Genomic DNA, 56,613 nt, shown 5'->3' on the forward strand with positions numbered 1-56,613 from the left:
TCTCTTCATGTAAGGCAGAAATCCCTTCATTTGATAGTGTGCATCCATCCAGTATTTGGCCGTATACTCCTGTGTTTTCGACGCCCGCCGAGCGAGGCCACTTTGGACAAGATCCTGATACGTGGGGCCCGTACCCACAACCTGAAGAACATCGACCTGACCCTGCCACGGGACAAACTGATCGTCATCACCGGCCTGTCCGGATCCGGCAAGTCGTCCCTGGCCTTCGACACGCTGTACGCCGAAGGTCAGCGCCGCTATGTCGAATCCCTGTCGGCCTATGCCCGGCAGTTCCTGTCGATGATGGAAAAACCCGACGTCGACACCATCGAAGGTCTGTCGCCGGCGATCTCCATCGAACAGAAGTCGACCTCGCACAACCCGCGCTCCACGGTCGGCACCATCACCGAAATCTACGACTACCTGCGTCTGCTCTATGCACGCGTCGGTACGCCGCGCTGCCCGGATCACGACATCCCGCTGGAAGCCCAGACCGTCAGCCAGATGGTCGACCTGGTGCTGGCCCAGCCGGAAGGCAGCAAACTGATGCTGCTGGCCCCGGTGATCCGTGAGCGCAAGGGCGAGCACCTTTCGGTATTCGAAGAACTGCGCGCCCAGGGTTTCGTCCGGGCCCGGGTCAACGGTCGGCTCTGCGAGCTGGACGAGCTGCCGAAACTGGATAAGCAGAAGAAGCACACGATCGAAGTCGTGGTCGACCGCTTCAAGGTGCGCGCCGACCTGCAGCAGCGTCTGGCCGAATCCTTCGAGACCGCGTTGAAGCTGGCCGACGGCATCGCCCTGGTAGCACCGATGGACGACGAGCCGGGCGAAGAGATGATCTTCTCCGCGCGCTTCGCCTGCCCGATCTGCGGCCATGCGATCAGCGAACTGGAACCCAAGCTGTTTTCCTTCAACAACCCGGCCGGCGCCTGCCCGACCTGTGACGGTCTGGGCGTGAAGCAGTTCTTCGACATCAAGCGTCTGGTCAACGGTGAACTCACGCTGGCCGAGGGCGCGATTCGCGGCTGGGACCGGCGCAACGTCTATTACTTCCAGATGCTCGGCTCGCTGGCTGCGCATTACGGCTTCAGCCTGGAGCAACCGTTCAACGAACTGCCGGCCGATCAGCAGAAGCACATCCTGCACGGCAGCGGCTCGCAGAACGTCGACTTCAAATACCTCAATGACCGGGGCGACATCGTCAAACGCTCGCACCCGTTCGAAGGCATCGTGCCGAACCTGGAGCGTCGTTACCGCGAAACCGAATCGGCCAGCGTGCGTGAAGAACTGGCGAAGTTCCTCAGCACCCAGTCCTGCCCGGACTGCCGTGGTACACGTTTGCGTCGCGAAGCTCGGCATGTGTGGGTGGGCGAGAAAACCTTGCCGGCGGTGACCAACCTGCCGATCGGCGATGCCTGCGACTACTTCGGCGAGCTGAAGATGACTGGCCGGCGCGGTGAAATCGCCGACAAGATCCTCAAGGAGATCCGCGAGCGTCTGCAGTTTCTGGTCAACGTGGGGCTGGATTACCTGTCGCTGGATCGCAGTGCCGACACATTGTCCGGCGGCGAAGCCCAGCGGATCCGTCTGGCCAGCCAGATCGGCGCCGGCCTGGTCGGCGTCCTGTACATTCTCGACGAACCGTCCATCGGACTGCACCAGCGCGACAACGATCGCCTGCTCGGCACCCTCAAGCACCTGCGCGACATCGGCAACACCGTGATCGTGGTCGAGCACGACGAAGACGCGATCCGACTGGCAGACTACGTGGTTGATATCGGCCCGGGCGCCGGCGTTCATGGCGGGCAGATCGTCGCCGAAGGCACGCCGGCCGAAGTCATGGCACACCCGGACTCGCTGACCGGTAAATACCTGTCGGGCCGGGTCAAGATCGAAGTGCCGGCCAAGCGCACGCCGCGCAACAAGAAACAGGTGCTGTCGCTCAAGGGCGCGCGCGGCAACAATCTGCGCAATGTCGACCTCGAAATTCCGATCGGCCTGCTGACGTGTGTGACCGGTGTTTCCGGCTCCGGTAAATCGACGCTGATCAACAACACACTGTTTCCGTTGAGCGCTACGGCACTCAATGGCGCGACCACTCTGGAAGCCGCCGCCCACGACAGCATCAAGGGCCTGGAGCATCTTGACAAGGTCGTGGATATCGACCAAAGCCCTATCGGTCGTACACCGCGCTCCAACCCGGCGACCTATACCGGGCTGTTCACGCCGATTCGCGAACTGTTCGCCGGCGTGCCCGAGTCCCGCTCCCGTGGTTATGGCCCGGGGCGCTTCTCGTTCAACGTCAAGGGCGGTCGCTGCGAGGCTTGCCAGGGCGACGGCCTGATCAAGGTGGAAATGCACTTTCTGCCGGACATCTACGTACCGTGCGACGTGTGCAAGAGCAAACGCTACAACCGCGAAACCCTGGAGATCAAATACAAGGGCAAGAGCATCCACGAAACCCTCGAGATGACCATCGAGGAAGCGCGGGAGTTCTTCGACGCGGTGCCGGCGCTCGCGCGCAAGCTGCAAACACTGATGGATGTGGGTCTGTCGTACATCAAGCTCGGTCAGTCGGCGACCACGCTGTCCGGCGGTGAGGCCCAGCGGGTCAAGCTGTCTCGCGAGCTGTCGAAGCGCGATACCGGCAAGACCTTGTACATACTCGATGAGCCGACCACAGGCCTGCACTTCGCGGACATCCAGCAACTGCTCGACGTGCTGCATCGCCTGCGCGACCACGGCAACACCGTGGTGGTGATCGAGCACAACCTCGATGTAATCAAGACCGCCGACTGGCTGGTGGATCTCGGCCCCGAGGGTGGTTCGAAAGGTGGACAGATCATCGCCACCGGCACACCGGAGGAAGTGGCCGAGATGAAGCAATCTCACACTGGCCATTACCTCAAGCCGCTGCTGATCCGCGATCGAGCCTGATTGCCAGGCATGAAAAAGCCCCTGTCACTTCAGCAGTGACAGGGGCTTTTTTGTATCTGACGCAATCAGGATGTGTGTGATTGCAGGTAGTTCTGAATGCCGATCAACTTGATCAGGCCCAACTGCTTTTCTAGCCAGTAGGTGTGATCTTCTTCAGTGTCGTGCAGCTGAAGCTTGAGGATATCGCGGCTTACGTAGTCGCCATTCTTCTCGCACAGTTCGATGCCTTTGCACAGAGCCGCACGAACCTTGTACTCAAGGCGCAGATCCGCTTCGAGCATGGTCTCCACCGTGGTGCCGACATCCAGGTCATCCGGACGCATGCGCGGTGTGCCTTCCAGCATCAGAATGCGGCGCATCAAAGCGTCAGCATGACCGGCTTCTTCTTCCATCTCGTGGTTGATTCGTTCGTAGAGCTTGGTGAATCCCCAGTCCTCATACATCCGCGAGTGAACGAAATATTGGTCACGCGCGGCCAGTTCGCCGGTCAGCAACGTGTTGAGGTAATCGATAACGTCTGGGTGGCCTTGCATCGCCCTACATCTCCCTTCTTGAAAGTCTGTAGTTTGAACCAACCTGACTGCGAGGTCACTCACTTCGCGCAATAAAAGCGAAGATATTCTGAGAAAAGCAGGTTAAATAACGCAAAAACCGCCCTAATGAGGGCGGTTCTGCTTCTCGTTTAGACTTCGTTAAGCTGTACGTTGAGCAGCTTTGCGATTGCTTCTCCATACGCCGGGTCGGCCTTGTAGAAATGCTGCAACTGGCGGTCGACGACATCACTCGAAACACCCGCCATCGCACCGGCAATGTTGCTGACCAACAGCGCTTTCTGTTCGTCACTCATCAAACGGAACAGCGCTCCGGCATGGCTGTAGTAGTCGGTATCTTCGCGGTGATCGTAGCGATCAGCCGCGCCACTCAAGGCCAGCGCAGGCTCAGCGTAATGCGGCGCCTGCTTTGGCGACTCTACGTAGCTGTTCGGCTCGTAGTTAGGCGTCGCACCACCGTTACTGCCGAAAGCCATCGAACCGTCACGCTGATAGGTATTCACCGGGCTGCGCGGGGCGTTCACCGGCAGTTGCTGGTGATTGGTGCCTACGCGATAGCGATGCGCATCGGCGTAGGCAAACACGCGACCTTGCAGCATGCGATCCGGCGAAAGACCAACACCCGGGACCATGTTGCTCGGGCCGAATGCAGCTTGCTCGACTTCGGCGAAATAGTTCAGCGGGTTGCGATTCAACTCCAACTCACCGACTTCGATCAGCGGGAACTCCTTCTGCGACCAGGTCTTGGTCACGTCAAACGGGTTCTCGTAATGTGCTGCGGCCTGGGCTTCGGTCATGATCTGGATGCACACGCTCCATTTCGGGAAGTCGCCGCGCTCAATGGCCTCGAACAGATCACGTTGCGCGTAATCAGGATCGGTACCCGCCAGGCGTGCCGCATCTGCCGGCGCAAGGTTCTTGATCCCTTGCTTGGTTTTGTAGTGCCATTTCACCCAGTGACGTTCGCCTTGCGCACTGATCAAGCTGTACGTGTGACTGCCGAAGCCGTGCATGTGGCGGTAGCCGTCTGGAATACCGCGATCGGAAAACAGAATGGTGACCTGGTGCAACGCCTCCGGCGAGTGCGACCAAAAATCCCACATCATCTGCGCACTTTTCAGATTGCTCTGCGGCAGGCGTTTCTGGGTGTGGATAAAGTCAGGGAATTTCAGCGGATCGCGAATGAAGAACACTGGCGTGTTATTGCCGACGATGTCCCAGTTGCCTTCTTCGGTGTAGAACTTCAGTGCGAAACCGCGAGGGTCGCGCTCAGTGTCAGCGGAACCACGCTCACCGCCAACCGTAGAGAATCGCAGGAAAGTCGGCGTCTGCTTACCCACCGCAGAGAACAGCTTGGCGCTGGTGTACTGCGTGATATCGCGAGTGACGGTGAAAGTACCGTAGGCGCCCGAGCCCTTGGCGTGCACGCGGCGCTCAGGAATGTTTTCACGGTTGAAATGGGCAAGCTTCTCGATCAAGTGAAAGTCATCGAGCAGCAACGGACCACGCGGCCCGGCAGAGCGGGAGTTCTGGTTATCGGCGACTGGCGCGCCGCTGGCAGTCGTAAGCGTCTTGTTCTGGCTCATGCGATCTTCTTCCTCTGTCAGTCTTGAACTGCCGGCTAATCGGCTTGTTGGGGAGTATCGATCATCAACATGACAGCCACAAATTCATTAACTCATGGTCATCAATAGAAAAAAGCTAACGATAAATCCCCACACATAGTGCAGACACAAACAGGGTAGAAGCTTGTACGAACCGCGCATTTCTTGCGGGCACAAAAAACCGGGCACTAGGCCCGGTTTTTTGTTTCAGACTGACGTCTTACTCAGCGGATACAGCTTCACCGCCGACAGCACGATCAACCAGTTCGACGTACGCCATAGGCGCGTTGTCGCCAGCGCGGAAACCGCACTTGAGGATGCGCAGGTAGCCACCCTCACGGGTAGCGTAACGCTTGCCCAGGTCGTTGAAGAGCTTACCAACGATAGCTTTCGAACGAGTACGGTCGAAAGCCAGACGACGGTTAGCAACGCTGTCTGTCTTGGCCAGAGTGATCAGCGGCTCGGCAACGCGGCGCAGTTCTTTGGCTTTTGGCAGAGTAGTTTTGATCAGCTCGTGCTCGAACAGCGACACTGCCATGTTTTGGAACATGGCCTTGCGGTGCGAGCTGGTGCGGCTCAGGTGGCGACCACTTTTACGATGACGCATGGTTCATTCCTTACCAAACACTACGTTCGGTGATTACGACGATCAGGCAGTCGCCTTGTCGTCCTTCTTAAGACTTGCAGGCGGCCAGTTGTCGAGGCGCATGCCGAGGGACAGACCGCGGGAGGCCAGAACGTCCTTGATTTCAGTCAAGGATTTCTTGCCCAGGTTCGGAGTCTTCAACAGCTCTACTTCGGTGCGCTGGATCAGGTCACCGATGTAATAGATGTTTTCCGCCTTAAGGCAGTTAGCCGAACGTACAGTCAGTTCCAGATCGTCAACCGGGCGAAGCAGGATCGGATCGATCTCGTCTTCCTGCTCGACAACCACTGGCTCACTGTCACCTTTGAGGTCGACGAACGCAGCCAACTGCTGTTGCAGGATGGTTGCAGCACGACGGATAGCCTCTTCAGGATCCAGAGTACCGTTGGTTTCCAGATCAATAACCAGCTTGTCCAGGTTGGTACGCTGTTCGACACGGGCGTTTTCCACCACGTATGCGATACGGCGAACCGGGCTGAACGAAGAGTCAAGCTGCAAGCGACCGATGCTGCGGCTTTCGTCTTCATCGCTCTGACGCGAGTCTGCTGGTTCATAACCACGACCACGAGCTACGGTGAGCTTCATGTTCAGGGCGCCGTTAGACGCCAGGTTAGCGATTACGTGATCGGGATTAACGATCTCGACATCATGATCCAGCTGAATATCGGCAGCGGTAACCACCCCCGAACCCTTCTTCGACAAGGTCAGCGTAACTTCGTCACGGCCGTGCAGCTTGATAGCCAGACCTTTAAGGTTCAACAGGATTTCAATTACGTCTTCCTGTACACCTTCGATGGCGCTGTACTCGTGGAGCACACCGTCAATCTCGGCCTCGACTACTGCGCAGCCGGGCATTGAGGACAACAGGATGCGGCGCAGCGCGTTGCCCAGGGTGTGGCCGAAACCACGCTCGAGAGGCTCGAGAGTGATCTTGGCGCGGGTTGGACTGACAACCTGCACATCAATATGGCGGGGTGTCAGGAACTCATTTACCGAAATCTGCATGGATGCACCTATTTTCTAGCCCTTACTTGGAGTAGAGCTCGACAATCAGGCTTTCGTTGATGTCGGCGGACAGATCACTGCGAGCAGGAACGTTCTTGAAAACGCCCGACTTCTTCTCAGTGTCTACTTCTACCCACTCTACGCGGCCACGTTGAGCACACAGATCGAGAGCTTGGACAATGCGAAGTTGATTTTTTGCTTTCTCGCGAACAGCGACCACGTCACCAGCACGAACCTGGTACGAAGGAACGTTTACGGTCTGACCGTTAACGCTGATCGACTTGTGCGATACCAGCTGACGGGATTCGGCACGAGTCGAACCAAAGCCCATACGATATACGACGTTGTCCAGACGGCATTCGAGCAGTTGCAGCAGGTTTTCACCGGTTGCACCTTTCTTGCCAGCAGCTTCTTTGTAGTAGCCGCTGAATTGACGCTCGAGAACGCCGTAGATACGACGGACCTTCTGCTTTTCACGCAGTTGGGTGCCGTAGTCGGACTGGCGACCGCGGCGTTGGCCGTGGATACCAGGTGCTGCTTCAATGTTGCACTTCGATTCGATCGCGCGCACGCCGCTCTTCAGGAAGAGATCGGTGCCTTCGCGACGAGCGAGTTTGCATTTTGGACCAATGTAACGAGCCATTCTTTACAATCTCCTGGATTACACGCGGCGCTTCTTCGGCGGACGGCACCCGTTGTGCGGGATTGGCGTCACGTCGGTGATGCTGGCGATCTTGTAGCCACAGCCGTTCAAAGCGCGGACTGCGGATTCACGACCTGGACCTGGACCCTTGACGTTCACGTCGAGGTTTTTCAGGCCGTATTCCAGCGCAGCTTGACCAGCACGCTCAGCAGCTACTTGAGCAGCGAACGGGGTGGACTTGCGGGAACCGCGGAAACCCGAACCACCGGAGGTAGCCCAGGAAAGAGCGTTACCTTGACGGTCGGTAATGGTCACGATGGTGTTGTTAAAAGAAGCATGGATGTGGGCGATGCCATCAACCACTGTCTTTTTAACTTTTTTACGAGGACGAGCAGCAGGTTTTGCCATGATTAAATTCCTGTCGATTCGCTGGGGCGATTACTTGCGGATCGGCTTACGCGGACCTTTACGGGTACGCGCGTTGGTCTTGGTACGCTGACCGCGTACTGGCAGACCACGACGATGACGCAGACCGCGATAGCAACCGAGGTCCATCAAGCGCTTGATTTTCATGTTGATTTCGCGACGCAGGTCACCTTCAGTGGTGAACTTCGCCACTTCGCCACGCAGCTGTTCAATCTGCTCGTCGCTCAGATCCTTGATCTTTGCGGCTGGGTTTACCCCAGTCTCTGCACAAATCTTCTGTGCAGTAGTGCGACCAACACCATAGATGTAGGTCAGCGAGATAACAGTATGCTTGTTATCTGGAATGTTAACGCCTGCAATACGGGCCATTCAGTGGGACTCCAATTGACAGCTACCTACGCCCCGGAAGCCAAGAAATAGGGCGCGAGATAATATCGCTGTAATAACAAATAATCAACCCGGCAGCGCACTAGCTGCCGGGCTTGAAGCACAATCACACTCAGCCTTGGCGCTGTTTGTGACGCGGTTCCGCGCTGCAAATTACTCGAACAACACCTTCGCGGCGAATAATCTTGCAGTTACGGCACAGCTTTTTCACCGATGCACGAACTTTCATCACCAACTCCTCGAACCTTATGGGTACTCAGCGCAACATGCCGCTGCCGTAACCCTTCAGGTTGGCTTTCTTCATCAGGGATTCGTACTGGTGCGAAACGAGGTGCGATTGTACTTGGGACATGAAGTCCATCACAACCACGACCACGATCAGCAACGAGGTCCCGCCAAGGTAGAACGGAACGTTTGCTGCAACCACCAGGAACTGGGGTAACAGGCACACGGCCGTCATGTAAAGAGCACCGAACATGGTCAAGCGAGTCAGAACGCCATCAATGTAGCGCGCGGACTGCTCACCTGGACGGATGCCCGGAATAAAGGCACCGGACTTCTTCAGGTTTTCCGCTACGTCTTTCGGATTGAACATCAACGCCGTATAGAAGAAGCAGAAGAAAATAATCCCTGCACTAAACAGCAGAATATTCAACGGCTGACCAGGAGCGATCGACTGCGAGATGTCCTGCAACCAGCCCATACCTTCAGACTGACCGAACCAGGCACCCAGCGAAGCCGGGAACAGCAAAATGCTGCTCGCGAAAATAGCCGGAATAACACCGGCCATGTTCACCTTCAGCGGCAAGTGGCTAGTCTGCGCAGCGAAAACCTTGCGGCCTTGCTGACGCTTGGCGTAGTGAACGGCGATACGACGCTGACCACGCTCAATGAACACCACGAAACCGATAATCGCTACTGCCAGCAAACCGATGGCAACCAAGGCGAAGATGTTGATATCACCCTGACGCGCAGACTCGAAAGACTGCCCGATTGCTCTCGGAAGACCGGCGACGATACCCGAAAAAATCAACATCGAGATACCGTTGCCTACACCACGCTCAGTAATCTGCTCACCCAGCCACATCATGAACATCGCACCAGCCACAAAAGTGGATACCGCGACGAAATGGAAGCCAAAGTCACCAGTGAACGCAACGCCCTGCCCCGCCAGACCAATGGACATGCCAATGGCCTGGACGAGAGCGAGGACGACGGTGCCGTAGCGGGTGTACTGGCTGATCTTGCGACGGCCAGCTTCACCTTCCTTCTTCAACTGCTCCAGCTGCGGGCTGACGGCTGTCATCAGTTGCATGATGATCGATGCCGAAATGTACGGCATGATCCCCAGTGCAAAAATGCTCATCCGCTCCAGCGCGCCGCCGGAAAACATGTTGAACAAGCTAAGAATGGTCCCCTCATTCTGTCGAAACAGGTCCGCGAGTCGGTCCGGGTTGATACCTGGAACCGGGATGTGTGCGCCTATTCGGTAGACGATAATCGCCAGGAACAGAAAACGCAGACGAGCCCAGAGTTCAGACATACCGCCTTTGCCGAGCGCAGAGAGAGCACCTTGCTTAGCCATTTATTCCTCGAACTTGCCGCCAGCTGCTTCGATAGCCGCACGCGCACCTTTGGTGGCGCCGATTCCCTTGCCGATAGTGACAGCGCGAGTCACTTCACCGGACAGCATGATTTTCACACGCTGTACGTTGACGTTGATCACGTTGGCATCTTTCAGGGACTGCACGGTGACGATGTCGCCTTCCACTTTAGCCAGCTCGGACAGACGCACTTCTGCGCGGTCCATGGCCTTCAGGGAAACGAAACCGAACTTCGGCAGGCGACGATGCAGCGGCTGTTGACCGCCTTCAAAGCCTGGAGCAATAGTGCCACCGGAGCGGGAGGTCTGACCTTTGTGACCACGGCCACCAGTCTTACCCAAACCACTACCGATACCACGGCCCGGACGATGCTTTTCGCGACGGGAACCCGGCGCTGGACTCAGATCATTGAGTTTCATCGATTAACCCTCGACACGCAGCATGTAGTAAGCCTTGTTGATCATCCCGCGATTCTCGGGAGTATCCTGGACTTCTACAGTGTGACCGATGCGACGCAGACCCAGACCCTTAACGCACAGTTTGTGGTTAGGGATGCGGCCGGTCATGCTTTTGATCAGCGTAACTTTAACGGTAGCCATGATTACTTGATCTCCTCAACACGCAGGCCACGCTTGGCTGCGATGGACTCAGGAGACTGCATAGCCTTCAGACCCTTGAAAGTGGCGTGAACCACGTTTACAGGGTTAGTCGAGCCGTAGCACTTGGCCAGAACGTTCTGAACGCCAGCAACTTCGAGGACAGCACGCATAGCGCCGCCAGCGATGATACCGGTACCTTCAGAAGCAGGCTGCATGTACACCTTCGAAGCGCCGTGAGCGGACTTCATTGCGTACTGCAGAGTGGTGCCGTTCAGATCAACCTGGATCATGTTGCGGCGAGCAGCTTCCATTGCCTTCTGGATCGCAGCAGGCACTTCACGCGACTTGCCACGGCCGAAGCCAACACGCCCTTTACCATCACCAACCACGGTCAACGCGGTAAAAGTGAAGATACGGCCGCCTTTAACGGTTTTGGCTACGCGGTTAACTTGAACCAGCTTCTCAATGTAGCCTTCGTCGCGCTTTTGGTCGTTATTTGACATAACTTAGAACTCCAGCCCAGCTTCACGAGCAGCATCAGCCAGCGCTTTAACGCGGCCGTGGTACTTGAAGCCAGAGCGGTCGAAAGCCACCTGCGAGACGCCAGCGGCCTTAGCACGCGTAGCGACCAGCTGGCCAACCTTAGTGGCCGCGTCGATGTTGCCAGTGGCGCCATCACGCAGTTCTTTATCCAAAGTCGAGGCGCTTGCCAGGACTTTGTTGCCGTCGGCCGAAATGACCTGGGCGTAGATGTGCTGCGACGAGCGGAACACGCAGAGACGCACGACTTCGAGTTCGTGCATTTTCAGGCGTGCTTTGCGAGCGCGACGCAGTCGAGTAACTTTTTTGTCGGTCATTTGCTATGCCCTACTTCTTCTTGGCTTCTTTACGACGGACGACTTCGTCCGCGTAGCGCACACCTTTGCCTTTGTACGGCTCTGGTGGACGGAAGTCGCGGATCTCGGCGGCCACTTGACCTACCAGCTGCTTGTCGATGCCCTTGATCAGGATATCGGTCTGGCTAGGGGTCTCAGCGGTGATGCCTTCCGGCAGTTCATAATCCACTGGGTGCGAGAAGCCAAGAGCCAGGTTCAGCACTGTGCCTTTTGCTTGCGCTTTGTAACCAACACCGACCAGCTGGAGCTTGCGCTCGAAGCCTTGGCTTACGCCCTGGACCATGTTGTTAACCAACGCACGAGTGGTACCGGCCATTGCGCGAGTTTGTTGATCGCCATTGCGAGCAGCAAAACGCAGCTCACCGGCTTCTTCAACGATCTCAACGGACGAATGGACGTTCAGTTCGAGAGTGCCCTTGGCACCCTTCACCGAAAGCTGTTGGCCTGCGAATTTGACTTCGACACCGGCTGGCAGCTTAACGGGGTTCTTAGCGACGCGAGACATGCTTATCCCCCCTTAGAACACAGTGCAAAGAACTTCGCCGCCGACACCGGCAGCGCGCGCAGCACGATCAGTCATCACACCTTTGTTGGTGGAGACGATAGACACACCGAGACCGCCACGTACTTTTGGCAGATCTTCGACGGACTTGTACTGACGCAGGCCTGGACGGCTAACGCGCTTGACTTCTTCGATGACCGGACGGCCTTCGAAATATTTCAGCTCGATAGACAGCAGTGGTTTTGTTTCGCTGCTGATCTGATAACCCGCGATGTAACCTTCGTCCTTCAGGACTTTAGCTACAGCCACCTTCAACGTGGAAGAAGGCATGCTTACGACGGACTTTTCAGCCATCTGGGCATTACGGATTCGAGTTAGCATGTCCGCTAACGGGTCCTGCATACTCATGGGCTAGACGCTCCTAATACAGAAAAATTAGCCTTGCGGCTACTACTTGTCGCCGAGAAATTCCGGGCATAAAAAACACGGGCTCAGGCGAGCCGGTCATTCTAGACATACCCCAGAAATGAATCAAGCCCCAAAAGGGGCTTGATTCATGTTCAAGGCCACCGATGGTCAGGTTCTTGCGAACCCGACCATCGAGACTTTGACAGCAATTACCAGCTGGCTTTAACCAGACCTGGAACGTCACCACGCATTGCAGCTTCACGCAGCTTGTTACGGCCCAGGCCGAACTTGCGGTAAACGCCGTGCGGACGACCAGTCAGGCGGCAGCGGTTACGCATGCGCGAAGCGCTTGCGTCACGTGGCTGCTTCTGCAGAGCTACGGTAGCTTCCCAACGCGCTTCTGGACTTGCGTTCAGATCAACGATGATAGCTTTCAGCGCTGCACGCTTGGTGGCGTACTTGGCAACGGTGAGCTGACGCTTCAGCTCACGGTTCTTCATGCTCTTCTTGGCCATTTTCCTACTCCAATCAGTTGCGGAACGGGAATTTGAAAGCACGCAGCAGAGCGCGGCCTTCATCATCGTTCTTGGCAGTGGTGGTCAGGGTAATGTCCAGACCGCGGAGAGCATCGATCTTGTCGTAGTCGATTTCCGGGAAAATGATCTGCTCTTTCACGCCCATGCTGTAGTTGCCACGACCATCGAAGGACTTGGCATTCAGGCCGCGGAAGTCGCGAACCCGAGGCAGGGAGATCGACAGCAGACGATCCAGGAACTCGTACATACGCTCACGGCGCAGGGTCACTTTGACGCCGATCGGCCAACCTTCACGGACTTTAAAGCCAGCGATGGATTTGCGAGCGTAGGTCACAACGACTTTCTGGCCGGTGATCTTTTCCAGGTCAGCAACAGCGTGCTCGATGACTTTTTTGTCGCCGATCGCTTCGCCCAGACCCATGTTCAGGGTGATTTTGGTAACGCGCGGAACTTCCATCACGTTCGAAAGCTTAAGTTCTTCCTTAAGTTTCGGAGCGATTTCCTTCCGGTAAATCTCTTTTAGTCGTGCCATGGTCTTCTACCTAGCAGTGTTCAAGCATCAACCGCTTTTTGGGTCGACTTGAAGACACGAATTTTTTTACCGTCTTCTACTTTGAAACCAACGCGGTCAGCCTTGTTGGTTTCGCCGTTGAAGATGGCGACGTTAGAAGCGTGCAGTGGCGCTTCTTTCTCGACGATACCGCCCTGTACGCCCGACATCGGGTTAGGCTTGGTATGACGCTTGACCAGGTTCAGACCACCAACAACCAGACGGTTGTCAGCAAGAACCTTCAGCACCTTACCGCGCTTACCTTTGTCTTTGCCGGCGATCACGATGATCTCGTCGTCACGACGAATCTTTTGCATGTCGGATCTCCTTACAGCACTTCTGGGGCGAGCGAGACGATCTTCATGAACTTCTCAGTACGAAGTTCACGGGTCACTGGCCCAAAGATACGGGTGCCGATCGGCTCTTGCTTGTTGTTCAGAAGAACAGCAGCGTTGCCATCAAAGCGGATAATGGAGCCATCAGCACGACGTACGCCGTGACGAGTGCGGACTACAACAGCAGTCATCACTTGGCCTTTTTTCACCTTACCGCGAGGAATTGCTTCCTTCACGGTAACTTTGATGATGTCACCGATACCAGCGTAACGACGATGGGAGCCACCCAGCACCTTGATGCACATAACGCGGCGAGCGCCGCTGTTATCGGCCACATCGAGCATGGATTGAGTCTGAATCATATAATTTCTCCGACCCCTAGCCCTTAGACTTCCACAGCGCGTTCGAGAACATCAACCAGCGCCCAAGACTTGGTCTTGGCCATCGGACGAGTTTCACGAATAGTGACTTTGTCGCCGATGTGGCACTGATTGGTTTCGTCGTGCGCGTGCAGCTTAGTCGAACGCTTAACGTATTTACCGTAGATCGGGTGCTTAACGCGACGCTCGATCAGAACGGTGATGGTTTTGTCCATCTTGTCGCTGACAACACGGCCAGTCAGCGTACGGACAGTTTTTTCGGCTTCAGCCATGATCACTTACCTGCCTGCTGGTTGAGCACAGTCTTCACGCGAGCGATGTCACGCTTAACTTGCGAGAGCAGATGAGACTGCCCCAACTGGCCAGTTGCTTTCTGCATGCGCAGATTGAACTGGTCGCGCAGCAAGCCGAGCAGTTGCTCGTTCAGCTGCTGTGCGGATTTTTCACGAAGTTCATTCGCTTTCATCACATCACCGTCCGTTTAACAAAGGAGGTGGCGAGCGGCAGCTTTGCAGCAGCCAGGGCGAAAGCCTCACGCGCCAGCTCTTCAGAAACACCCTCGATTTCATACAGGACTTTGCCTGGCTGAATCTGGGCAACCCAGTACTCCACGTTACCCTTACCTTTACCCATACGAACCTCGAGAGGTTTCTTGGAGATCGGCTTGTCCGGGAATACACGGATCCAGATCTTGCCGCCACGTTTTACGTGACGGGTCAGAGCACGACGCGCTGACTCGATCTGACGAGCGGTGAGACGACCACGAGCTACAGACTTCAGCGCGAACTCGCCGAAGCTGACTTTGCTACCGCGCAGTGCCAGACCACGGTTGTGGCCGGTCATCTGCTTGCGGAACTTCGTACGCTTTGGTTGCAACATTTGGCGTACCCCTTACTTAGCAGCTTTTTTACGAGGCGCTGGTGCTTGTGGTTTCAGTTCTTCTTGGCGACCACCAATTACTTCGCCCTTGAAGATCCAAACCTTTACACCGATCACACCGTAAGTGGTGTGAGCTTCGTAGTTGGCATAGTCGATGTCGGCACGCAGGGTGTGCAGTGGCACACGACCTTCGCGATACCATTCAGTACGTGCGATTTCAGCACCGCCGAGACGACCGCTCACTTGGATTTTGATGCCTTTGGCACCAATGCGCATGGCGTTCTGTACAGCGCGCTTCATAGCGCGACGGAACATTACGCGACGCTCCAGCTGCTGAGCTACGCTCTGCGCAACCAGCATACCGTCGAGCTCCGGCTTGCGGATCTCTTCGATATTGATGTGCACAGGCACACCCATTTGCTTGGTCAGGTCCTGACGCAGTTTCTCAACATCTTCACCTTTCTTCCCGATAACGATACCTGGACGAGCGGTGTGGATGGTGATGCGTGCAGTTTGGGCCGGACGATGGATATCGATACGGCTTACGGACGCGCTTTTTAGTTTGTCTTGGAGGTATTCACGCACCTTCAGATCAGCGAACAAGTAGTCCGCATAAGTCCGACCGTCTGCGTACCAGACGGAGGTGTGCTCCTTGACGATTCCCAGGCGAATGCCAATGGGATGTACTTTCTGACCCATCTCTTCGACTCCGTTACTTGTCAGCAACCTTGACAGTGATATGGCAAGACCGCTTGACGATGCGATCAGCACGGCCTTTGGCACGTGGCATGATGCGCTTCAGCGAACGCCCTTCGTTGACGAAAACGGTGCTGACCTTCAGGTCATCAACGTCTGCGCCTTCGTTATGCTCGGCGTTGGCTACGGCCGACTCCAGCACTTTTTTCATGATCTCGGCGGCTTTCTTACTGCTGAAAGCCAACAGGTTGAGCGCTTCGCCCACCTTCTTCCCGCGGATCTGGTCGGCGACCAAGCGGGCTTTCTGGGCGGAGATTCGAGCGCCCGACAACTTAGCGGCTACTTCCATTTCCTTACCCCTTAACGCTTGGCTTTCTTGTCTGCCACGTGCCCGCGATAGTTGCGGGTACCGGCGAACTCGCCCAGTTTGTGGCCGACCATGTCTTCGTTAACGAGAACTGGGACGTGCTGACGACCGTTGTGTACTGCGATGGTCAGACCGACCATTTGTGGCAGGATCATCGAACGACGCGACCAAGTCTTAATTGGTTTGCGATCGTTCTTTTCCGCCGCCACTTCGATCTTCTTCAGTAGGTGAAGATCAATAAAAGGACCTTTTTTCAGAGAACGTGGCACTGTCGTATCCCTCTATTTACTTGCGACGACGGACGATCATTTTGTCGGTACGCTTATTACCACGAGTCTTCGCGCCCTTAGTCGGGAAGCCCCATGGCGATACCGGATGACGACCACCAGAGGTACGACCTTCACCACCACCATGTGGGTGGTCAACCGGGTTCATGGCAACACCACGAACGGTTGGGCGAACGCCACGCCAGCGCTTGGCACCAGCTTTACCCAGCGAACGCAGGCTGTGCTCGGAGTTCGAGACTTCGCCCAGGGTCGCACGGCATTCAGCCAGTACTTTACGCATTTCACCGGAACGCAGACGCAGGGTCACGTAAACGCCTTCACGAGCGATCAGCTGAGCCGAAGCACCAGCGGAACGAGCGATTTGTGCGCCTTTACCTGGCTTCAGTTCGATGCCGTGTACGGTGCTACCAACTGGAATGTTGCGCAGTTGCAGAGCGTTGCCCGGCTTGATCGGTGCCAGAGCACCTGCGATCAGCTGGTCGCCAGCGCTCACGCCTTTAGGGGCGATGATGTAGCGACGCTCGCCATCTGCGTACAGCAGCAGAGCGATGTGAGCAGTACGGTTTGGATCGTATTCGATACGCTCGACAGTGGCAGCGATGCCATCTTTGTCGTTGCGACGGAAGTCGACCAGACGATAATGCTGCTTATGACCACCACCGATGTGACGAGTGGTAATACGGCCATTGTTGTTACGACCACCAGACTTCGATTTTTTCTCGAGCAGCGGTGCGTGAGGAGCGCCTTTATGCAGCTCCTGGTTGACCACCTTGACCACAAAACGGCGGCCAGGGGAAGTCGGTTTGCATTTAACGATTGCCATGATGCACCCCTTCCTTACTCAGCACTGCTGCTGAAATCGAGATCTTGGCCTGGCTGAAGGGAGATAACTGCCTTCTTCCAGTCATTACGCTTGCCCAGACCGCGAGCGGTGCGCTTGCTCTTACCCAGAACGTTCAGGGTAGTAACACGCTCAACTTTCACGCTGAACAGGCTTTCGACGGCCTTCTTGATTTCCAGCTTGGTTGCGTCAGTAGCAACCTTGAAAACGAACTGGCCTTTCTTGTCTGCCAGAACCGTAGCCTTCTCGGAAACGTGCGGGCCAAGCAGAACTTTAAATACGCGTTCCTGGTTCATCCCAGCAGCTCCTCGAATTTCTTCACGGCCGACACGGTGATCAACACCTTGTCGTATGCGATCAGACTAACTGGATCGGAACCTTGCACGTCACGTACATCTACGTGTGGCAGGTTGCGAGCAGCCAGGTACAGGTTCTGATCAACAGCGTCCGACACGATCAGAACGTCGGTCAGGCTCATGTTGTTCAGTTTGCCCAGCAGGTCTTTGGTTTTCGGAGTTTCAACTGCGAAATCCTGAACCACAACCAGACGATCAGTACGCACCAGCTCAGCAAGGATGGAACGCATTGCTGCGCGGTACATCTTCTTGTTCAGCTTCTGGGAGTGATCTTGTGGACGAGCTGCGAAAGTGGTGCCGCCGCCGCGCCAGATTGGGCTACGGATAGTACCGGCACGAGCACGGCCAGTACCTTTCTGACGCCATGGGCGCTTACCGCCACCACGAACGTCGGAACGGGTCTTTTGCTGCTTGCTACCTTGACGGCCGCCGGCCATGTAGGCCACGACTGCTTGGTGAACCAGCGTCTCGTTGAACTCGCCGCCAAATGTCAGTTCGGAAACTTCGATCGCTTGAGCGTCATTTACATTTAATTGCATGTCAGCTTCCCCTTAACCGCGAGCCTTGGCTGCTGGACGTACAACCAGGTTGCCGCCAGTAGCGCCAGGAACAGCACCCTTGACCAACAACAGATTGCGTTCAGCGTCCACGCGCACTACTTCCAGGGACTGCACGGTCACGCGCTCAGCGCCCATATGACCGGACATTTTTTTGCCCTTGAATACACGACCAGGAGTCTGGCACTGGCCGATAGAGCCTGGGACGCGGTGGGATACGGAGTTACCGTGGGTGTTATCTTGCCCGCGGAAATTCCAACGCTTGATCGTACCCTGGAAGCCTTTACCTTTGGACTGACCGGTTACATCAACCAGTTGACCAGCGGCGAAGATTTCAGCGTTGATCAGATCGCCGGCCTGGTACTCGCCTTCTTCAAGGCGGAATTCCATTACGGTACGACCAGCGGCAACGTTCGCTTTAGCGAAGTGGCCAGCCTGAGCAGCTGTTACACGGGAAGCACGACGCTCGCCGACAGTGACTTGCACTGCACGATAGCCATCGGTTTCTTCAGTTTTGAACTGGGTGACGCGATTCGGCTCGATCTCAATGACCGTGACCGGAATGGAGACACCTTCTTCGGTGAAAATACGGGTCATACCCGCTTTACGACCGACTACACCAATAGTCATGTTGTAAACCTCATGAGTGTACGGGGCTTTCACCCGCTATGGCCGCCCATTTCAGAGCGTTACACGACTAAGACCGAGTCTTAGCCGAGGCTGATCTGCACTTCCACACCGGCCGCAAGATCAAGCTTCATAAGTGCATCAACGGTTTTATCCGTTGGCTGGACGATGTCCAGAACGCGCTTATGAGTGCGGATTTCGTACTGGTCACGCGCGTCTTTGTTGACGTGCGGGGAAACCAGAACGGTAAACCGCTCTTTACGGGTAGGCAGTGGAATTGGACCACGCACTTGAGCACCAGTACGTTTCGCGGTTTCCACGATTTCCTGGGTTGATTGGTCGATCAGGCGATGGTCAAAAGCCTTCAACCTGATACGGATTTGCTGATTTTGCATTGGATTTCAGACTCCGGCTGCTATTCCCACCGGGCGCAATACGCCCGTTAAAAGGAGGCGCAATTCTATAGACGCCCCAGATAGGTGTCAACCCAATAAAAAAGCCCCCGCTAAGCGGGGGCTTTTTCAACTCATCAAAGCTATCTCAAAAAAGAGATTACTCGATGATTTTGGCTACGACGCCAGCGCCGACGGTACGACCGCCTTCACGGATAGCGAAACGCAGACCATCTTCCATCGCGATGGTTTTGATCAGGGTAACAGTCATCTGAATGTTGTCACCTGGCATTACCATTTCAACGCCTTCTGGCAGCTCGCAGTTACCAGTCACGTCAGTAGTACGGAAGTAGAACTGTGGACGGTAGCCTTTGAAGAACGGAGTGTGACGACCGCCTTCTTCCTTGCTCAGAACGTAAACTTCTGCGGTGAACTTGGTGTGCGGCTTAACCGAACCCGGCTTAACCAGAACCTGACCACGCTCAACGTCGTCACGCTTGGTGCCACGCAGCAGCACGCCGCAGTTCTCGCCAGCACGACCTTCGTCCAGCAGCTTGCGGAACATCTCAACACCGGTGCAGGTGGTGGTGGTGGTGTCACGCAGACCAACGATTTCCAGAGCATCTTGAACGCGAACGATACCGCGCTCGATACGACCAGTCACAACAGTACCGCGACCCGAGATCGAGAATACGTCTTCGATTGGCATCAGGAATGGCTTGTCGATCATACGAACTGGCTCAGGGATGTAGGTATCCAGAGTTTCAACCAGTTTACGAACGGCAGTGGTGCCCATTTCGTTGTCGTCTTTGCCTTCCAGCGCCATACGAGCCGAACCGATGATGATCGGAGTGTCGTCGCCTGGGAAGTCGTAGGTCGACAGCAGGTCGCGAACTTCCATCTCAACCAGTTCCAGCAGCTCAGCGTCGTCTACCAGGTCAGCCTTGTTCAGGAAAACCACGATGTACGGAACGCCTACCTGACGGGACAGCAGGATGTGCTCACGGGTTTGTGGCATCGGACCATCAGCGGCCGAGCAAACCAGGATCGCGCCGTCCATCTGGGCAGCACCGGTGATCATGTTCTTCACGTAGTCAGCGTGACCTGGGCAGTCAACGTGAGCGTAGTGACGAATAGTCGAGTTGTACTCAACGTGCGCGGTGTTGATGGTGATACCACGAGCTTTTTCTTCTGGAGCGCTGTCGATCTTGTCGAATTCAACTACGGCCGAACCGAAAACTTCGGAGCAGACGCGAGTCAGAGCAGCGGTCAGAGTGGTTTTACCGTGGTCAACGTGACCGATGGTGCCAACGTTTACGTGCGGTAGGGAACGATCAAATTTTTCTTTAGCCACGACAATTAACTCCTAGCCTAAAGGGGCTGAATCAGCCTTGTTTTTTGGTAACGGATTCGACGATGTGCGACGGAGCCGTATCGTATTTTTTGAATTCCATAGAGTAGCTTGCGCGACCCTGGGACATGGAACGGACGTCGGTCGCATAACCGAACATCTCACCCAGTGGAACCTCGGCACGGATAACCTTGCCGGACACTGTGTCTTCCATACCCTGGATCATGCCGCGACGACGGTTAAGGTCGCCCATCACATCACCCATATAGTCTTCAGGCGTAACAACCTCTACCGCCATGATCGGCTCAAGCAGCTCACCACCGCCCTTCTGGGCCAGTTGCTTGGTCGCCATGGAAGCAGCCACTTTAAACGCCATCTCGTTGGAGTCGACGTCGTGGTAAGAACCATCGAACACGGTAGCCTTCAGGCCGATCAGCGGATAGCCGGCAACAACGCCGTTCTTCATCTGCTCTTCGATACCCTTCTGGATAGCCGGGATGTATTCCTTAGGAACCACACCACCTACTACTTCGTTCACGAATTGCAGACCTTCCTGACCTTCGTCAGCAGGAGCAAAACGGATCCAGCAGTGACCGAACTGACCACGACCACCGGATTGACGAACGAACTTGCCTTCGATTTCGCAGTTCTTCGTGATGCGCTCACGGTACGAAACTTGAGGCTTGCCGATGTTGGCTTCGACGTTGAACTCACGGCGCATCCGGTCAACCAGGATGTCCAGGTGCAGCTCGCCCATGCCGGAGATGATCGTTTGACCAGTCTCTTCATCAGTTTTAACGCGGAAAGACGGGTCTTCCTGAGCAAGCTTGCCCAGAGCGATACCCATTTTTTCCTGGTCATCCTTGGTCTTAGGCTCTACGGCAACCGAAATAACCGGCTCCGGGAAGTCCATGCGAACCAGGATGATTGGCTTGTCAGCGTTGCAGAGGGTTTCACCAGTGGTGACGTCCTTCATGCCGATCAGGGCCGCGATGTCGCCAGCGCGCACTTCCTTGATCTCTTCACGGGCGTTTGCGTGCATTTGCACCATACGACCCACGCGCTCTTTCTTGCCTTTAACCGAGTTGATCACGCCGTCGCCGGAGTTCAACACGCCCGAGTAAACGCGGACGAAGGTCAAGGTACCCACGAATGGGTCGGTAGCGATCTTGAACGCCAGGGCCGCGAACGGCTCGTCGTCGCTTGCGTGACGCTCCATTTCCTCTTCCTCGTTATCAGGGTTGGAACCCTTGATAGCAGGAATGTCGGTCGGAGCAGGCAGGAAGTCGATAACGGCGTCGAGAACCAGGGGAACACCCTTGTTCTTGAAGGAAGAACCGCAAACAGCCAGAACGATTTCGCCGGCGATAGTACGTGCACGCAGAGCAGCCTTGATCTCTTCGATCGACAGCTCTTCGCCTTCCAGGTACTTGTTCATCAGGTCTTCGTTGGCTTCGGCAGCAGCCTCAACCATGTTGTTGCGCCACTCAGCAGCCAGCTCAGCCATGTCCGCAGGAATTTCCTTGCGAACCGGAACCATACCCTTGTCAGAGTCGTTCCAGTAAACGGCTTGCATGTTGATCAGGTCGATCTGGCCCTGGAAGTTGTCTTCCGAACCGATAGCCAGCTGGATCGGCACCGGAGTGTGACCCAGACGCTGTTTGATCTGACCGATCACGCGCAGGAAGTTGGCACCAGCACGGTCCATCTTGTTTACGTAAACAAGACGTGGAACGCCGTATTTGTTGGCCTGACGCCATACGGTTTCCGACTGAGGCTCAACACCCGAAGTACCGCAGAACACAACGACAGCGCCGTCGAGTACGCGCAGGGAACGTTCTACTTCAATGGTGAAGTCTACGTGGCCCGGGGTATCGATTACGTTGAAGCGATGCTCGTGAGCGTACTGCTTCTCGGAACCTTTCCAGAAGGCGGTAATGGCAGCAGAAGTAATGGTAATACCACGCTCCTGCTCCTGAACCATCCAGTCTGTGGTCGCGGCGCCGTCATGCACCTCGCCCATTTTGTGACTTTTGCCAGTGTAAAAAAGGACGCGCTCGGTGGTGGTGGTTTTACCAGCATCCACGTGAGCGACGATACCGATGTTACGGTAGCGACTAATCGGAGTAGTACGAGCCATAAAGCCCTCGCAAAATTAGTGAAGCTAAAATTAGAAGCGGTAGTGCGAGAAAGCTTTGTTAGCTTCGGCCATACGGTGCACGTCTTCACGCTTCTTAACAGCAGCACCTTTACCTTCAGCAGCATCCAGCAGCTCGCCAGCCAAGCGCAGAGCCATAGACTTCTCGCCGCGCTTACGGGCGAAGTCTACCAACCAGCGCATTGCCAGAGCGTTACGACGGGACGGACGAACTTCGACCGGAACCTGGTAAGTAGCACCACCAACGCGGCGCGACTTCACTTCGACCAGCGGAGCGATGGCGTCGAGTGCTTTTTCGAAGAGTTCCAGGGGATCGGTGCCAGCCTTACGGGTCGCAACGGTTTCCAGGGCACCATAAACGATACGCTCGGCAACGGCTTTCTTGCCGCTTTCCATAACGTGGTTCATGAATTTGGCGAGGATTTGGCTTCCGTATTTCGGATCGTCCAGAATCTCACGCTTTGCTGCTACGCGACGTCTTGGCATTGATAAGCCCTCAAACGGTCTTCAGGTTAGCTCGGGACAGATCCAGAGGATGCGCGCCCGACCTTACTCTTATCGACTCAATAAAATGAAAATCTGCAAAACGGCCGATTACTTCGGACGCTTGGTACCGTACTTCGAACGACCTTGGTTACGACCTTTAACACCGGAAGTATCCAGGGAGCCGCGAACGGTGTGGTAACGAACACCTGGCAAGTCTTTTACACGACCGCCGCGGATCAGTACCACGCTGTGCTCTTGCAGGTTGTGGCCTTCACCACCGATGTACGAGGAAACCTCGAAACCGTTGGTCAGACGCACACGGCATACTTTACGCAGTGCCGAGTTAGGTTTTTTCGGCGTAGTGGTGTACACACGGGTGCACACGCCACGACGTTGCGGGCAGTTCTGCAGCGCAGGTACGTCGGATTTCTCGACGATACGCTTACGCGGCTGACGTACCAGCTGGTTGATAGTTGCCATCTACTAGCTCCACTGTTGTCTTGCGACGCTATTGTCTTGCAAGAAAAGCAAAATGGCAGGAACGAATTCCCGCCAAATTTAGGGGATCAAGAGTCTAAAGAGGATCTTGTCCCCAGTCAAGGCAAGGCCCCGACCTCCCCGCTCGTCGAACCTCGACAAATTGTCTCGATTCGATGAACGGTTCGATCAGGGCCTTAGCTCATTTTTCGCAGAACTCAGTTACCGCTCGAGTTCAGCGCTTCGGTCAGTGCAGCTTCCACTTCACTGGCGCTTACGCGCAACGGCTTGTCTGCATCACGGCGACGTTTACGCTCGCTGTGATAAGCCAGACCGGTACCAGCCGGGATCAGACGACCCACGACCACGTTTTCTTTCAGGCCGCGCAGGTAATCGCGCTTGCCGGTTACGGCCGCTTCGGTCAGTACGCGGGTGGTTTCCTGGAAGGAAGCCGCGGAGATGAACGATTCGGTCGACAACGACGCCTTGGTGATACCCAGCAGAACGCGGGTGAACTTGGAGACAAACTTGTCTTCCGCGTTCAGACGCTCGTTCTCTACCAGTACGTGAGTCAGTTCCATCTGGTCGCCCTTGATGAAGCTGGAATCGCCGGACTCGGAGATCTCAACTTTACGCAGCATCTGACGCAGGATGGTCTCGATGTGCTTGTCGTTGATCTTCACGCCTTGCAGACGGTAAACGTCCTGGATCTCGTTAACGATGTACTTGGCCAGCGCGCTCACACCCAGCAGACGCAGGATGTCGTGCGGATCGCTCGGGCCGTCGGAGATAACTTCGCCGCGGTTTACCTGTTCGCCTTCGAACACGTTCAGGTGACGCCACTTCGGAATCAGCTCTTCATACGGATCGCTACCGTCGTTCGGAGTGATGACCAGACGGCGCTTGCCCTTGGTCTCTTTACCGAACGCGATGGTGCCGCTGACTTCAGCCAGAATCGACGCTTCTTTCGGACGACGGGCTTCGAACAGGTCGGCAACACGCGGCAGACCACCGGTGATGTCACGGGTTTTCGAAGTTTCTTGCGGGATACGAGCGATAACATCACCGATCGCAATCTTCGCACCGTCCGCAACACCGACCAAGGCGTTGGCTGGCAGGAAGTACTGAGCGATAACGTCAGTGCCTGGCAGCAACAGATCCTTGCCGTTGTCATCGACCATCTTCACCGCAGGACGGATGTCCTTGCCGGCAGCCGGACGGTCTTTGGCATCGAGTACTTCAATGTTGGTCATACCGGTCAATTCGTCAGTCTGACGCTTGATCGTGATGCCTTCTTCCATGCCCACGTAGGTCACGGTACCTTTCATTTCGGTAACGATCGGGTGAGTGTGCGGATCCCACTTGGCCACGATTGCGCCAGCGTCGACCTTGTCACCTTCTTTAACCGAAATCACAGCACCGTACGGCAGCTTGTAACGCTCGCGCTCACGACCGAAGTCATCAGCGATTGCCAGCTCACCGGAACGGGACACAGCAACCAGGTTGCCATCCACACGCTCAACGTGTTTCAGGTTGTGCAGACGGACGGTACCGCCATTCTTCACCTGAACGCTGTCGGCTGCGGAAGTACGGCTTGCCGCACCACCGATGTGGAACGTACGCATCGTCAGCTGGGTACCCGGCTCACCGATGGACTGGGCAGCGATAACGCCGACCGCTTCACCGATGTTCACCTGGTGACCACGAGCCAGGTCACGGCCGTAGCACTTGGCGCAAATGCCATAGCGGGTTTCGCAGCTGATCGGCGAACGCACGATCACTTCGTCGATGCTGTTCAGCTCGATGAACTCGACCCACTTCTCGTCTACCAGGGTGCCAGCAGGAACGATGACGTCCTCGGTACCCGGCTTGAATACGTCACGGGCGATAACACGACCCAATACGCGCTCACCCAACGGCTCTACAACGTCACCGCCTTCAATGTGCGGAGTCATCAGCAGACCGTGTTCGGTGCCGCAATCGATCTCGGTTACAACCAGATCCTGCGCAACGTCTACCAGACGACGAGTCAGGTAACCGGAGTTCGCAGTTTTCAACGCGGTATCCGCCAGACCTTTACGAGCACCGTGAGTGGAGATGAAGTACTGAAGTACGCTCAAACCTTCACGGAAGTTCGCAGTAATCGGCGTTTCAATGATGGAACCGTCCGGCTTGGCCATCAGACCACGCATACCGGCCAGCTGACGGATCTGTGCTGCGGAACCCCGCGCACCCGAGTCAGCCATCATGTACATCGAGTTGAACGACTCTTGATCGACTTCGACGCCGTGACGGTCGATGACTTTCTCTTTCGAGAGGTTGGCCATCATCGCCTTGGAGACTTCGTCGTTCGCTTTCGACCAAAGGTCGATCACTTTGTTGTACTTCTCGCCCTGGGTTACCAGGCCGGAGGCGTACTGGCTTTCGATCTCTTTCACTTCGTCGGTGGCTGCACCGATGATGCGGGCTTTTTCATCCGGGATAACGAAGTCGTTAACACCGATGGAAACGCCGGAGATGGTCGAGTAGGCAAAACCGGTGTACATCAACTGGTCAGCGAAGATCACGGTCTCTTTCAGACCAACCACGCGGTAGCACTGGTTGATCAGCTTGGAGATCGCCTTTTTCTTCATCGGCAGGTTGACGACGTCGAACGACAGACCTTTTGGCACAACCTGGAACAGCAGCGCACGGCCGACAGTGGTGTCGACGATACGGGTACCGCTCACGCTGTTGCCATCACGATCGTTCACGGTTTCGTTGATACGAACCTTGATCTTGGCGTGCAGTGCGGCTTCGCCGGCACGGAACACACGGTCAACTTCCTGCAGATCCGCGAACACACGACCTTCGCCCTTGGCGTTGATCGCTTCACGAGTCATGTAGTACAGACCCAATACAACGTCCTGCGACGGAACGATGATTGGCTCACCGTTGGCTGGCGACAGAATGTTGTTGGTCGACATCATCAACGCACGCGCTTCGAGCTGGGCTTCCAGCGTCAGCGGTACGTGCACGGCCATTTGGTCGCCGTCGAAGTCGGCGTTATACGCGGCGCAGACCAGAGGGTGCAGCTGGATAGCCTTACCTTCGATCAGTACCGGTTCAAACGCCTGGATACCCAGACGGTGAAGGGTCGGTGCACGGTTGAGAAGAACCGGGTGTTCGCGAATCACTTCAGCGAGAACGTCCCAAACTTCCGGCAGCTCGCGCTCGACCATTTTCTTGGCCGCTTTGATGGTGGTCGCCAGACCACGCATTTCCAGCTTGCCGAAAATGAACGGCTTGAACAGCTCGAGAGCCATCTTCTTCGGCAGACCGCACTGGTGCAGACGCAGGGTCGGGCCTACGGTAATTACCGAACGACCGGAGTAGTCAACACGCTTACCGAGCAAGTTCTGACGGAAACGACCTTGCTTACCCTTGATCATGTCAGCCAGGGATTTCAGAGGACGCTTGTTCGAACCGGTGATAGCGCGGCCACGACGACCGTTGTCGAGCAGTGCGTCGACAGCTTCCTGCAACATACGCTTTTCGTTGCGCACGATGATGTCCGGAGCGGACAGATCCAGCAGGCGCTTCAAACGGTTGTTACGGTTGATCACTCGACGATACAGATCGTTGAGGTCGGAAGTCGCGAAACGACCGCCATCCAGCGGGACCAGTGGACGCAGATCTGGCGGCAGAACCGGCAGAACGGTCAGCACCATCCACTCTGGCAGGTTGCCGGAACCCTGGAAGGCTTCCATCAACTTCAGACGCTTGGACAGCTTCTTGATCTTGGTTTCGGAGTTGGTTTGCGGAATTTCTTCACGCAGACGGCCGATCTCGTGTTCCAGGTCGATAGCGTGCAGCAGTTCACGGACAGCTTCAGCACCCATGCGGGCGTCGAAGTCATCACCGAACTCTTCCAGCGCTTCGAAGTACTGCTCGTCGTTCAGCAGCTGACCTTTTTCAAGAGTGGTCATGCCCGGATCGATAACGACATAGCTCTCGAAGTAGAGAACGCGTTCGATATCACGCAGGGTCATGTCCATCAGCAGGCCGATACGGGACGGCAGCGATTTCAGGAACCAGATGTGGGCAACCGGCGAAGCCAGTTCGATGTGCGCCATGCGCTCACGACGAACCTTGGCCAGTGCAACTTCAACGCCGCACTTCTCGCAGATCACACCACGATGCTTCAAGCGCTTGTACTTACCGCACAGGCACTCGTAATCCTTTACCGGGCCAAAGATCTTGGCGCAGAACAGACCGTCACGCTCGGGTTTGAACGTACGGTAGTTGATGGTTTCCGGCTTTTTAACTTCACCGAACGACCACGAGCGGATCATCTCAGGCGAGGCCAATCCGATACGGATGGCGTCGAACTCTTCGACTTGACCCTGGTTTTTCAGCAAATTCAGTAGGTCTTTCAAGGCCTTTCCTCCTGGCGGAGCAGAGAGCGGGCAATCCTGCCCCGCTCTCGATCGCGTCACGTGTTATTCGGTTTCCAGATCGATATCGATGCCGAGGGAACGAATTTCCTTGATCAACACGTTGAAGGACTCGGGCATGCCCGGCTCCATACGGTGATCGCCGTCCACGATGTTTTTGTACATCTTGGTCCGGCCGTTCACATCGTCCGACTTCACTGTGAGCATTTCTTGCAGAGTGTAAGCAGCACCGTATGCTTCCAGTGCCCAGACCTCCATCTCCCCGAAACGCTGACCACCGAACTGTGCCTTACCACCCAGCGGCTGCTGGGTAACCAGGCTGTACGAACCGGTAGAACGCGCGTGCATCTTGTCGTCTACCAAGTGGTTCAGCTTCAGCATGTACATGTAGCCAACGGTAACTGGACGCTCGAACTTGTTGCCGGTACGGCCGTCGGTCAGCTGCATCTGGCCGCTTTCTGGCAGGTCCGCCAGTTTCAGCATGGCCTTGATTTCGCTTTCCTTGGCACCGTCGAACACTGGAGTGGCCATTGGAACACCGCCACGCAGGTTCTTCGCCAGATCCAGGATTTCCTGATCGGAGAAGCTGTCCAGATCTTCGTTACGACCGCCGATCTGGTTGTAGATCTCGTCCAGGAAGGTACGCAGTTCAGCGACTTTACGCTGCTCTTCGACCATCCGGTTGATCTTCTCGCCCAGGCCTTTGGCCGCGAGGCCCAGGTGGGTTTCAAGGATCTGACCAACGTTCATACGCGAAGGTACGCCCAGCGGGTTGAGGACCACGTCGACCGGTGTGCCATTGGCATCGTGCGGCATGTCTTCAACCGGCATGATCACGGAGACCACACCTTTGTTACCGTGACGACCGGCCATCTTGTCGCCCGGCTGGATGCGACGACGGATTGCCAGGTAAACCTTGACGATCTTCAGCACGCCTGGAGCCAGGTCATCGCCCTGCTGCAGTTTGCGCTTCTTGTCTTCGAACTTGTCGTCCAGCAGACGGCGACGATCAACGATGTAGGCCTGAGCCTTCTCGAGCTGCTCGTTCAGAGCATCTTCAGCCATGCGCAGTTTGAACCACTGACCATGCTCAAGACCGTCGAGTACTTCGTCGGTGATGTCCTGACCTTTCTTCAGGCCCGCGCCGCCTTCAGCCTTGTGGCCTACCAGAGCGGAACGCAGACGTTCGAAGGTCGCGCCTTCAACGATGCGGAACTCTTCGTTCAGATCCTTGCGGATCTCGTCCAGCTGGGTCTTCTCGATCGACAAGGCACGAGCATCACGCTCAACGCCGTCACGAGTGAAGACCTGCACGTCGATGACAGTACCTTTGGTACCGGTAGGTACACGCAGGGAAGTGTCTTTAACGTCGCTGGCTTTTTCACCGAAGATCGCACGCAGCAGTTTTTCTTCCGGAGTCAGTTGGGTCTCGCCTTTCGGAGTGACCTTACCTACCAGGATGTCGCCTGCGCCAACTTCAGCACCTACGTAAACGATACCGGCTTCGTCCAGTTTGTTCAGTGCAGCTTCACCCACGTTCGGGATGTCCGCAGTGATTTCCTCTGGGCCAAGCTTGGTGTCACGAGCCACGCAGGTCAGTTCCTGGATGTGGATCGTGGTGAAGCGGTCTTCCTGAACCACACGCTCGGACAGGCAGATGGAGTCTTCGAAGTTGAAGCCGTTCCATGCCATGAACGCGATGCGCATGTTCTGACCCAGTGCCAGTTCACCCATATCGGTGGACGGGCCGTCGGCCATGATGTCGCTACGCTGAACGCGATCACCCTTGCTCACCAGCGGACGCTGGTTGATGCAGGTGTTCTGGTTCGAGCGGGTGTATTTGGTCAGGTTGTAGATGTCGACACCGGCTTCACCGGTTTCAACTTCGTCATCGGCAACACGAACCACGATACGGCTGGCATCAACGGAGTCGATCACGCCGCCACGACGAGCCACGACGCAAACGCCGGAGTCGCGAGCCACGTTACGCTCCATGCCGGTACCTACCAGCGGCTTGTCAGCACGCAGGGTTGGTACAGCTTGACGCTGCATGTTCGAACCCATCAACGCACGGTTGGCGTCATCGTGCTCGAGGAACGGAATCAGCGACGCTGCAACCGAAACTACCTGCTTCGGCGAAACGTCCATCAAGGTGACTTCTTCAGGCGCCTTGACGGTGAACTCGTTCAGGTGACGTACGGCTACCAGTTCGTCGATCAGGACTTTCTGGTCGTTCATGGTCGCCGAAGCCTGCGCGATCACGTGATCGGCTTCTTCAATAGCGGACAGGAACACGATCTCGTCGGTAACCACACCCTCTTTCACCACACGGTACGGGCTTTCGAGGAAGCCGTACTGGTTGGTGCGAGCGTAAGCAGCCAGGGAGTTGATCAGACCGATGTTCGGACCTTCCGGCGTTTCAATCGGGCAGACACGACCGTAGTGAGTCGGGTGTACGTCACGAACTTCGAAGCCCGCGCGCTCACGAGTCAGACCGCCAGGGCCGAGTGCAGAAACACGACGCTTGTGGGTAATCTCGGACAGCGGGTTGTTCTGGTCCATGAACTGCGAGAGCTGGCTGGAACCGAAGAACTCCTTCACCGCCGCAGCCACAGGCTTGGCGTTGATCAGGTCTTGCGGCATCAGGCCTTCGCTTTCGGCCATCGACAGACGCTCTTTGACCGCACGCTCAACACGTACCAGGCCAACGCGGAACTGGTTCTCGGCCATTTCGCCTACGCAGCGAACACGACGGTTACCCAGGTGGTCGATGTCGTCGACGATGCCTTTACCGTTACGGATGTCGACCAGAGTCTTCAGTACCGCGACGATATCTTCCTTGCACAGCACGCCCGAACCTTCGATCTCGGTACGACCGATACGACGGTTGAACTTCATCCGGCCGACCGCAGACAGGTCATAACGCTCAGGGCTGAAGAACAGGTTGTTGAACAGGGTTTCGGCAGCGTCTTTGGTTGGCGGCTCACCTGGACGCATCATGCGATAGATTTCGACCAGCGCTTCCAATTGGTTGCTGGTGGAGTCGATCTTCAGAGTATCGGAGACGAACGGACCGCAGTCGATGTCGTTGGTGTACAGCGTTTCGATGCGAACGACGCCGGCCTTGGCGATTTTCGCCAGGACTTCAGTCGACAGCTCGGTGTTGCACTCTGCCAGGATTTCGCCGGTAGCCGGATGCACGATGACCTTGGCGGTGGTGCGACCCAGGACGTAGTCCAGAGGCACGTCCAGCTCTTTGATCCCGGCTTTTTCCAGCTGGTTGATGTGACGGGCAGTGATACGACGACCCTGCTCGACAATTACCTTGCCTTTGTCATCCTGGATATCGAGGACAGCAACTTCACCGCGCAGGCGCTGAGGCACCAGCTCCAGGCTCAGGGTCTCGCCCTTAACGTGGAATACGTTGGTGGTGTAGAAAGCATCCAGCACTTCTTCGGTGGTATAGCCGAGCGCGCGCAGCAGAACCGAGGCCGGCAGCTTGCGACGACGGTCGATACGTACGAATACGCAGTCCTTCGGGTCGAACTCGAAGTCCAGCCACGAACCGCGGTAAGGAATGATGCGCGCGGAGTACAGCAGTTTGCCGGAGCTGTGCGTCTTGCCACGGTCGTGGTCGAAGAACACGCCCGGGGAGCGGTGCAACTGGGAAACGATTACACGCTCGGTACCGTTGATTACGAAGGTACCGTTCTCAGTCATCAGGGGGATTTCACCCATGTAGACTTCTTGCTCTTTGATGTCCTTGATCGCTTTGTTCGACGACTCTTTGTCGAAAATGATCAGGCGCACTTTTACCCGCAAAGGTACGGCGAAAGTTACACCGCGCAATACGCATTCTTTGACATCAAATGCCGGTTCGCCCAGGCGATAACCGACGTACTCCAGCGCAGCATTGCCGGAGTAGCTGATGATCGGGAAAACGGATTTGAAGGCCGCATGCAGGCCCACGTCGCGGAACTGATCTTTAGTCGCTCCCGCTTGCAAGAATTCACGATACGAATCCAGCTGGATGGCCAGGAGGTAAGGCACATCCATGACGTCCGGCAACTTGCTAAAGTCCTTGCGGATACGTTTTTTCTCAGTATATGAGTAAGCCATCAGCGTTCCCCAGCTTGGTCACCTGCTTGTTTGGCCCCTCCCGACGGGAGCAGCCAGAAAATCGTGCAAACCCCATGGTTTGCGCCACCGCATCGGGTGGTTACAGCTCGTTATCAGCACCGACCCAGTCGGCTGCCAATAACGGAAAAAGGCCGGTGGCAAGAGCCACCAGCCATCAGCCTGTCGCTTGACGCTCGGGCTGGAGGAGCAAAGTCGATACTTATTTCAGCTCGACTTTAGCGCCTGCTTCTTCCAGCTTCTTCTTGGCGTCTTCAGCAGCTTCTTTCGAAACGCCTTCAGCTACAACCTGAGGAGCGCCGTCTACTTTCTCTTTGGCTTCTTTCAGGCCCAGACCGGTCAGTTCACGAACTGCCTTGATCACGTTAACCTTCTTCTCGCCAGCTTCCAGCAGAACAACGTTGAACTCGGTTTGCTCTTCAACAGCAGCAGCAGCTACAGCTGGGCCAGCCGAAGCAGCAGCAGCGGTAACACCGAAGGTTTCTTCCATCGCTTTGATCAGCTCAACGATTTCCACTACGGATTTCTGGCCGATTGCTTCGATGATTTGTTCGTTAGTCAGAGACATGACTCAATTCCTGAATTGGGGGACGGCCTACGCGACCATCGAAATAAACAAAAAACGCGAGAAGCTGACAAGCCTTAGGCTGCAGCAGCTTCTTTCTGGTCGCGAATTGCCGCCAGAGTACGAGCCAATTTGCTGGTAGCGCCTTGAATCACGCTCATCAGCTGGGAAATTGCTTCGTCACGGGTCGGCAGAGTTGCCAGAACGTCGATCTGATTAGCTGCGAGGAACTTGCCCTCGAACGCAGCTGCCTTGATCTCGAACTTGTCCTGACCCTTCGAAAACTCTTTGAAAATACGAGCAGCAGCGCCCGGATGTTCGTTCGAGAATGCGATCAGGGTCGGGCCGGTGAACACGTCGTTGAGGACACTGTATTGAGTGTCAGCAACAGCGCGCTTGAGCAGGGTGTTACGTACAACACGTACGTAAACGCCAGCTTCACGAGCCTCTTTACGGAGTCCGGTCATTGCGCCTACTGTTACGCCACGGGCATCAACCACGACAGCGGACAGAGCGACTTTGGCAGCCTCGTTGACTTCAGCGACGATGGCCTTCTTGTCTTCGAGATTAATTGCCACGGGTTTAACTCCTGCTTGTTACCGTTTCACTCGATCGAAACCGAATGTCGTTTTGGTGTCTGATTCGGTAAGGAACCGGGAGCACCATCTGCGTAGGCTTGAGGTTTAAGACTTGCGCCGCCTACGGTCTTGGATAGCCCCCGCCAGGCAGGGACCCCAATCTTTCGATTGGCACGATAACTCGTGCCAATTTTGTCTTACGCGTCCAGCGAGCTCTGGTCGATGACCAGACCTGGGCCCATAGTGGTGCTCAGGGTAACGCGCTTGACGTAGATACCTTTCGAGGAAGCTGGCTTGATACGCTTCAGATCAGCGATCAGGGCTTCAACGTTTTCCTTCAGCTTGACGGCATCGAAGCCGATCTTGCCAACGGAAGTGTGGATGATGCCGTTTTTGTCGGTGCGATAACGAACCTGACCAGCCTTGGCGTTTTTAACCGCGGTGGCTACGTCTGGAGTTACGGTGCCGACTTTCGGGTTAGGCATCAGGCCACGTGGACCGAGGATCTGACCCAGTTGACCTACAACGCGCATGGCATCCGGGGATGCGATCACTACGTCATAGTTCAGGTCGCCGCCTTTCATTTCGGCAGCCAGGTCGTCCATACCTACACGGTCAGCGCCGGCAGCCAGAGCGGCTTCAGCAGCTGGACCCTGGGTGAACACAGCAACGCGAACGGTCTTGCCAGTGCCGTGTGGCAGCACAGTAGCGCTACGAACGACCTGGTCGGATTTACGCGGGTCTACGCCCAGGTTTACAGCAACGTCAAACGACTCGCTGAACTTGACAGTCGACAGCTCGGCCAGCAGTGCAGCGGCGTCTACAAAGTTGTAGGCCTTGCCTGCTTCGATTTTGCCGGCGATAGCCTTTTGACGCTTGGTCAGCTTAGCCATTACACACCCTCCACGTTAAGGCCCATGCTACGAGCAGAACCGGCGATAGTACGCACGGCTGCATCCATATCAGCTGCAGTCAGATCCGCGTTTTTGGTTTTCGCGATTTCTTCCAGCTGAGCACGGGTAACAGTGCCAACCTTAACGGTGTTCGGACGAGCGGAACCGCTGGTCAGACCGGCCGCCTTCTTCAGCAGAACCGAAGCAGGGGTGGATTTGGTTTCGAAAGTGAAGCTACGGTCGCTGTAGACAGTGATGATCACTGGAGTCGGCAGACCAGCTTCCAGACCCTGGGTACGGGCGTTGAAAGCTTTGCAGAATTCCATGATGTTCACGCCGTGCTGACCCAGAGCAGGACCAACAGGTGGACTTGGGTTAGCCTGAGCGGCCTTCACTTGCAGCTTGATGTAAGCGGTAATCTTCTTGGCCATGAGGCACTCCAATTACGGGTTCGATCGCCTCGAAAGGCTCCCCGGTTACTTGCGCGTTTATCCCAGTGACGACAAAACCCCACAGCCTATGGCTGCGGGGTTGGGATGCTTGTCCAGTTAGACCTTTTCGACCTGACTGAACTCCAACTCTACCGGAGTAGAGCGACCGAAAATGAGCACCGCCACTTGGATCCGGCTCTTTTCGTAGTTAACTTCTTCAACAACACCGTTAAAGTCAGCGAAAGGACCGTCATTGACACGAACGGTTTCACCTGGCTCGAACAACGTCTTCGGCTTCGGCTTGTCGCTACCGTCAGCAACGCGACGCAGGATCGCCTCTGCTTCTTTATCAGTGATTGGTGCAGGCTTATCAGCAGTACCGCCGATAAAACCCATCACCCGAGGAGTATCCTTGACCAAGTGCCAAGTACCCTCGTTCATATCCATCTGGACCAGCACATAGCCAGGGAAGAACTTACGTTCGCTTTTGCGCTTCTGGCCATTACGCATTTCAACCACTTCTTCAGTGGGAACCAGAATTTCGCCGAAGCCATCTTCCATGCCAGCCAGCTTTACACGCTCGATCAGCGAGCGCATTACATGCTTCTCGTAACCCGAGTAAGCATGCACAACGTACCAACGCTTAGCCACGGGACACCCTTAGCCGACAATCAAGGAAACAAGCCAGCCGAGCAGGGAATCAAGCCCCCACAACAGCAACGCCATAACCAGAACAACAGCCACAACAATCAACGTGGTCTGCGTGGTTTCTTGGCGAGTTGGCCATACGACTTTACGAATCTCGGTGCGAGCTTCCTTAACCAGTACAAAGAAAGACTTGCCCTTGGCAGTCTGCAGGCCTACAAAGGCAGCTACAGCAGCAATGACAAGCAATGCGAGTACACGGTACAGGATCGGCGAAGCAGAGTAATACTGATTGCCTACAACGCCAACAATCACCAAAGCGACCACTACAAGCCACTTAAGCAGATCGAAGCGAGAGCCTTGAGCTTCAGCCTTAGGAGTCATCTATGAAGATCCTGTGAAAAGAAAGCCAGACACACCGAGTGAATCTGGCAGGTCAGGAGGGAATCGAACCCCCAACCTACGGTTTTGGAGACCGTCGCTCTGCCAATTGAGCTACTGACCTAAAACAAAATCAGGCCGACCATTATGCCGGCCCGAAAAATACATTACAACTACTTACTCGATGATTTTGGCTACGACACCAGCGCCGACGGTACGACCGCCTTCACGGATAGCGAAACGCAGACCATCTTCCATCGCGATGGTTTTGATCAGGGTAACAGTCATCTGAATGTTGTCACCTGGCATTACCATTTCAACGCCTTCTGGCAGCTCGCAGTTACCAGTCACGTCAGTAGTACGGAAGTAGAACTGTGGACGGTAGCCTTTGAAGAACGGAGTGTGACGACCGCCTTCTTCCTTGCTCAGAACGTAAACTTCTGCGGTGAACTTGGTGTGCGGCTTAACCGAACCCGGCTTAACCAGAACCTGACCACGCTCAACGTCGTCACGCTTGGTGCCACGCAGCAGAACGCCGCAGTTCTCGCCAGCACGACCTTCGTCCAGCAGCTTGCGGAACATCTCAACACCGGTGCAGGTGGTGGTGGTGGTGTCACGCAGACCAACGATTTCCAGAGCATCTTGAACGCGAACGATACCGCGCTCGATACGACCAGTCACAACAGTACCGCGACCCGAGATCGAGAATACGTCTTCGATTGGCATCAGGAATGGCTTGTCGATCATACGAACTGGCTCAGGGATGTAGGTATCCAGAGTTTCAACCAGTTTACGAACGGCAGTGGTGCCCATTTCATTGTCGTCTTTGCCTTCCAGCGCCATACGAGCCGAACCGATGATGATCGGAGTGTCGTCGCCTGGGAAGTCGTAGGTCGACAGCAGGTCGCGAACTTCCATCTCAACCAGTTCCAGCAGCTCAGCGTCGTCTACCAGGTCAGCCTTGTTCAGGAAAACCACGATGTACGGAACGCCTACCTGACGGGACAGCAGGATGTGCTCACGGGTTTGCGGCATCGGACCATCAGCGGCCGAGCAAACCAGGATCGCGCCATCCATCTGGGCAGCACCGGTGATCATGTTCTTCACGTAGTCAGCGTGACCTGGGCAGTCAACGTGAGCGTAGTGACGAATAGTCGAGTTGTACTCAACGTGCGCGGTGTTGATGGTAATACCACGAGCCTTTTCTTCTGGAGCGCTGTCGATCTTGTCGAATTCAACTACGGCCGAACCGAAAACTTCGGAGCAGACGCGAGTCAGAGCAGCGGTCAGAGTGGTTTTACCGTGGTCAACGTGACCGATAGTTCCGACGTTGACGTGCGGTAGGGAACGATCAAATTTTTCCTTAGCCATCGATATCACCCCTCACAGAAGAAATAAGCAAACAACCCTAGCCATTAAAACAAAGGCAGATATTTTCATATCTGCCTTGTTATATGGAGCTCTTGAGCGGATTTGAACCGCTGACCTCACCCTTACCAAGGGTGTGCTCTACCAACTGAGCTACAAGAGCGTAACACTTTGCACAATCCGCAAACTTGGAGCGGGTAGCGGGAATCGAACCCGCATCATCAGCTTGGAAGGCTGAGGTTCTACCACTAAACTATACCCGCGGAGCCTGCAGCTCACGCTAAAATCTGGTGGAGGGAGAAGGATTCGAACCTTCGAAGTCGTAGACGTCAGATTTACAGTCTGATCCCTTTGGCCGCTCGGGAACCCCTCCTAATCAGGCCGGCATTCTATACTATGCCAAACCCTTGTCAAGCATTTTCTCATTTAAAAACCTGAGGTTAGCTGCTTTGACATCACCCTACCGCTTCAACCTTTTCAGGTCTTCGCTGTGGAGCGGGCGCCATTCTATGCAAACTATTCCGCAGGTGCAACCCCCTCGCACAGCATTATTTTGTGTTTTAACTCATTGAATTCCTTGGAAAGGTTTTGCAACTGAGTATCGCCCAGGAAACGCTGGGTTTCAGGCGTGATTCGGAACCAATATGCATTGCTGGAAAGGTCTTTCGGCAAGGGCTGAGCTTTCGCACCAAGCTCACTCAGGCGCTGTTCCAGTGCCTGCGCAGTTTCAGGACGACCCGAACCACCTATATATAGACACTGCCCATCAGCCTTCGCACCTCGCGAGGCATCACCAGCCTCACTCAGCAAACGGATATCCTGCTGCGAACCACGATAAAGACTGAGAGGCGTGACGTCCTTTGCGCGCAATGGAGCCTCCTGCTGATGCCAGACGTAATAAAACACATTGAGTACCAAAAGCAGGAGAAACAACCAACGCATACAAACCTCAGGACAAAGGACATGCCATAGCCAAACCTACGAACACCAAATCGGAAACGACCCGAGCCTCAGGCGCGACATCCGACACCAACTCGGCATCACCACCTGTGATGAAGACACTGAAGCTTTCACCCCAGTAGGAGCGCGCCATCTCCAACTGCGTCAATACGAATCCTCTGAGCATCAACGAACAGCCACGCTCCACTGCCTCGACCGTATTGCGCCCAGGAGCGTGACTCGTCAATGCCCGTTCCGCCGCCAGATCGCCATAGCGAATCTTTCGAGTATGCGTACGCAATTGATTGCGCATTAGCGGCATACCAGGACCAATGAAGCCTCCCAGGTGCTCACCATCCGACGAGATGAAATCAGCAGTCACCGCTGTCCCGAAATCGAGAACCAGGCAAGCCCCACCAGCCAGATGAAAACCACCGAGCATCGCCAACCAACGATCAAGGCCAAGACGTTCGTAGTCTTCGTAACCATTTTTGACGCCGGACATTTCACGAGCAGGCGTCGCACAGACAACGGAAATATCGAACTCACGCTTGAGAAAACCAATCAGCAAATTGGTCTCATCTTCAGTTCTCACACTGACAAGGCGGCATTTGCCGAGAGACAATTTATCGAGCGAACGAAGGCCGCTGACCAATGCCTCATCGGAGTCGACCACCCCTTCCGCGACCAGGGCACCTGCTTCGCCATCCAGCACCCGCCACTTGATAAAACTGTTTCCGCAATCAAGCTCAAGAATCATCACGCAACCTCAAGCTGAGCTCACCACCACTAAAGACTTTCTCCACGCCATCCACCTTCAGCCGTAGCGCACCTTGATTATCGATCCCCAGCACCACGCCATCTATCTGGTTGACACCTGCAGTGAGAGAAACCGGCAGTCCCTGCCATAAGTGATTCGCTTCCCACTCCGCCTGAAGCGCAGAGAAACCTCCTGATTGATGACGCTGCAGATAAAGCTGCAACTGCTTGCTCAGCTCAACCACCAGAATATTGCGATCACAACTTTTTCCCGACTCGAGCCGTATCGAGGTCCACTGCTGATCAACCTCGTCAGTAGCTTGCATGTTCACGTTAATGCCAACACCCAGCACTACATGACACACGTCCGCCGGGTCTCCGACCAGCTCCAGCAAGATCCCGGCGATTTTTTTTCGCCCAGCCAAAACGTCATTGGGCCACTTCAACCCCGCACCTGGCACACCAAGCACGCGAAGGGTTTGCATGACCGCGAGACCGACAACAAGACTTAGCCCTTCGAGCTGACGCATCCCACCATCAATACGCAATACGAGACTGTAATAGAGGTTCTCGGCAAACGGACTTACCCATTTGCGACCTCTACGACCACGTCCGGAAATTTGTCGCTCAGCCAGCACCAGAAAGGGCGCCATTTGCCCCCGATCAACGGCACGCAACGATTCTGCATTAGTAGAGTCGATGGAGTCGAAGACACTCACAGGCCAGCCGGCAAGACTTTCCTCTATCTTGAGCGAGTCAAGCAACTCCAGTGGCGAGGCCAACTGGTAGCCCCGCCCCCGGACTTTATGTATGGATAGCCCAAGCTCAGCCTCCAGGTGTTGAAGCTGCTTCCACACTGCACTTCGACTAATTCCCAGGGCAACTCCCAGAGCCTGACCGGAATGGAATCGCCCATCCTTCAGAAGGTTCAACAACGTCAGCATGCAGGTCTCGCCTCGGAATGAGGCCCGAATAATAGCCATGCACCGAGCCGTTGCATAGAATTCAAACAACCTGCTTTCCTGCGGGCAAAACAAAACCCCAACTGCTTTCGCAATTGGGGTTTCGGAATTTAATCTTGACGATGACCTACTCTCACATGGGGAAACCCCACACTACCATCGGCGATGCATCGTTTCACTTCTGAGTTCGGGATGGGATCAGGTGGTTCCAACGCTCTATGGTCGTCAAGAAATTCGGGTACTGAGTCGTGGCCAGCTGGCCTCGCTTCAGCAAATTGGGTATGGGATAGTTTTCGGTGCTTTGTGAGCGTCGAACTTTCGGTTCACTTCGTCTTCACACACCGCAATCTGGCCTCTTTCGAGTTCGCAAATTGCTTGGGTGTTATATGGTCAAGCCTCACGGGCAATTAGTATTGGTTAGCTCAACGCCTCACAGCGCTTACACACCCAACCTATCAACGTCGTAGTCTTCGACGGCCCTTCAGGGAACTCAAGGTTCCAGTGAGATCTCATCTTGAGGCAAGTTTCCCGCTTAGATGCTTTCAGCGGTTATCTTTTCCGAACATAGCTACCCGGCAATGCCACTGGCGTGACAACCGGAACACCAGAGGTTCGTCCACTCCGGTCCTCTCGTACTAGGAGCAGCCCCTCTCAAATCTCAAACGTCCACGGCAGATAGGGACCGAACTGTCTCACGACGTTCTAAACCCAGCTCGCGTACCACTTTAAATGGCGAACAGCCATACCCTTGGGACCGGCTTCAGCCCCAGGATGTGATGAGCCGACATCGAGGTGCCAAACACCGCCGTCGATATGAACTCTTGGGCGGTATCAGCCTGTTATCCCCGGAGTACCTTTTATCCGTTGAGCGATGGCCCTTCCATACAGAACCACCGGATCACTAAGACCTACTTTCGTACCTGCTCGACGTGTCTGTCTCGCAGTCAAGCGCGCTTTTGCCTTTATACTCTACGACCGATTTCCGACCGGTCTGAGCGCACCTTCGTACTCCTCCGTTACTCTTTAGGAGGAGACCGCCCCAGTCAAACTACCCACCATACACTGTCCTCGATCCGGATAACGGACCTGAGTTAGAACCTCAAAGTTGCCAGGGTGGTATTTCAAGGATGGCTCCACGCAAACTGGCGTTCACGCTTCAAAGCCTCCCACCTATCCTACACAAGCAAATTCAAAGTCCAGTGCAAAGCTATAGTAAAGGTTCACGGGGTCTTTCCGTCTAGCCGCGGATACACTGCATCTTCACAGCGATTTCAATTTCACTGAGTCTCGGGTGGAGACAGCGCCGCCATCGTTACGCCATTCGTGCAGGTCGGAACTTACCCGACAAGGAATTTCGCTACCTTAGGACCGTTATAGTTACGGCCGCCGTTTACCGGGGCTTCGATCAAGAGCTTCGCGTTAGCTAACCCCATCAATTAACCTTCCGGCACCGGGCAGGCGTCACACCCTATACGTCCACTTTCGTGTTTGCAGAGTGCTGTGTTTTTAATAAACAGTCGCAGCGGCCTGGTATCTTCGACCGGCATGGGCTTACGGAGCAAGTCCTTCACCCTCACCGGCGCACCTTCTCCCGAAGTTACGGTGCCATTTTGCCTAGTTCCTTCACCCGAGTTCTCTCAAGCGCCTTGGTATTCTCTACCCAACCACCTGTGTCGGTTTGGGGTACGGTTCCTGGTTACCTGAAGCTTAGAAGCTTTTCTTGGAAGCATGGCATCAACCACTTCGTCGCCTAATGGCAACTCGTCATCAGCTCTCGGCCTTAGAATCCCGGATTTACCTAAGATTCCAGCCTACCACCTTAAACTTGGACAACCAACGCCAAGCTGGCCTAGCCTTCTCCGTCCCTCCATCGCAATAACCAGAAGTACAGGAATATTAACCTGTTTTCCATCGACTACGCTTTTCAGCCTCGCCTTAGGGACCGACTAACCCTGCGTCGATTAACGTTGCGCAGGAAACCTTGGTCTTTCGGCGTGGGTGTTTTTCACACCCATTGTCGTTACTCATGTCAGCATTCGCACTTCTGATACCTCCAGCAAGCTTCTCAACTCACCTTCACAGGCTTACAGAACGCTCCTCTACCGCATCACTTACGTGATACCCGTAGCTTCGGTGTATGGTTTGAGCCCCGTTACATCTTCCGCGCAGGCCGACTCGACTAGTGAGCTATTACGCTTTCTTTAAAGGGTGGCTGCTTCTAAGCCAACCTCCTAGCTGTCTAAGCCTTCCCACATCGTTTCCCACTTAACCATAACTTTGGGACCTTAGCTGACGGTCTGGGTTGTTTCCCTTTTCACGACGGACGTTAGCACCCGCCGTGTGTCTCCCATGCTCGGCACTTGTAGGTATTCGGAGTTTGCATCGGTTTGGTAAGTCGGGATGACCCCCTAGCCGAAACAGTGCTCTACCCCCTACAGTGATACATGAGGCGCTACCTAAATAGCTTTCGAGGAGAACCAGCTATCTCCGAGCTTGATTAGCCTTTCACTCCGATCCACAGGTCATCCGCTAACTTTTCAACGGTAGTCGGTTCGGTCCTCCAGTCAGTGTTACCTAACCTTCAACCTGCCCATGGATAGATCGCCCGGTTTCGGGTCTATTCCCAGCGACTAGACGCCCTATTAAGACTCGCTTTCGCTACGCCTCCCCTATTCGGTTAAGCTCGCCACTGAAAATAAGTCGCTGACCCATTATACAAAAGGTACGCAGTCACAGAACAAAGTCTGCTCCCACTGCTTGTACGCATACGGTTTCAGGATCTATTTCACTCCCCTCTCCGGGGTTCTTTTCGCCTTTCCCTCACGGTACTAGTTCACTATCGGTCAGTCAGTAGTATTTAGCCTTGGAGGATGGTCCCCCCATATTCAGACAAAGTTTCTCGTGCTCCGTCCTACTCGATTTCATGACTAAGAGATTTTCGCGTACAGGGCTATCACCCACTATGGCCGCACTTTCCAGAGCGTTCCGCTAATCTCAAAGCCACTTAAGGGCTAGTCCCCGTTCGCTCGCCACTACTAAGGGAATCTCGGTTGATTTCTTTTCCTCAGGGTACTTAGATGTTTCAGTTCCCCTGGTTCGCCTCTTGCACCTATGTATTCAGTACAAGATAACCATCTTATGATGGCTGGGTTCCCCCATTCAGACATCTCCGGATCAAAGTCTGTTTGCCGACTCCCCGAAGCTTTTCGCAGGCTACCACGTCTTTCATCGCCTCTGACTGCCAAGGCATCCACCGTATGCGCTTCTTCACTTGACCATATAACCCCAAGCAATCTGGTTATACTGTGAAGACGACATTCGCCGAAAATTCGAATTTCTCAACTAAGAGAACTCACAAATTTTACCTTAGCCTGATCCGTTACCAGTGAAAGTAACGTTCAGTCTATCTTTCTATCACATACCCAAATTTTTAAAGAACGAACTAGTCAAAGACTAGAAATCAACATTCACCATCCACTCGATGGAATGCTCATTTCTAAGCTCTTACTTCAGAAGCAGTAGTGGTGGAGCCAAGCGGGATCGAACCGCTGACCTCCTGCGTGCAAGGCAGGCGCTCTCCCAGCTGAGCTATGGCCCCGTATTTCTACAGGCGTTTCCCACACAAAATTGGTGGGTCTGGGCAGATTCGAACTGCCGACCTCACCCTTATCAGGGGTGCGCTCTAACCAACTGAGCTACAGACCCAATTTCGGGCTGCTTCTTTCGTCTTCTTCAATGAATCAAGCAATTCGTGTGGGAACTTATGGAGCAGCTGATGTCGTCGATTAAGGAGGTGATCCAGCCGCAGGTTCCCCTACGGCTACCTTGTTACGACTTCACCCCAGTCATGAATCACACCGTGGTAACCGTCCTCCCGAAGGTTAGACTAGCTACTTCTGGTGCAACCCACTCCCATGGTGTGACGGGCGGTGTGTACAAGGCCCGGGAACGTATTCACCGCGACATTCTGATTCGCGATTACTAGCGATTCCGACTTCACGCAGTCGAGTTGCAGACTGCGATCCGGACTACGATCGGTTTTATGGGATTAGCTCCACCTCGCGGCTTGGCAACCCTTTGTACCGACCATTGTAGCACGTGTGTAGCCCAGGCCGTAAGGGCCATGATGACTTGACGTCATCCCCACCTTCCTCCGGTTTGTCACCGGCAGTCTCCTTAGAGTGCCCACCATTACGTGCTGGTAACTAAGGACAAGGGTTGCGCTCGTTACGGGACTTAACCCAACATCTCACGACACGAGCTGACGACAGCCATGCAGCACCTGTCTCAATGTTCCCGAAGGCACCAATCCATCTCTGGAAAGTTCATTGGATGTCAAGGCCTGGTAAGGTTCTTCGCGTTGCTTCGAATTAAACCACATGCTCCACCGCTTGTGCGGGCCCCCGTCAATTCATTTGAGTTTTAACCTTGCGGCCGTACTCCCCAGGCGGTCAACTTAATGCGTTAGCTGCGCCACTAAGAGCTCAAGGCTCCCAACGGCTAGTTGACATCGTTTACGGCGTGGACTACCAGGGTATCTAATCCTGTTTGCTCCCCACGCTTTCGCACCTCAGTGTCAGTATCAGTCCAGGTGGTCGCCTTCGCCACTGGTGTTCCTTCCTATATCTACGCATTTCACCGCTACACAGGAAATTCCACCACCCTCTACCATACTCTAGCTCGCCAGTTTTGGATGCAGTTCCCAGGTTGAGCCCGGGGATTTCACATCCAACTTAACGAACCACCTACGCGCGCTTTACGCCCAGTAATTCCGATTAACGCTTGCACCCTCTGTATTACCGCGGCTGCTGGCACAGAGTTAGCCGGTGCTTATTCTGTCGGTAACGTCAAAATTGCAGAGTATTAATCTACAACCCTTCCTCCCAACTTAAAGTGCTTTACAATCCGAAGACCTTCTTCACACACGCGGCATGGCTGGATCAGGCTTTCGCCCATTGTCCAATATTCCCCACTGCTGCCTCCCGTAGGAGTCTGGACCGTGTCTCAGTTCCAGTGTGACTGATCATCCTCTCAGACCAGTTACGGATCGTCGCCTTGGTGAGCCATTACCTCACCAACTAGCTAATCCGACCTAGGCTCATCTGATAGCGCAAGGCCCGAAGGTCCCCTGCTTTCTCCCGTAGGACGTATGCGGTATTAGCGTTCCTTTCGAAACGTTGTCCCCCACTACCAGGCAGATTCCTAGGCATTACTCACCCGTCCGCCGCTGAATCCGGGAGCAAGCTCCTTTCATCCGCTCGACTTGCATGTGTTAGGCCTGCCGCCAGCGTTCAATCTGAGCCATGATCAAACTCTTCAGTTCAAACATCTTTGGGTTTTGAGAAAACCCTAAACTTGGCTCAGCAATCGTTGGTTACATCTTTGATTTCTCGCGGAGTAACTTGTGATGCTGATAATCTTTCTGACTATCAGTCTGACTCCACAAGCACCCACACGAATTGCTTGATTCAGTTGTTAAAGAGCGGTTGGTTAAGATCTTTCGTCTCAACCGAGGCGCGCATTCTACAGCAGCCTCATTTGCTGTCAAGTGATTATTTTCAGAAGTTTTCGAAGAATTCTTCAACAACTTCAACCACTTGCGCCTCCGATCTCTCGTTAGCGGGAGGCGAATTCTACAGCGTTACACGCTGCTGTCAACACCTCTTTTTCTCCGCTTTCGACCGAGAAGATCGAAACGTCAAAAGAGCCAAACATCACCACTCTTTCAACTCCTTCCAGGCTTCGATGATCTGAAGCAAGTCGCTGCCGAAAACTGCGTAACTCATTGAGTTTCAAGGAGTTTTCCGTTTCGACTGCGCCGGAAGTGGGGCGAATTATAGGCCTCCAGAATCTGCCGTCAACCCCTAATTTCAACCTTACTCGGATTTCAGCGTAATCCGTGCAAAAGCCTTCTTGCCAGCCTGGCAAACATGAGTCGAACCCAGCACGCATATAAAGGAACGATCGACAACCTCACCATCCACACGTACACCGCCAGAAGCCAGCAGGTCACGAGCAGCAGCCGAGTTCTTTACCAGGCCAGCCTTATTAAGGACGGCAGCAATCGGCATATCTTCGGCAGCAGTCAGTTCGACTTCCGGCAAATCATCCGGCAACTCGCCATCCTTCATACGGTTACCCGCACCACGGTGAGCATTGGCAGCAGCCTCTTCACCATGGAAACGCGCAACAATTTCTTCAGCCAGCTTGATCTTGATGTCGCGAGGATTGGCACCCGCCTCTACATCAGCACGGAAAGCATTGATCTCATCCATCGAACGGAAGCTGAGCAGTTCGAAGTAACGCCACATCAACGCATCCGGGATCGAAACCAGCTTGCTGTACATGACGCCCGGCGCTTCCTGGATACCGACGTAGTTGCCCAACGACTTGGACATCTTCTTAACGCCATCCAACCCCTCGAGCAGGGGCATCGTCAGAATGCACTGAGCTTCCTGACCATAACCACGCTGCAGTTCGCGCCCCATCAACAGATTGAACTTCTGATCGGTACCGCCCAGCTCCACGTCCGCGCGCAATGCAACCGAGTCATACCCCTGCACCAGCGGATAGAGGAACTCATGAATGGCGATTGGCTGATTGGTGGTGTAGCGCTTGTCGAAGTCATCACGCTCAAGCATACGAGCCACGGTGTACTGCGAAGTCAGACGAATAAAGTCCGCTGGCCCCATCTGATCCATCCAGGTGGAGTTGAACGCGACTTCGGTTTTCGCCGGATCAAGAATCTTGAAGACCTGAGTCTTGTAGGTCTCGGCATTTTCCAGAACCTGCTCACGGGTCAGCGGAGGACGAGTTGCACTCTTGCCACTCGGATCCCCGATCATTCCGGTGAAGTCGCCTATAAGGAAGATCACCTGATGCCCCAGCTCCTGGAACTGGCGCAGCTTATTAATAAGCACGGTGTGACCAAGGTGCAGATCCGGCGCCGTTGGATCGAAGCCGGCCTTGATTCGCAGCGGCTGGCCACGCTTGAGCTTTTCGATCAGCTCGGACTCGACCAACAATTCTTCCGCACCACGTTTAATCAGCGCTAGCTGCTCTTCAACCGACTTCATAACAGACCCGCAAGGCTCAGATTCAAAGGGAACCAACCATACAAGATCGCGCACCAATTACAAGTTTTGCCCGGCGCACGGACACCAATCCACAGGCGAGATGCCTGCGGACTTGCCTCAGAGATGATTTGGTTATATTTTATACAGTTATTTCATCTTCATCATGTCATTCATCTTTTCCAATTCATCTTTTCAAAGTCAAAACTACTTATGACCACTGAACCGTCTAAAGCGCCACCGCTTTACCCGAAGACCCACCTGCTTGCCGCAAGTGGGATCGCCGCCCTTCTCAGCCTGGCGCTCCTGGTATTTCCTTCCAGTGATGTTGAAGCCAAAAAGACGACCCTGAGCCTTGAACTGGAAAGTCCTGCTGAACAACTGACACAAGATCAAGACGCTGCTGACGCGGTTCAAGCCACAAATGAGCCAGTAGCTTCGCCCTTCGCGCAGATCGAAAACAGCACAGAAGACGCACCTCAAACCGCCCAGGCCGCGCCAGCGCCTGCTCCGGTCGCTCCTGAAAAGAAGGCTCCAGGCCACAGGGAAGTGATCGTCTCCAAGGGTGATACCCTTTCGACATTGTTCGAGAAGGTCGGCCTTCCCGCTGCAGCCGTGCATGACGTGCTGGCCAGCGACAAACAGGCCAAGCAGTTCAGCCAGCTCAAACACGGCCAGAAACTCGAATTCGAGCTCAACCCGCAAGGCCAACTGACCAACCTGCACAGCAAGGTCAGCGACGTCGAAACCATCACCCTGACCAAGAACGACAAGGGTTATGTATTCAACCGCGTAACCGCCAAACCTACCGTTCGTACTGCCTATGTCCACGGCGTGATCAACAGCTCGCTGTCCCAGTCCGCCGCCCGCGCCGGCCTGTCCCACAGCCTGACCATGGATATGGCCAGCGTGTTCGGCTACGACGTCGACTTCGCCCAGGATATCCGCCAGGGCGACGAGTTCGACGTGATCTACGAACAGAAAGTGGTCAATGGCAAAGCCGTCGGCAACGGCCCGATCCTGTCCGCCCGCTTCACCAACCGCGGCAAGACCTACACCGCCGTGCGTTACACCAACAAGCAGGGCAACAGCAGCTACTACACCGCCGATGGCAACAGCATGCGCAAGGCGTTCATCCGCACGCCGGTGGACTTCGCCCGCATCAGCTCCAAGTTTTCCATGGGCCGCAAACACCCGATCCTCAACAAGATCCGCGCCCACAAAGGTGTCGACTACGCCGCCCCGCGCGGTACGCCAATCAAGGCTGCCGGTGACGGCAAAGTATTGCTGGCCGGTCGTCGTGGCGGTTACGGCAACACCGTGATCATTCAGCACGGCAATACCTACCGCACGCTGTACGGCCATATGCAGGGTTTCGCCAAAGGCGTGAAAACCGGCGGTACCGTCAAGCAGGGCCAGGTGATCGGCTACATCGGCACCACCGGCCTGTCCACCGGTCCGCACCTGCACTATGAGTTCCAGGTCAACGGTGTTCACGTCGATCCGCTGGGCCAGAAGCTGCCAATGGCCGACCCGATTGCCAAAGCCGAACGCGCCCGCTTCCTGGCACAGAGCCAGCCGCTGATGGCTCGCATGGACCAAGAGAAGGCCACCATGCTGGCTTCGAGCAAACGTTAAGCCATGGCTCTTTATATCGGCGTGATGTCCGGCACCAGTCTCGACGGGCTGGACATCGCCCTGATCGAGCAATCCTCGGCGATCAACCTGATCGCCACGCACTACATTCCCATGCCTGAGTCCCTGCGCGCCGAGCTGCTTGGCTTGTGCGCCAGTGGTCCCGACGAGATCGCCCGCTCGGCCATTGCCCAACAGAATTGGGTGAAGCTTGCCGCCGAAGGGATCCATATCCTGCTCGAACAGCAACAGCTCAAACCCGAAGCCATTCGCGCGATCGGCAGCCACGGCCAGACCATTCGCCATGAGCCGGCACGCGGCTTCACCGTACAGATCGGCAACCCTGCCCTGCTGACCGAGCTGACCGGCATTACGGTCGTCAGTGACTTCCGCAGCCGTGATGTGGCCGCCGGCGGTCAAGGCGCCCCTCTGGTTCCCGCCTTCCACGAAGCGTTGTTCGAAGAGCGTACCGGTAACCGCGCGGTCCTGAATGTCGGCGGTTTCAGCAATGTCAGCCTGATCGAGCCGAACAAGCCTGTAGCCGGATTCGACTGCGGGCCTGGGAATGTTCTGATGGATGCGTGGATTCACCAGCAACGCGGGGAAAACTATGATCGCAACGGTCAATGGGCAGCCAGCGGCAGGGTTGAGCCGGTCCTGCTCAAGGCATTGCTGAGCGATCCCTTCTTCTCGACCCAAGGCCCGAAGAGTACCGGCCGGGAAGTGTTCAACCTGCCTTGGCTGGAACAGCATCTGTCACACCTGCCGGGTTTCACACCCGAAAACGTACAGGCAACGCTGCTCGAACTGACGGCGCTGACCATCGTCGAATCGCTGCAAAGCGCTCAATCGAATACCGAAGAACTGCTGGTCTGCGGCGGCGGCGCCCACAACGCCACGCTGATGAAGCGTCTGGCTGACCTGCTACCAAACGCAAAAGTCGCCAGCACCGCCACCCACGGCGTAGATCCGGATTGGGTCGAAGCCATGGCCTTCGCCTGGCTGGCCCATTGCTGCCTGGAGGGCATCACTGCCAATCGCCCCAGCGTCACCGGCGCCAAGGGTTTGCGCATACTCGGCGCCATCTACCCCAACTAAGACAAAATGCAGATAACAAAACGCCGCAGAACCGTGAGGCTCTGCGGCGTTTTGTTGTGTTCGGTGAAGCGAGATCAGATCGAGAACGAAGAACCGCAACCACACGTCGTGGTGGCATTCGGGTTCTTGATCACGAACCGCGAACCTTCCAGACCTTCCTGGTAGTCCACCTCGGCACCTGCCAGGTATTGGAAACTCATCGGATCAACCACCAGACTGACGCCTTCGCGCTCGACGATGGTGTCGTCCTCGGCCACATCCTCATCGAAGGTGAAGCCGTACTGAAACCCTGAACAACCGCCGCCCGTAACGAATACGCGCAGCTTCAAGCGATCATTCCCCTCTTCATCGACCAGGCTCTTCACCTTGTGCGCGGCACCCTGGGTGAATTGCAAAGCCGTGGGGGTGAAGGATTCGACGCTCATGCTGACTATCTCCCGGCGTTACGCCGCCATAATGCGTGATGACGCGCATTATCCGCTTGTCCTAGAAAATCGGTCAACTATTGTTACGGTATATCAATAAAGCTGATCAACCGACCAGAATGCAAAAAGGCCCGTTCAACGGGCCTTTTTACGAGTCCAACAAGCCGTTACGGCAGCATGCCCGCGTGGGACAGACCAAAGCGCTCATCCAGACCGAACAGGATGTTCATGTTCTGCACCGCCTGACCCGACGCGCCCTTGACCAGATTGTCGATCACCGACAGCACCACCACCAGATCACCATCCTGTGGACGGTGAACCGCAATTCGGCAGACGTTGGCACCGCGCACGCTACGGGTTTCCGGATGGCTGCCGGCCGGCATCACGTCGACGAACGGTTCATTGGCATAACGCTTTTCGAACAGTGCCTGCAGATCCACCGAGCGATCAACCACAGTCGCATAGAGCGTGGAGTGAATGCCACGAATCATCGGCGTCAGGTGTGGCACGAAGGTCAGACCGACATCCTTGCCCGCCGCACGACGCAGCCCCTGACGAATTTCCGGCAAATGACGGTGACCTTTCACCGCATAGGCCTTCATGCTTTCCGACGTCTCGGAATACAGCGAGCCCACGGAAGCACCACGGCCGGCACCGCTGACACCGGATTTGCAGTCGGCGATCAGCAGCGAAGTATCGGCCAGACCTGCCTCAAGCAACGGCAGGAAACCCAGCTGCGTTGCGGTCGGATAGCAACCCGGCACCGCGATCAGGCGTGCTTTCTTGATTTGCTCGCGGTTGACTTCCGGCAAGCCATAAACCGCTTCGTCCAGCAGCTCCGGCGCACCGTGCGGCTGGCCGTACCACTTGGCCCATTCATCCGCGTCCTGCAGACGGAAATCCGCCGACAGGTCGATGACCTTGGTGCCCGCTGCCAGCAATTCGCCTGCCAGTGCGTGGGCAACCCCGTGCGGAGTGGCGAAGAACACCACGTCGCAGGCGCCCAGGGTCTTGATGTCCGGCACGCTGAATGCCAGGCCATCGTAGTGACCGCGCAGGTTCGGGTACATATCAGCCACGGCCAGACCGGCCTCGGATCGGGAAGTGATCACCACCACTTCTGCCTGCGGATGCTGTGCCAACAGACGCAGCAGTTCGACACCGGTGTAACCCGTGCCGCCGACGATACCGACCTTGACCATAAACCTGCCCTCAACGAACCCACTGGAAAGCCGTCGATAATAGGGGCCGCGCGCCCCTGCGACAACCGTCAAGGTGACGTGCGGACGCTCAAGCCTCTACTATCCGGCCTACCGTGAATGAGGGAATAACCAAAAATGCTCTATCTGTGGATCAAAGCGCTTCATATCGTCAGCATCGTGTGCTGGTTTGCCGGACTGTTCTACCTGCCGCGACTGTTCGTTTATCACGCCCAAAGTGAAGATACGATCAGTAAAGAACGCTTCAGCGTCATGGAACGCAAGCTGTATCGCGGCATCATGGGCCCGGCGATGATCGCTGCCCTGATCTTCGGCGGCTGGCTGATCTACCTGAACCCGAGCATCTTCAGCAGCGGTGGCTGGATCCACGCCAAGCTGACCCTGGTCGTGCTGTTGATCGGTTATCACCACATGTGCGGTGCGCAGGTAAAACGTTTTGCCCGTGGCGAGAACACCCGCAGCCATGTCTTTTATCGCTGGTTCAATGAAGTGCCGGTTCTGATATTGCTGGCTATCGTAATTCTGGTCGTGGTCAAGCCGTTCTAACTTCAACTGGTTCAACTTTCCGGGGTACTTCCGATGTCGCTGCCCGCTCTGCTCGAACAACGTCTGCGCCTGCCCGTCGTGGCTGCGCCGATGTTCCTGATTTCCAATCCTGAACTGGTGCTCGCGTGCTGTCGCAACGGCGTGGTGGGCAGCTTTCCGGCGCTCAACCAACGCGAAAGCAGCGGGTTCAAGGCCTGGCTGGAACAGATCGAAGCGGGACTGGCGACACTGGATAACCCGGCGCCGTATGCCGTGAACCTGATTGTTCACAAGAGCAATCCGCGTCTGCAGGCGGATCTGAACATCTGCGTCGAGCACAAGGTGCCGATCGTCATCACCAGCCTCGGTGCAGTGAAGGAGTTGGTGGACGCTGTGCACAGCTATGGCGGCCTGGTGTTCCACGACGTGACGACTCGCCGCCATGCGGAAAAAGCCGCCGAAGCCGGCGTCGATGGCTTGATCGCCGTTGCCGCCGGCGCCGGTGGTCATGCCGGCACCTGGAGTCCGTTCTCGCTGATTGCCGAGATTCGTCAGTTCTTCGACAAGACGCTGCTGCTTGCAGGATGTTTGAACCACGGCCATGAGATTCTCGCCGCACAGTTGCTTGGCGCGGATTTGGCCTACTTCGGAACACGATTCATCGGTACGACAGAAAGTCATGCGCCCGACGCCTACAAGGAGATGCTCCTGACAGCCAAGGCAGCGGACATCATTCATACTCCTGCCGTGTCTGGAGTACCGGCCAGCTTCATGCGTCAAAGCCTGGAAGCTGCCGGTTTCGACACGGCTGCGCTGCAAGGCAAAGGTGAAGTGAACTTCGGCGACAAGCTCAAACCGATCAACGATGAAGCCAAGGCCTGGAAAACCGTGTGGTCGGCCGGCCAGGGGGTAGGCGAAATCGAGGATCTGCCGAGCGTTGACCAACTGGTGGCACGCCTCGATGCCGAGTATCGCCAGGCCCTGGAGCACGCAGCGCAACTTCCGAAACGCTGGCCACGCTGAGAAAATTCCGGCCAGTCGTTGCCCGACTGGCCTTACACTTGGCGACTGCAACACGTTTCAATTCAATTTCTTTCGCGACAAGGATGCCTCGGTCATGAGCGAACCGCGTTACAAGATCGTTTTCGACGGAGCCCTTCAGCCTGGCGTCGATATCACCACGGCCAAACTCAATCTGGCCGACCTGTTCAAGAGTGACGTGGCCGGCATCGAGCGCCTGTTCAATGGACGCGCCGTTGCCTTCAAGCGCGACCTGTCACACAGCGACGCCCAGGCTTATTTGCAAGCGCTGGGCAAGACCGGGATCGACGCCCGGATCGAGACAGAAACAGCCATCGAACTGAATCTGTCCGATGTCCAGGAACACTCCGCTGCCGTGACTGAGCCCGACTCACCCTATGCACCACCTCGGGCAAGTGTCGGTGAACACCTGCCGGAGTTCGCCGCGCTCAAGCCATTGAGCGTCGAAGGACGGATCGGACGCCTGCGCTACCTGGCATGGTCAATGGTACTGAGTCTGGTGACCCTGCCAATCATCGGTGTGTTTGCGCTGATCGGTCTGGGCCTGGTGAGCGCCGATTCGACCTCCGGCCTGATCATTGGCGGTATCTTCGCCTTCTTCCTGTTCCTGGCCTTCGCGATCGTCGGCATCCTGTTCAGCATTCAGCGTCTGCACGATATCGGCTGGTCAGGCTGGCTCTGGCTACTGACCCTGGTACCGTTCGTGGGCAGCTTCTTCCCGCTGGTGATCATGGTCATGCCCGGCAATACCGGCGCCAATCGCTATGGCCCGCCACCGCCGCCGAACAGCACCGCCGTCAAAGTGCTGTGCTCTCTGTGGATCGTCTTTATCGGGTTGTTCTTCGTCGGCGGAATGCTGGGCGGGATCTCCGCGATCCAGCAGGAGTACGAAACCAGCCTCGAAAGCAGTTATGAGAGCGGTTCGGTGACCGCTGATGAAGTCGATGTCGAAGTCGAGCCCGCGCCGAATTCGGTGGACGATGCAGCCGAAGCCGCGCCGGCCCCTGTAGACTCTGCGAAAGAATGAACAGCGCTCCCCGCCGTGACACCTGCGTCCACGGCGCGGAGCTGTTGCGATGGAGAACTGCATGACCCGTTACGCTCTGATCACTGGCGCCTCCAGCGGTATCGGCCTGGCCATGGCCGAAGCCCTGGCCCGCCGTGGCCGCAGCCTGATTCTGGTGGCCCGACAGCGTGATCAGCTGGAAAGCATTGCGATTGAACTGACCCAGCGTTTCGGCGTGGAGGTACTGTTCCGGGCCTGCGATCTGGGTGAGCCGTTGCGCCTGTCCGGGTTTCTGCTGGAGCTTGAAGAAGGTGACCGGCAGATCGATTTGCTGGTGAACTGCGCCGGCATCGGCACCTGCGGCCCCTTCCTGGCTCAGGACTGGATGACCGAACAAGACCTGATCGAGGTGAACATCCTCGCCCTCACCCGCCTGTGCCACGCGATCGGCAACAGCATGGCCCTGCAGGGCGGCGGGCAGATTCTCAACGTTGCGTCGGTGGCGGCTTTCAATCCAGGCCCATGGATGAGCACCTACTACGCCAGCAAGGCCTACGTTCTGCATTTTTCCGAAGCGCTGCGGGTGGAACTGAAAAAATGCGCCGTGAAAGTCTCGGTGCTCTGCCCGGGCCCGACGCGCACGGCGTTCTTTCGCACGGCGCAACTGAACAACGACAAACTCAACACCAGCAAACTGCTGATGAGCCCCGAAGAGGTCGCGCTATACACCGTGCGCGCCCTGGAGAAAAACCGCGCGATCATCATTCCCGGGCGCAGAAACCGCTGGTTCGCCTTTCTGCCACGACTGGGTTCGCGCTGGCTCAACCGCACCATCGTCGGCATGGTCAACAAAGCTTACTGCCCGCGCTGAAGGGCCGGCAGGCAAATGGCTGGGCGCGGTGATCCCTCGTGGGTACACTCAGCCCAGCTCACACAACGGAGAAAACAGCTGTGGATACTCTGTTCACCAAGATCATCAACCGGGAAATCCCGGCGAAGATCATCTACGAGGACGACCAGGTTCTGGCGTTCCACGACATCGCCCCACAGGCACCGGTGCATTTTCTGGTGATCCCGAAGAAACCGGTGCGCACCCTCAACGACCTGACGGAAGACGACAAGGCACTGGCCGGGCACATCCTGTTCACCGCCCAGCGCCTGGCGCTGGAGCTGGGTTGCGAGGAAGGCTTCCGGGTGGTGATGAACTGCAATGAAAAGGGTGGGCAGACGGTCTACCACATTCATATGCACGTACTCGGTCAACGCCAGATGAACTGGCCACCGGGCTGATCGACCTCGAAATCTGTGGGAGCGCCCTGCTCCCACATGACCCAGCGCAAACCTTCCCCGGCCGATTCGGTTAAACTGGCCGCCGAGATTCTTCCCGGAGGTCAGCATGACTACCCAACGTCACTATTCGCCAATTGACCGTCTTCTGCTGCAAGCCGATGCCGCAATGCGAACCCTGCTGCCCTTCAGCGGCCAGCCGTACCGTCCGTCGCCGGCCATCGTGCAGCCCGATGTGCAGATGAGCGACGAAGACACCCGCCACGTCGCCGGCCTGATGCGCATCAACCATACCGGTGAAGTCTGTGCCCAGGCGCTGTACCAAGGTCAGGCCCTGACCGCCAAGCTGCCGCAGGTTCGCGAAGCCATGGAGCATGCGGCCGAAGAAGAGATCGATCATCTGGTCTGGTGCGAACAGCGCATTCATCAGCTGGGCAGCCACACCAGCGTGCTCAATCCGCTGTTCTATGGCATGTCGTTCGGGATTGGCGCAGTCGCCGGGCTGATCAGCGACAAGGTCAGCCTCGGTTTTGTCGCGGCGACCGAGCATCAGGTGTGCAAGCACCTGAACGAGCATCTGGAACAACTGCCGGCCGAGGATGAGAAATCCCGGGCGATTCTGGAGCAGATGCGTATCGATGAAGAACATCACGCAGAAAGTGCGCTGGAGGCCGGCGGTTTTCGCTTCCCGGCGCCGGTGAAGTTCGGCATGAGCCTGTTGGCCAAAGTGATGACCAAAAGCACTTACCGAATCTGAAAAACGCCCATAAAAAAGGCGACTGCCGCAAAGCAGTCGCCTTTTTTGTGCCTGGACTTCTTAGCTCGGCATATTGCGCGCGTAGAAGATTTCCAGCATTTCGTGCTTCACACGCTCGGTCACCTGGGCGCGTTGCTCAGACGACAGATTGCTGGTGGCATCGCCGAACAGGTAGTTATCCAGTTCGAAGTTCTTCAGCAGCATTTTAGTGTGGAACAGGTTTTCCTGGTACACGTTCACGTCGGTCATCTGGTACGCGTCGCGGGTGTCTTCGGAAAGGTAGTTCTGGATCGAGTTGATCTCGTGGTCGATGAAGTGCTTGTTGCCTTCAACGTCACGGGTGAAGCCGCGCACACGGTAATCCACGGTCACGATGTCCGAATCGAACTGGTGAATCAGGAAGTTGAGCGCTTTGAGCGGTGAAATGACTCCACAGGTCGACACGTCGATGTCCACACGGAACGTCGCAATACCGGCGTCCGGATGGATTTCCGGGTAGGTATGCACCGTGATATGACTCTTGTCGAGGTGGGCCAGGATGATTTCCGGCAGCGGACCCGGGGACTCTTCGATCTGGCTTTCGGTCGGGGTGACCGGTTCTTCCGAGATCAGAATCGTGACGCTGGCACCCTGAGGCTCATAGTTCTGACTGGCAATGTTCAGAATGTTGGCACCAATGATTTCGACAACTTCCGTGAGGATCTGCGTCAGGCGTTCCGCGTTGTACTCTTGATTGATGTACTCGACGTAAGCCTGCTGGTCTTGCGGGGTTTCCGCGTAGCAGATGTCATAGATGTTGAAGCTCAAGGTCTTTGTCAGGTTATTGAACCCGTGGAGCTTGAGTTTGCTTTTCACCGTTAAAAACTCTCTATGTATGCGGCCCGGCCGCGTGATCAAGCATGCCCGTCAAGTGCGAACGACGCACCTGCGTAGGACGGTTAACACCTCTTCGCGATGGCGATTTTGGTT

General features: G+C 55.7%; 60 protein-coding genes, 6 tRNA genes and 3 rRNA genes. 9 read left to right on the top strand and 60 right to left on the bottom strand.

The window, feature by feature from the left end; genetic code table 11:
- Positions 1 to 102: 102 nt before the first annotated feature.
- Positions 103 to 2,937, top strand: a complete 2,835-nt coding sequence (gene uvrA, locus IF199_RS26850) for an excinuclease ABC subunit UvrA (RefSeq protein WP_192559116.1) — start codon at positions 103 to 105, stop codon at positions 2,935 to 2,937.
- 65 nt (positions 2,938 to 3,002) lie between these two features.
- On the opposite strand, the gene bfr is transcribed toward uvrA, so the two are convergent.
- The 57 genes from bfr to tyrS all read right to left on the bottom strand — a co-directional run bounded on the left by bfr (position 3,003) and on the right by tyrS (position 46,653).
- Positions 3,003 to 3,470: a bacterioferritin gene (gene bfr, locus IF199_RS26855; protein WP_085733015.1), complete on the bottom strand. Its 468-nt coding sequence runs from the start codon at positions 3,468 to 3,470 to the stop codon at positions 3,003 to 3,005.
- A 149-nt stretch (positions 3,471 to 3,619) separates the two neighbouring features.
- Positions 3,620 to 5,074, bottom strand: a complete 1,455-nt coding sequence (locus IF199_RS26860) for a catalase (protein WP_102620889.1) — start codon at positions 5,072 to 5,074, stop codon at positions 3,620 to 3,622.
- A gap of 238 nt (positions 5,075 to 5,312) precedes the next feature.
- On the bottom strand, positions 5,313 to 5,699 hold the full coding sequence (gene rplQ / locus IF199_RS26865) for a 50S ribosomal protein L17 (protein ID WP_007955635.1): 387 nt from the start codon (positions 5,697 to 5,699) through the stop codon (positions 5,313 to 5,315).
- Between the two features lie 42 nt (positions 5,700 to 5,741).
- Positions 5,742 to 6,743, bottom strand: a complete 1,002-nt coding sequence (locus IF199_RS26870) for a DNA-directed RNA polymerase subunit alpha (RefSeq protein WP_003186012.1) — start codon at positions 6,741 to 6,743, stop codon at positions 5,742 to 5,744.
- A gap of 22 nt (positions 6,744 to 6,765) precedes the next feature.
- Positions 6,766 to 7,386, bottom strand: coding sequence for a 30S ribosomal protein S4 (gene rpsD / locus IF199_RS26875; RefSeq protein WP_003176404.1), 621 nt, complete (start codon positions 7,384 to 7,386; stop codon positions 6,766 to 6,768).
- An 18-nt stretch (positions 7,387 to 7,404) separates the two neighbouring features.
- A complete protein-coding gene (gene rpsK, locus IF199_RS26880; RefSeq protein ID WP_002555466.1) occupies positions 7,405 to 7,794 on the bottom strand; it encodes a 30S ribosomal protein S11 in 390 nt (129 codons plus the stop codon).
- 30 nt (positions 7,795 to 7,824) lie between these two features.
- Positions 7,825 to 8,181: a 30S ribosomal protein S13 gene (gene rpsM / locus IF199_RS26885; RefSeq protein WP_009045849.1), complete on the bottom strand. Its 357-nt coding sequence runs from the start codon at positions 8,179 to 8,181 to the stop codon at positions 7,825 to 7,827.
- Between the two features lie 130 nt (positions 8,182 to 8,311).
- A complete protein-coding gene (rpmJ, locus tag IF199_RS26890) occupies positions 8,312 to 8,428 on the bottom strand; it encodes a 50S ribosomal protein L36 (protein ID WP_002555468.1) in 117 nt (38 codons plus the stop codon).
- Positions 8,429 to 8,455: 27 nt separating this feature from the next.
- A complete protein-coding gene (secY, locus tag IF199_RS26895; RefSeq protein ID WP_003228718.1) occupies positions 8,456 to 9,784 on the bottom strand; it encodes a preprotein translocase subunit SecY in 1,329 nt (442 codons plus the stop codon).
- The gene (rplO, locus tag IF199_RS26900; protein WP_003228720.1) at positions 9,785 to 10,222 is read right to left on the bottom strand and encodes a 50S ribosomal protein L15; all 438 of its coding nucleotides are present in this window, start codon (positions 10,220 to 10,222) and stop codon (positions 9,785 to 9,787) included.
- A gap of 3 nt (positions 10,223 to 10,225) precedes the next feature.
- Positions 10,226 to 10,402 carry a 50S ribosomal protein L30 gene (gene rpmD / locus IF199_RS26905; RefSeq protein ID WP_003176408.1) on the bottom strand — a complete coding sequence of 59 codons (177 nt, stop codon included), beginning with the start codon at positions 10,400 to 10,402 and terminating at the stop codon, positions 10,226 to 10,228.
- A 2-nt stretch (positions 10,403 to 10,404) separates the two neighbouring features.
- Entirely contained in the window at positions 10,405 to 10,905 is a 501-nt protein-coding gene (rpsE, locus tag IF199_RS26910; RefSeq protein WP_007955637.1) for a 30S ribosomal protein S5, read from the bottom strand.
- Between the two features lie 3 nt (positions 10,906 to 10,908).
- Positions 10,909 to 11,259, bottom strand: a complete 351-nt coding sequence (gene rplR / locus IF199_RS26915) for a 50S ribosomal protein L18 (RefSeq protein ID WP_003186037.1) — start codon at positions 11,257 to 11,259, stop codon at positions 10,909 to 10,911.
- A gap of 10 nt (positions 11,260 to 11,269) precedes the next feature.
- Positions 11,270 to 11,803 carry a 50S ribosomal protein L6 gene (gene rplF, locus IF199_RS26920; RefSeq protein ID WP_025129400.1) on the bottom strand — a complete coding sequence of 178 codons (534 nt, stop codon included), beginning with the start codon at positions 11,801 to 11,803 and terminating at the stop codon, positions 11,270 to 11,272.
- Positions 11,804 to 11,815: 12 nt separating this feature from the next.
- Positions 11,816 to 12,208, bottom strand: a complete 393-nt coding sequence (gene rpsH / locus IF199_RS26925) for a 30S ribosomal protein S8 (protein WP_003228724.1) — start codon at positions 12,206 to 12,208, stop codon at positions 11,816 to 11,818.
- Between the two features lie 209 nt (positions 12,209 to 12,417).
- Positions 12,418 to 12,723, bottom strand: coding sequence for a 30S ribosomal protein S14 (gene rpsN, locus IF199_RS26930; RefSeq protein ID WP_003228726.1), 306 nt, complete (start codon positions 12,721 to 12,723; stop codon positions 12,418 to 12,420).
- Between the two features lie 13 nt (positions 12,724 to 12,736).
- Entirely contained in the window at positions 12,737 to 13,276 is a 540-nt protein-coding gene (gene rplE / locus IF199_RS26935; RefSeq protein ID WP_003210069.1) for a 50S ribosomal protein L5, read from the bottom strand.
- Between the two features lie 20 nt (positions 13,277 to 13,296).
- On the bottom strand, positions 13,297 to 13,611 hold the full coding sequence (gene rplX, locus IF199_RS26940; RefSeq protein ID WP_003186046.1) for a 50S ribosomal protein L24: 315 nt from the start codon (positions 13,609 to 13,611) through the stop codon (positions 13,297 to 13,299).
- Positions 13,612 to 13,622: 11 nt separating this feature from the next.
- Positions 13,623 to 13,991, bottom strand: coding sequence for a 50S ribosomal protein L14 (gene rplN, locus IF199_RS26945; RefSeq protein ID WP_002555479.1), 369 nt, complete (start codon positions 13,989 to 13,991; stop codon positions 13,623 to 13,625).
- A 23-nt stretch (positions 13,992 to 14,014) separates the two neighbouring features.
- Positions 14,015 to 14,281: a 30S ribosomal protein S17 gene (rpsQ, locus tag IF199_RS26950; RefSeq protein WP_003194644.1), complete on the bottom strand. Its 267-nt coding sequence runs from the start codon at positions 14,279 to 14,281 to the stop codon at positions 14,015 to 14,017.
- A gap of 2 nt (positions 14,282 to 14,283) precedes the next feature.
- Positions 14,284 to 14,475 (bottom strand): 50S ribosomal protein L29, encoded by a 192-nt coding sequence (gene rpmC, locus IF199_RS26955; RefSeq protein WP_002555481.1) that lies wholly within the window; start codon positions 14,473 to 14,475, stop codon positions 14,284 to 14,286.
- Positions 14,475 to 14,888 carry a 50S ribosomal protein L16 gene (gene rplP / locus IF199_RS26960; protein ID WP_003228729.1) on the bottom strand — a complete coding sequence of 138 codons (414 nt, stop codon included), beginning with the start codon at positions 14,886 to 14,888 and terminating at the stop codon, positions 14,475 to 14,477. Before rplP ends, rpmC begins: the two co-directional genes overlap by 1 nt.
- Positions 14,889 to 14,900: 12 nt before the next feature.
- Positions 14,901 to 15,587, bottom strand: coding sequence for a 30S ribosomal protein S3 (gene rpsC, locus IF199_RS26965; protein ID WP_003176422.1), 687 nt, complete (start codon positions 15,585 to 15,587; stop codon positions 14,901 to 14,903).
- 13 nt (positions 15,588 to 15,600) lie between these two features.
- Positions 15,601 to 15,933 (bottom strand): 50S ribosomal protein L22, encoded by a 333-nt coding sequence (gene rplV / locus IF199_RS26970; protein WP_003103908.1) that lies wholly within the window; start codon positions 15,931 to 15,933, stop codon positions 15,601 to 15,603.
- A gap of 11 nt (positions 15,934 to 15,944) precedes the next feature.
- Entirely contained in the window at positions 15,945 to 16,220 is a 276-nt protein-coding gene (gene rpsS, locus IF199_RS26975) for a 30S ribosomal protein S19 (RefSeq protein ID WP_011336172.1), read from the bottom strand.
- 16 nt (positions 16,221 to 16,236) lie between these two features.
- Positions 16,237 to 17,061 carry a 50S ribosomal protein L2 gene (gene rplB, locus IF199_RS26980; RefSeq protein ID WP_003186055.1) on the bottom strand — a complete coding sequence of 275 codons (825 nt, stop codon included), beginning with the start codon at positions 17,059 to 17,061 and terminating at the stop codon, positions 16,237 to 16,239.
- A 14-nt stretch (positions 17,062 to 17,075) separates the two neighbouring features.
- Entirely contained in the window at positions 17,076 to 17,375 is a 300-nt protein-coding gene (gene rplW, locus IF199_RS26985) for a 50S ribosomal protein L23 (protein WP_002555488.1), read from the bottom strand.
- Positions 17,372 to 17,974, bottom strand: coding sequence for a 50S ribosomal protein L4 (gene rplD / locus IF199_RS26990; RefSeq protein ID WP_003228735.1), 603 nt, complete (start codon positions 17,972 to 17,974; stop codon positions 17,372 to 17,374). Before rplD ends, rplW begins: the two co-directional genes overlap by 4 nt.
- 12 nt (positions 17,975 to 17,986) lie before the next feature.
- Positions 17,987 to 18,622, bottom strand: coding sequence for a 50S ribosomal protein L3 (rplC, locus tag IF199_RS26995; RefSeq protein WP_007955641.1), 636 nt, complete (start codon positions 18,620 to 18,622; stop codon positions 17,987 to 17,989).
- Positions 18,623 to 18,702: 80 nt separating this feature from the next.
- Positions 18,703 to 19,014 carry a 30S ribosomal protein S10 gene (gene rpsJ / locus IF199_RS27000; RefSeq protein WP_003186070.1) on the bottom strand — a complete coding sequence of 104 codons (312 nt, stop codon included), beginning with the start codon at positions 19,012 to 19,014 and terminating at the stop codon, positions 18,703 to 18,705.
- A gap of 157 nt (positions 19,015 to 19,171) precedes the next feature.
- On the bottom strand, positions 19,172 to 20,365 hold the full coding sequence (tuf, locus tag IF199_RS27005) for an elongation factor Tu (protein WP_024014521.1): 1,194 nt from the start codon (positions 20,363 to 20,365) through the stop codon (positions 19,172 to 19,174).
- Between the two features lie 31 nt (positions 20,366 to 20,396).
- Positions 20,397 to 22,502 carry an elongation factor G gene (fusA, locus tag IF199_RS27010; RefSeq protein WP_096823079.1) on the bottom strand — a complete coding sequence of 702 codons (2,106 nt, stop codon included), beginning with the start codon at positions 22,500 to 22,502 and terminating at the stop codon, positions 20,397 to 20,399.
- 30 nt (positions 22,503 to 22,532) lie between these two features.
- Complete coding sequence (gene rpsG, locus IF199_RS27015; RefSeq protein ID WP_007916467.1) at positions 22,533 to 23,006, bottom strand: 30S ribosomal protein S7; 474 nt, start codon at positions 23,004 to 23,006, stop codon at positions 22,533 to 22,535.
- A gap of 108 nt (positions 23,007 to 23,114) precedes the next feature.
- A complete protein-coding gene (gene rpsL / locus IF199_RS27020) occupies positions 23,115 to 23,486 on the bottom strand; it encodes a 30S ribosomal protein S12 (RefSeq protein ID WP_003186084.1) in 372 nt (123 codons plus the stop codon).
- A gap of 215 nt (positions 23,487 to 23,701) precedes the next feature.
- Complete coding sequence (rpoC, locus tag IF199_RS27025) at positions 23,702 to 27,901, bottom strand: DNA-directed RNA polymerase subunit beta' (RefSeq protein WP_096823078.1); 4,200 nt, start codon at positions 27,899 to 27,901, stop codon at positions 23,702 to 23,704.
- Positions 27,902 to 27,964: 63 nt separating this feature from the next.
- Complete coding sequence (gene rpoB, locus IF199_RS27030; RefSeq protein ID WP_096823077.1) at positions 27,965 to 32,038, bottom strand: DNA-directed RNA polymerase subunit beta; 4,074 nt, start codon at positions 32,036 to 32,038, stop codon at positions 27,965 to 27,967.
- A gap of 220 nt (positions 32,039 to 32,258) precedes the next feature.
- Positions 32,259 to 32,624 (bottom strand): 50S ribosomal protein L7/L12, encoded by a 366-nt coding sequence (rplL, locus tag IF199_RS27035; protein ID WP_007962228.1) that lies wholly within the window; start codon positions 32,622 to 32,624, stop codon positions 32,259 to 32,261.
- Positions 32,625 to 32,698: 74 nt separating this feature from the next.
- A complete protein-coding gene (rplJ, locus tag IF199_RS27040) occupies positions 32,699 to 33,199 on the bottom strand; it encodes a 50S ribosomal protein L10 (protein ID WP_085613345.1) in 501 nt (166 codons plus the stop codon).
- 197 nt (positions 33,200 to 33,396) lie between these two features.
- Positions 33,397 to 34,092: a 50S ribosomal protein L1 gene (gene rplA, locus IF199_RS27045; RefSeq protein WP_003186095.1), complete on the bottom strand. Its 696-nt coding sequence runs from the start codon at positions 34,090 to 34,092 to the stop codon at positions 33,397 to 33,399.
- Entirely contained in the window at positions 34,092 to 34,523 is a 432-nt protein-coding gene (rplK, locus tag IF199_RS27050; protein ID WP_003228756.1) for a 50S ribosomal protein L11, read from the bottom strand. The genes rplA and rplK overlap by 1 nt, the downstream gene beginning before the upstream one ends.
- Positions 34,524 to 34,640: 117 nt before the next feature.
- Positions 34,641 to 35,174: a transcription termination/antitermination protein NusG gene (nusG, locus tag IF199_RS27055; protein WP_007957598.1), complete on the bottom strand. Its 534-nt coding sequence runs from the start codon at positions 35,172 to 35,174 to the stop codon at positions 34,641 to 34,643.
- A gap of 9 nt (positions 35,175 to 35,183) precedes the next feature.
- Positions 35,184 to 35,552, bottom strand: coding sequence for a preprotein translocase subunit SecE (secE, locus tag IF199_RS27060; RefSeq protein WP_011063783.1), 369 nt, complete (start codon positions 35,550 to 35,552; stop codon positions 35,184 to 35,186).
- Between the two features lie 45 nt (positions 35,553 to 35,597).
- Positions 35,598 to 35,673, bottom strand: a tRNA-Trp gene (locus IF199_RS27065).
- Between the two features lie 53 nt (positions 35,674 to 35,726).
- Positions 35,727 to 36,920, bottom strand: coding sequence for an elongation factor Tu (tuf, locus tag IF199_RS27070; protein WP_024014521.1), 1,194 nt, complete (start codon positions 36,918 to 36,920; stop codon positions 35,727 to 35,729).
- Positions 36,921 to 37,004: 84 nt separating this feature from the next.
- A tRNA-Thr gene (locus IF199_RS27075) sits at positions 37,005 to 37,080 on the bottom strand.
- A 26-nt stretch (positions 37,081 to 37,106) separates the two neighbouring features.
- Positions 37,107 to 37,180 (bottom strand) — tRNA-Gly (locus IF199_RS27080).
- Positions 37,181 to 37,205: 25 nt separating this feature from the next.
- A tRNA-Tyr gene (locus IF199_RS27085) sits at positions 37,206 to 37,290 on the bottom strand.
- A 143-nt stretch (positions 37,291 to 37,433) separates the two neighbouring features.
- Complete coding sequence (locus IF199_RS27090) at positions 37,434 to 37,859, bottom strand: hypothetical protein (protein ID WP_096823090.1); 426 nt, start codon at positions 37,857 to 37,859, stop codon at positions 37,434 to 37,436.
- A 7-nt stretch (positions 37,860 to 37,866) separates the two neighbouring features.
- On the bottom strand, positions 37,867 to 38,616 hold the full coding sequence (locus tag IF199_RS27095) for a pantothenate kinase (RefSeq protein WP_085733020.1): 750 nt from the start codon (positions 38,614 to 38,616) through the stop codon (positions 37,867 to 37,869).
- A complete protein-coding gene (birA, locus tag IF199_RS27100) occupies positions 38,606 to 39,559 on the bottom strand; it encodes a bifunctional biotin--[acetyl-CoA-carboxylase] ligase/biotin operon repressor BirA (protein ID WP_192559117.1) in 954 nt (317 codons plus the stop codon). The genes IF199_RS27095 and birA overlap by 11 nt, the downstream gene beginning before the upstream one ends.
- Positions 39,560 to 39,691: 132 nt before the next feature.
- Positions 39,692 to 39,807, bottom strand: a 5S ribosomal RNA gene (gene rrf / locus IF199_RS27105).
- 156 nt (positions 39,808 to 39,963) lie between these two features.
- Positions 39,964 to 42,854, bottom strand: a 23S ribosomal RNA gene (locus IF199_RS27110).
- Between the two features lie 245 nt (positions 42,855 to 43,099).
- Positions 43,100 to 43,175, bottom strand: a tRNA-Ala gene (locus tag IF199_RS27115).
- A gap of 30 nt (positions 43,176 to 43,205) precedes the next feature.
- A tRNA-Ile gene (locus tag IF199_RS27120) sits at positions 43,206 to 43,282 on the bottom strand.
- Between the two features lie 81 nt (positions 43,283 to 43,363).
- A 16S ribosomal RNA gene (locus IF199_RS27125) occupies positions 43,364 to 44,900 on the bottom strand.
- The 16S, 23S and 5S rRNA genes sit together here with 2 tRNA genes alongside, the layout of an rRNA operon.
- Before the next feature lie 293 nt (positions 44,901 to 45,193).
- Positions 45,194 to 45,373 carry a hypothetical protein gene (locus IF199_RS27130; protein WP_176504905.1) on the bottom strand — a complete coding sequence of 60 codons (180 nt, stop codon included), beginning with the start codon at positions 45,371 to 45,373 and terminating at the stop codon, positions 45,194 to 45,196.
- Between the two features lie 80 nt (positions 45,374 to 45,453).
- Positions 45,454 to 46,653, bottom strand: coding sequence for a tyrosine--tRNA ligase (gene tyrS, locus IF199_RS27135; RefSeq protein WP_192559118.1), 1,200 nt, complete (start codon positions 46,651 to 46,653; stop codon positions 45,454 to 45,456).
- Between the two features lie 210 nt (positions 46,654 to 46,863).
- Between tyrS and IF199_RS27140 the strand changes: the two genes are divergently transcribed.
- Both IF199_RS27140 and IF199_RS27145 read left to right on the top strand, forming a co-directional pair.
- Complete coding sequence (locus IF199_RS27140; protein WP_192559119.1) at positions 46,864 to 48,288, top strand: peptidoglycan DD-metalloendopeptidase family protein; 1,425 nt, start codon at positions 46,864 to 46,866, stop codon at positions 48,286 to 48,288.
- Between the two features lie 3 nt (positions 48,289 to 48,291).
- The gene (locus IF199_RS27145; RefSeq protein ID WP_192559120.1) at positions 48,292 to 49,383 is read left to right on the top strand and encodes an anhydro-N-acetylmuramic acid kinase; all 1,092 of its coding nucleotides are present in this window, start codon (positions 48,292 to 48,294) and stop codon (positions 49,381 to 49,383) included.
- 74 nt (positions 49,384 to 49,457) lie between these two features.
- Here the strand turns inward: IF199_RS27145 and erpA are convergent, their stop codons facing one another.
- Complete coding sequence (gene erpA / locus IF199_RS27150) at positions 49,458 to 49,808, bottom strand: iron-sulfur cluster insertion protein ErpA (RefSeq protein WP_003228776.1); 351 nt, start codon at positions 49,806 to 49,808, stop codon at positions 49,458 to 49,460.
- Positions 49,809 to 49,975: 167 nt separating this feature from the next.
- Positions 49,976 to 51,010 carry an N-acetyl-gamma-glutamyl-phosphate reductase gene (gene argC / locus IF199_RS27155; RefSeq protein ID WP_096817941.1) on the bottom strand — a complete coding sequence of 345 codons (1,035 nt, stop codon included), beginning with the start codon at positions 51,008 to 51,010 and terminating at the stop codon, positions 49,976 to 49,978.
- Positions 51,011 to 51,145: 135 nt separating this feature from the next.
- Here argC and hemJ point away from each other — a divergent pair, with 135 nt between their 5' ends.
- The 6 genes from hemJ (at position 51,146) to coq7 (ending at position 55,644) form a co-directional block, all read left to right on the top strand.
- On the top strand, positions 51,146 to 51,574 hold the full coding sequence (hemJ, locus tag IF199_RS27160; protein WP_085709241.1) for a protoporphyrinogen oxidase HemJ: 429 nt from the start codon (positions 51,146 to 51,148) through the stop codon (positions 51,572 to 51,574).
- A gap of 33 nt (positions 51,575 to 51,607) precedes the next feature.
- Positions 51,608 to 52,576 carry an NAD(P)H-dependent flavin oxidoreductase gene (locus IF199_RS27165; RefSeq protein ID WP_192559121.1) on the top strand — a complete coding sequence of 323 codons (969 nt, stop codon included), beginning with the start codon at positions 51,608 to 51,610 and terminating at the stop codon, positions 52,574 to 52,576.
- A 94-nt stretch (positions 52,577 to 52,670) separates the two neighbouring features.
- Complete coding sequence (locus IF199_RS27170) at positions 52,671 to 53,621, top strand: DUF805 domain-containing protein (RefSeq protein WP_192559122.1); 951 nt, start codon at positions 52,671 to 52,673, stop codon at positions 53,619 to 53,621.
- Between the two features lie 61 nt (positions 53,622 to 53,682).
- Positions 53,683 to 54,471, top strand: a complete 789-nt coding sequence (locus tag IF199_RS27175) for an SDR family NAD(P)-dependent oxidoreductase (protein WP_192559123.1) — start codon at positions 53,683 to 53,685, stop codon at positions 54,469 to 54,471.
- An 80-nt stretch (positions 54,472 to 54,551) separates the two neighbouring features.
- Complete coding sequence (locus IF199_RS27180; protein WP_003228789.1) at positions 54,552 to 54,890, top strand: histidine triad nucleotide-binding protein; 339 nt, start codon at positions 54,552 to 54,554, stop codon at positions 54,888 to 54,890.
- A gap of 106 nt (positions 54,891 to 54,996) precedes the next feature.
- Positions 54,997 to 55,644 carry a 2-polyprenyl-3-methyl-6-methoxy-1,4-benzoquinone monooxygenase gene (gene coq7, locus IF199_RS27185; RefSeq protein ID WP_007956317.1) on the top strand — a complete coding sequence of 216 codons (648 nt, stop codon included), beginning with the start codon at positions 54,997 to 54,999 and terminating at the stop codon, positions 55,642 to 55,644.
- Positions 55,645 to 55,704: 60 nt separating this feature from the next.
- On the opposite strand, the gene speD is transcribed toward coq7, so the two are convergent.
- On the bottom strand, positions 55,705 to 56,499 hold the full coding sequence (speD, locus tag IF199_RS27190) for an adenosylmethionine decarboxylase (RefSeq protein WP_007956315.1): 795 nt from the start codon (positions 56,497 to 56,499) through the stop codon (positions 55,705 to 55,707).
- Between the last annotated feature and the right edge of the window lie 114 nt (positions 56,500 to 56,613).

This window comes from Pseudomonas allokribbensis, assembly GCF_014863605.1.
In the GTDB taxonomy this organism is placed as follows: domain Bacteria; phylum Pseudomonadota; class Gammaproteobacteria; order Pseudomonadales; family Pseudomonadaceae; genus Aquipseudomonas; species Aquipseudomonas allokribbensis.

Bases quoted from the DNA above. Each gene is read 5' to 3' on its own strand.
- erpA (WP_003228776.1), bottom strand. From the start codon at position 49,808: ATGAGCGTCGAATCCTTCACCCCCACGGCTTTGCAATTCACCCAGGGT.
- IF199_RS27095 (WP_085733020.1), bottom strand. From the start codon at position 38,616: ATGATTCTTGAGCTTGATTGCGGAAACAGTTTTATCAAGTGGCGGGTG.
- tuf (WP_024014521.1), bottom strand. From the start codon at position 36,920: ATGGCTAAGGAAAAATTTGATCGTTCCCTACCGCACGTCAACGTCGGA.
- rplC (WP_007955641.1), bottom strand. From the start codon at position 18,622: ATGACTATTGGTGTAGTCGGTCGTAAAGCGGGTATGACCCGTATTTTC.
- secY (WP_003228718.1), bottom strand. From the start codon at position 9,784: ATGGCTAAGCAAGGTGCTCTCTCTGCGCTCGGCAAAGGCGGTATGTCT.
- rplK (WP_003228756.1), bottom strand. From the start codon at position 34,523: ATGGCCAAGAAGATTACCGCTTACATCAAGCTGCAAGTGAAGGCCGCT.
- IF199_RS27090 (WP_096823090.1), bottom strand. From the start codon at position 37,859: ATGCGTTGGTTGTTTCTCCTGCTTTTGGTACTCAATGTGTTTTATTAC.
- IF199_RS27175 (WP_192559123.1), top strand. From the start codon at position 53,683: ATGACCCGTTACGCTCTGATCACTGGCGCCTCCAGCGGTATCGGCCTG.
- rplO (WP_003228720.1), bottom strand. From the start codon at position 10,222: ATGAAACTCAATGATCTGAGTCCAGCGCCGGGTTCCCGTCGCGAAAAG.
- rplR (WP_003186037.1), bottom strand. From the start codon at position 11,259: ATGACCGACAAAAAAGTTACTCGACTGCGTCGCGCTCGCAAAGCACGC.
- rplD (WP_003228735.1), bottom strand. From the start codon at position 17,974: ATGCAATTAAATGTAAATGACGCTCAAGCGATCGAAGTTTCCGAACTG.
- rplV (WP_003103908.1), bottom strand. From the start codon at position 15,933: ATGGAAGTAGCCGCTAAGTTGTCGGGCGCTCGAATCTCCGCCCAGAAA.
- IF199_RS27170 (WP_192559122.1), top strand. From the start codon at position 52,671: ATGAGCGAACCGCGTTACAAGATCGTTTTCGACGGAGCCCTTCAGCCT.
- rpsK (WP_002555466.1), bottom strand. From the start codon at position 7,794: ATGGCAAAACCTGCTGCTCGTCCTCGTAAAAAAGTTAAAAAGACAGTG.
- rpsG (WP_007916467.1), bottom strand. From the start codon at position 23,006: ATGCCAAGACGTCGCGTAGCAGCAAAGCGTGAGATTCTGGACGATCCG.
- IF199_RS27165 (WP_192559121.1), top strand. From the start codon at position 51,608: ATGTCGCTGCCCGCTCTGCTCGAACAACGTCTGCGCCTGCCCGTCGTG.
- rplX (WP_003186046.1), bottom strand. From the start codon at position 13,611: ATGCAAAAGATTCGTCGTGACGACGAGATCATCGTGATCGCCGGCAAA.
- tyrS (WP_192559118.1), bottom strand. From the start codon at position 46,653: ATGAAGTCGGTTGAAGAGCAGCTAGCGCTGATTAAACGTGGTGCGGAA.
- IF199_RS27145 (WP_192559120.1), top strand. From the start codon at position 48,292: ATGGCTCTTTATATCGGCGTGATGTCCGGCACCAGTCTCGACGGGCTG.
- rpsC (WP_003176422.1), bottom strand. From the start codon at position 15,587: ATGGGTCAGAAAGTACATCCCATTGGCATTCGCCTGGGAATCGTCAAG.
- rpsN (WP_003228726.1), bottom strand. From the start codon at position 12,723: ATGGCCAAGAAGAGCATGAAGAACCGTGAGCTGAAGCGTCAGCTCACC.
- rplA (WP_003186095.1), bottom strand. From the start codon at position 34,092: ATGGCTAAGCTGACCAAGCGTCAAAAGGCTATCGCCGGCAAAATCGAA.
- rpmC (WP_002555481.1), bottom strand. From the start codon at position 14,475: ATGAAAGCGAATGAACTTCGTGAAAAATCCGCACAGCAGCTGAACGAG.
- rpsM (WP_009045849.1), bottom strand. From the start codon at position 8,181: ATGGCCCGTATTGCAGGCGTTAACATTCCAGATAACAAGCATACTGTT.
- rpsH (WP_003228724.1), bottom strand. From the start codon at position 12,208: ATGAGTATGCAGGACCCGTTAGCGGACATGCTAACTCGAATCCGTAAT.
- IF199_RS27140 (WP_192559119.1), top strand. From the start codon at position 46,864: ATGACCACTGAACCGTCTAAAGCGCCACCGCTTTACCCGAAGACCCAC.
- coq7 (WP_007956317.1), top strand. From the start codon at position 54,997: ATGACTACCCAACGTCACTATTCGCCAATTGACCGTCTTCTGCTGCAA.
- argC (WP_096817941.1), bottom strand. From the start codon at position 51,010: ATGGTCAAGGTCGGTATCGTCGGCGGCACGGGTTACACCGGTGTCGAA.
- IF199_RS26860 (WP_102620889.1), bottom strand. From the start codon at position 5,074: ATGAGCCAGAACAAGACGCTTACGACTGCCAGCGGCGCGCCAGTCGCC.
- rplN (WP_002555479.1), bottom strand. From the start codon at position 13,991: ATGATTCAGACTCAATCCATGCTCGATGTGGCCGATAACAGCGGCGCT.
- rplE (WP_003210069.1), bottom strand. From the start codon at position 13,276: ATGGCACGACTAAAAGAGATTTACCGGAAGGAAATCGCTCCGAAACTT.
- rplF (WP_025129400.1), bottom strand. From the start codon at position 11,803: ATGTCTCGCGTCGCTAAGAACCCCGTTAAGCTGCCAGCCGGTGTCGAA.
- rplW (WP_002555488.1), bottom strand. From the start codon at position 17,375: ATGAACCAGGAACGCGTATTTAAAGTTCTGCTTGGCCCGCACGTTTCC.
- rpsJ (WP_003186070.1), bottom strand. From the start codon at position 19,014: ATGCAAAATCAGCAAATCCGTATCAGGTTGAAGGCTTTTGACCATCGC.
- fusA (WP_096823079.1), bottom strand. From the start codon at position 22,502: ATGGCTCGTACTACTCCGATTAGTCGCTACCGTAACATCGGTATCGTC.
- IF199_RS26870 (WP_003186012.1), bottom strand. From the start codon at position 6,743: ATGCAGATTTCGGTAAATGAGTTCCTGACACCCCGCCATATTGATGTG.
- rpsQ (WP_003194644.1), bottom strand. From the start codon at position 14,281: ATGGCTGAAGCCGAAAAAACTGTCCGTACGCTGACTGGCCGTGTTGTC.
- rpsE (WP_007955637.1), bottom strand. From the start codon at position 10,905: ATGTCAAATAACGACCAAAAGCGCGACGAAGGCTACATTGAGAAGCTG.
- hemJ (WP_085709241.1), top strand. From the start codon at position 51,146: ATGCTCTATCTGTGGATCAAAGCGCTTCATATCGTCAGCATCGTGTGC.
- rpmD (WP_003176408.1), bottom strand. From the start codon at position 10,402: ATGGCTACCGTTAAAGTTACGCTGATCAAAAGCATGACCGGCCGCATC.
- secE (WP_011063783.1), bottom strand. From the start codon at position 35,552: ATGACTCCTAAGGCTGAAGCTCAAGGCTCTCGCTTCGATCTGCTTAAG.
- rpsL (WP_003186084.1), bottom strand. From the start codon at position 23,486: ATGGCAACTATCAACCAGCTGGTACGTCAGCCGCGTAAGCGTATCGTC.
- rplB (WP_003186055.1), bottom strand. From the start codon at position 17,061: ATGGCAATCGTTAAATGCAAACCGACTTCCCCTGGCCGCCGTTTTGTG.
- rpmJ (WP_002555468.1), bottom strand. From the start codon at position 8,428: ATGAAAGTTCGTGCATCGGTGAAAAAGCTGTGCCGTAACTGCAAGATT.
- rpsD (WP_003176404.1), bottom strand. From the start codon at position 7,386: ATGGCTCGTTACATTGGTCCAAAATGCAAACTCGCTCGTCGCGAAGGC.
- birA (WP_192559117.1), bottom strand. From the start codon at position 39,559: ATGCTGACGTTGTTGAACCTTCTGAAGGATGGGCGATTCCATTCCGGT.
- rplQ (WP_007955635.1), bottom strand. From the start codon at position 5,699: ATGCGTCATCGTAAAAGTGGTCGCCACCTGAGCCGCACCAGCTCGCAC.
- rplP (WP_003228729.1), bottom strand. From the start codon at position 14,888: ATGTTGCAACCAAAGCGTACGAAGTTCCGCAAGCAGATGACCGGCCAC.
- rplL (WP_007962228.1), bottom strand. From the start codon at position 32,624: ATGTCTCTGACTAACGAACAAATCATCGAAGCAATCGGCCAGAAATCC.
- bfr (WP_085733015.1), bottom strand. From the start codon at position 3,470: ATGCAAGGCCACCCAGACGTTATCGATTACCTCAACACGTTGCTGACC.
- rpoB (WP_096823077.1), bottom strand. From the start codon at position 32,038: ATGGCTTACTCATATACTGAGAAAAAACGTATCCGCAAGGACTTTAGC.